At 62.4% G+C, this 56007-nt stretch carries 53 protein-coding genes and 1 other RNA gene; 25 read left to right on the plus strand and 29 right to left on the minus strand.

Annotation, left to right across the window (positions count from 1 at the left end; genetic code table 11):
* Positions 1-20 precede the first annotated feature (20 nt).
* The gene (argA, locus tag INT12_RS11190) at positions 21-1319 is read right to left on the minus strand and encodes an amino-acid N-acetyltransferase (protein ID WP_017845093.1); all 1299 of its coding nucleotides are present in this window, start codon (positions 1317-1319) and stop codon (positions 21-23) included.
* 133 nt (positions 1320-1452) lie between these two features.
* Positions 1453-2601: an acetylornithine deacetylase gene (argE, locus tag INT12_RS11195; RefSeq protein ID WP_193058851.1), complete on the minus strand. Its 1149-nt coding sequence runs from the start codon at positions 2599-2601 to the stop codon at positions 1453-1455.
* A 158-nt stretch (positions 2602-2759) separates the two neighbouring features.
* Between argE and INT12_RS11200 the strand changes: the two genes are divergently transcribed.
* On the plus strand, positions 2760-4127 hold the full coding sequence (locus INT12_RS11200) for an inorganic triphosphatase (protein ID WP_017845095.1): 1368 nt from the start codon (positions 2760-2762) through the stop codon (positions 4125-4127).
* A 72-nt stretch (positions 4128-4199) separates the two neighbouring features.
* Here the strand turns inward: INT12_RS11200 and INT12_RS11205 are convergent, their stop codons facing one another.
* On the minus strand, positions 4200-4670 hold the full coding sequence (locus tag INT12_RS11205; protein WP_193040285.1) for an Lrp/AsnC family transcriptional regulator: 471 nt from the start codon (positions 4668-4670) through the stop codon (positions 4200-4202).
* Positions 4671-4797: 127 nt separating this feature from the next.
* Between INT12_RS11205 and INT12_RS11210 the strand changes: the two genes are divergently transcribed.
* From INT12_RS11210 to INT12_RS11240, 7 genes are all read left to right on the plus strand, one after another.
* On the plus strand, positions 4798-5136 hold the full coding sequence (locus INT12_RS11210; protein WP_017845097.1) for a hypothetical protein: 339 nt from the start codon (positions 4798-4800) through the stop codon (positions 5134-5136).
* Between the two features lie 80 nt (positions 5137-5216).
* Positions 5217-6899: a GspE/PulE family protein gene (locus INT12_RS11215; protein ID WP_193040286.1), complete on the plus strand. Its 1683-nt coding sequence runs from the start codon at positions 5217-5219 to the stop codon at positions 6897-6899.
* A gap of 77 nt (positions 6900-6976) precedes the next feature.
* A complete protein-coding gene (locus INT12_RS11220; protein WP_046381704.1) occupies positions 6977-7897 on the plus strand; it encodes an SPFH domain-containing protein in 921 nt (306 codons plus the stop codon).
* A gap of 10 nt (positions 7898-7907) precedes the next feature.
* Positions 7908-8354 carry an NfeD family protein gene (locus INT12_RS11225; protein ID WP_193040287.1) on the plus strand — a complete coding sequence of 149 codons (447 nt, stop codon included), beginning with the start codon at positions 7908-7910 and terminating at the stop codon, positions 8352-8354.
* 69 nt (positions 8355-8423) lie between these two features.
* Complete coding sequence (locus tag INT12_RS11230) at positions 8424-8738, plus strand: DUF2388 domain-containing protein (protein ID WP_003176799.1); 315 nt, start codon at positions 8424-8426, stop codon at positions 8736-8738.
* Between the two features lie 183 nt (positions 8739-8921).
* Positions 8922-9587: an outer membrane protein gene (locus INT12_RS11235; protein WP_046488845.1), complete on the plus strand. Its 666-nt coding sequence runs from the start codon at positions 8922-8924 to the stop codon at positions 9585-9587.
* Between the two features lie 157 nt (positions 9588-9744).
* The gene (locus tag INT12_RS11240) at positions 9745-10884 is read left to right on the plus strand and encodes a DegT/DnrJ/EryC1/StrS family aminotransferase (protein ID WP_193040288.1); all 1140 of its coding nucleotides are present in this window, start codon (positions 9745-9747) and stop codon (positions 10882-10884) included.
* 42 nt (positions 10885-10926) lie between these two features.
* Here INT12_RS11240 and gcvH read toward each other — a convergent pair whose 3' ends face one another.
* The 8 genes from gcvH to INT12_RS11280 form a co-directional block, all read right to left on the minus strand.
* Entirely contained in the window at positions 10927-11310 is a 384-nt protein-coding gene (gene gcvH, locus INT12_RS11245; RefSeq protein WP_017845103.1) for a glycine cleavage system protein GcvH, read from the minus strand.
* 51 nt (positions 11311-11361) lie between these two features.
* Positions 11362-12444: a glycine cleavage system aminomethyltransferase GcvT gene (gene gcvT / locus INT12_RS11250; RefSeq protein WP_193040290.1), complete on the minus strand. Its 1083-nt coding sequence runs from the start codon at positions 12442-12444 to the stop codon at positions 11362-11364.
* 156 nt (positions 12445-12600) lie between these two features.
* The gene (locus INT12_RS11255; RefSeq protein ID WP_193040291.1) at positions 12601-14217 is read right to left on the minus strand and encodes an ABC transporter permease; all 1617 of its coding nucleotides are present in this window, start codon (positions 14215-14217) and stop codon (positions 12601-12603) included.
* Between the two features lie 82 nt (positions 14218-14299).
* A complete protein-coding gene (locus INT12_RS11260) occupies positions 14300-15304 on the minus strand; it encodes an extracellular solute-binding protein (RefSeq protein ID WP_046488850.1) in 1005 nt (334 codons plus the stop codon).
* A gap of 158 nt (positions 15305-15462) precedes the next feature.
* Positions 15463-16680 (minus strand): 2-octaprenyl-3-methyl-6-methoxy-1,4-benzoquinol hydroxylase, encoded by a 1218-nt coding sequence (locus INT12_RS11265; protein ID WP_193040293.1) that lies wholly within the window; start codon positions 16678-16680, stop codon positions 15463-15465.
* An 85-nt stretch (positions 16681-16765) separates the two neighbouring features.
* Positions 16766-17953 carry a 2-octaprenyl-6-methoxyphenyl hydroxylase gene (ubiH, locus tag INT12_RS11270; protein ID WP_046381698.1) on the minus strand — a complete coding sequence of 396 codons (1188 nt, stop codon included), beginning with the start codon at positions 17951-17953 and terminating at the stop codon, positions 16766-16768.
* Positions 17950-19272 (minus strand): Xaa-Pro aminopeptidase, encoded by a 1323-nt coding sequence (gene pepP, locus INT12_RS11275; protein WP_046381697.1) that lies wholly within the window; start codon positions 19270-19272, stop codon positions 17950-17952. Before pepP ends, ubiH begins: the two co-directional genes overlap by 4 nt.
* 20 nt (positions 19273-19292) lie before the next feature.
* The gene (locus INT12_RS11280) at positions 19293-19850 is read right to left on the minus strand and encodes a YecA family protein (RefSeq protein WP_017845110.1); all 558 of its coding nucleotides are present in this window, start codon (positions 19848-19850) and stop codon (positions 19293-19295) included.
* 137 nt (positions 19851-19987) lie between these two features.
* Between INT12_RS11280 and INT12_RS11285 the strand changes: the two genes are divergently transcribed.
* The 4 genes from INT12_RS11285 to INT12_RS11300 all read left to right on the plus strand — a co-directional run bounded on the left by INT12_RS11285 (position 19988) and on the right by INT12_RS11300 (position 21407).
* A complete protein-coding gene (locus INT12_RS11285) occupies positions 19988-20197 on the plus strand; it encodes a TIGR02449 family protein (RefSeq protein WP_017845111.1) in 210 nt (69 codons plus the stop codon).
* Positions 20194-20511, plus strand: coding sequence for a cell division protein ZapA (locus tag INT12_RS11290; RefSeq protein ID WP_017845112.1), 318 nt, complete (start codon positions 20194-20196; stop codon positions 20509-20511). The genes INT12_RS11285 and INT12_RS11290 overlap by 4 nt, the downstream gene beginning before the upstream one ends.
* A gap of 30 nt (positions 20512-20541) precedes the next feature.
* Positions 20542-20720, plus strand: a non-coding RNA gene (gene ssrS, locus INT12_RS11295) — 6S RNA.
* Between the two features lie 57 nt (positions 20721-20777).
* Positions 20778-21407 carry a 5-formyltetrahydrofolate cyclo-ligase gene (locus INT12_RS11300; RefSeq protein WP_102618637.1) on the plus strand — a complete coding sequence of 210 codons (630 nt, stop codon included), beginning with the start codon at positions 20778-20780 and terminating at the stop codon, positions 21405-21407.
* A 7-nt stretch (positions 21408-21414) separates the two neighbouring features.
* On the opposite strand, the gene INT12_RS11305 is transcribed toward INT12_RS11300, so the two are convergent.
* Entirely contained in the window at positions 21415-21564 is a 150-nt protein-coding gene (locus INT12_RS11305) for a hypothetical protein (protein ID WP_017845114.1), read from the minus strand.
* A gap of 195 nt (positions 21565-21759) precedes the next feature.
* Here INT12_RS11305 and INT12_RS11310 point away from each other — a divergent pair, with 195 nt between their 5' ends.
* The 4 genes from INT12_RS11310 to INT12_RS11325 all read left to right on the plus strand — a co-directional run bounded on the left by INT12_RS11310 (position 21760) and on the right by INT12_RS11325 (position 27146).
* On the plus strand, positions 21760-22209 hold the full coding sequence (locus INT12_RS11310; protein ID WP_046381695.1) for an EVE domain-containing protein: 450 nt from the start codon (positions 21760-21762) through the stop codon (positions 22207-22209).
* A gap of 139 nt (positions 22210-22348) precedes the next feature.
* Positions 22349-23314, plus strand: coding sequence for an HlyD family secretion protein (locus tag INT12_RS11315; RefSeq protein ID WP_017845116.1), 966 nt, complete (start codon positions 22349-22351; stop codon positions 23312-23314).
* A complete protein-coding gene (gene rbbA, locus INT12_RS11320; RefSeq protein WP_193058857.1) occupies positions 23311-26028 on the plus strand; it encodes a ribosome-associated ATPase/putative transporter RbbA in 2718 nt (905 codons plus the stop codon). Before INT12_RS11315 ends, rbbA begins: the two co-directional genes overlap by 4 nt.
* Positions 26028-27146 carry an ABC transporter permease gene (locus tag INT12_RS11325; RefSeq protein WP_046381693.1) on the plus strand — a complete coding sequence of 373 codons (1119 nt, stop codon included), beginning with the start codon at positions 26028-26030 and terminating at the stop codon, positions 27144-27146. The genes rbbA and INT12_RS11325 overlap by 1 nt, the downstream gene beginning before the upstream one ends.
* Positions 27147-27242: 96 nt before the next feature.
* Here INT12_RS11325 and INT12_RS11330 read toward each other — a convergent pair whose 3' ends face one another.
* Positions 27243-27650, minus strand: a complete 408-nt coding sequence (locus INT12_RS11330) for a flagellar basal body-associated protein FliL (RefSeq protein WP_017845119.1) — start codon at positions 27648-27650, stop codon at positions 27243-27245.
* A 150-nt stretch (positions 27651-27800) separates the two neighbouring features.
* Here INT12_RS11330 and INT12_RS11335 point away from each other — a divergent pair, with 150 nt between their 5' ends.
* The gene (locus INT12_RS11335) at positions 27801-28787 is read left to right on the plus strand and encodes an NADPH:quinone oxidoreductase family protein (protein WP_017845120.1); all 987 of its coding nucleotides are present in this window, start codon (positions 27801-27803) and stop codon (positions 28785-28787) included.
* 105 nt (positions 28788-28892) lie between these two features.
* On the opposite strand, the gene INT12_RS11340 is transcribed toward INT12_RS11335, so the two are convergent.
* Positions 28893-29546, minus strand: coding sequence for a gamma-glutamylcyclotransferase (locus INT12_RS11340; protein ID WP_017845121.1), 654 nt, complete (start codon positions 29544-29546; stop codon positions 28893-28895).
* A gap of 240 nt (positions 29547-29786) precedes the next feature.
* Between INT12_RS11340 and INT12_RS11345 the strand changes: the two genes are divergently transcribed.
* Positions 29787-30269, plus strand: coding sequence for a hypothetical protein (locus INT12_RS11345; RefSeq protein ID WP_017845122.1), 483 nt, complete (start codon positions 29787-29789; stop codon positions 30267-30269).
* Positions 30270-30307: 38 nt separating this feature from the next.
* On the opposite strand, the gene INT12_RS11350 is transcribed toward INT12_RS11345, so the two are convergent.
* From INT12_RS11350 to INT12_RS11375, 6 genes are all read right to left on the minus strand, one after another.
* Positions 30308-31276 (minus strand): CDP-6-deoxy-delta-3,4-glucoseen reductase, encoded by a 969-nt coding sequence (locus INT12_RS11350; protein ID WP_017845123.1) that lies wholly within the window; start codon positions 31274-31276, stop codon positions 30308-30310.
* Positions 31276-32742, minus strand: a complete 1467-nt coding sequence (gene ubiD, locus INT12_RS11355; protein WP_046381692.1) for a 4-hydroxy-3-polyprenylbenzoate decarboxylase — start codon at positions 32740-32742, stop codon at positions 31276-31278. Before ubiD ends, INT12_RS11350 begins: the two co-directional genes overlap by 1 nt.
* 59 nt (positions 32743-32801) lie before the next feature.
* Positions 32802-34784 (minus strand): acyltransferase family protein, encoded by a 1983-nt coding sequence (locus INT12_RS11360; protein ID WP_193040292.1) that lies wholly within the window; start codon positions 34782-34784, stop codon positions 32802-32804.
* Between the two features lie 156 nt (positions 34785-34940).
* Positions 34941-36200: a transcription termination factor Rho gene (rho, locus tag INT12_RS11365; RefSeq protein ID WP_017845130.1), complete on the minus strand. Its 1260-nt coding sequence runs from the start codon at positions 36198-36200 to the stop codon at positions 34941-34943.
* A gap of 234 nt (positions 36201-36434) precedes the next feature.
* On the minus strand, positions 36435-36764 hold the full coding sequence (trxA, locus tag INT12_RS11370; protein WP_017845131.1) for a thioredoxin TrxA: 330 nt from the start codon (positions 36762-36764) through the stop codon (positions 36435-36437).
* Positions 36765-36885: 121 nt separating this feature from the next.
* Positions 36886-37581 carry a FadR/GntR family transcriptional regulator gene (locus INT12_RS11375; RefSeq protein ID WP_193040969.1) on the minus strand — a complete coding sequence of 232 codons (696 nt, stop codon included), beginning with the start codon at positions 37579-37581 and terminating at the stop codon, positions 36886-36888.
* Between the two features lie 255 nt (positions 37582-37836).
* Between INT12_RS11375 and INT12_RS11380 the strand changes: the two genes are divergently transcribed.
* From INT12_RS11380 to INT12_RS11395, 4 genes are read left to right on the plus strand one after another with little or no spacing between them, the layout of a single operon-like run.
* Positions 37837-38622: a transporter substrate-binding domain-containing protein gene (locus INT12_RS11380; protein WP_046381688.1), complete on the plus strand. Its 786-nt coding sequence runs from the start codon at positions 37837-37839 to the stop codon at positions 38620-38622.
* A gap of 21 nt (positions 38623-38643) precedes the next feature.
* Positions 38644-39312 (plus strand): amino acid ABC transporter permease, encoded by a 669-nt coding sequence (locus INT12_RS11385; RefSeq protein ID WP_193040970.1) that lies wholly within the window; start codon positions 38644-38646, stop codon positions 39310-39312.
* A complete protein-coding gene (locus INT12_RS11390; protein WP_017845135.1) occupies positions 39309-39959 on the plus strand; it encodes an amino acid ABC transporter permease in 651 nt (216 codons plus the stop codon). Before INT12_RS11385 ends, INT12_RS11390 begins: the two co-directional genes overlap by 4 nt.
* Positions 39946-40683 carry an amino acid ABC transporter ATP-binding protein gene (locus INT12_RS11395; RefSeq protein ID WP_017845136.1) on the plus strand — a complete coding sequence of 246 codons (738 nt, stop codon included), beginning with the start codon at positions 39946-39948 and terminating at the stop codon, positions 40681-40683. Before INT12_RS11390 ends, INT12_RS11395 begins: the two co-directional genes overlap by 14 nt.
* On the opposite strand, the gene INT12_RS11400 is transcribed toward INT12_RS11395, so the two are convergent.
* From INT12_RS11400 to INT12_RS11415, 4 genes are all read right to left on the minus strand, one after another.
* Complete coding sequence (locus INT12_RS11400; protein WP_193040971.1) at positions 40655-41203, minus strand: hypothetical protein; 549 nt, start codon at positions 41201-41203, stop codon at positions 40655-40657. The two genes, INT12_RS11395 and INT12_RS11400, sit on opposite strands and share 29 nt — an antisense overlap.
* Complete coding sequence (locus INT12_RS11405; RefSeq protein ID WP_193058852.1) at positions 41193-43694, minus strand: fimbria/pilus outer membrane usher protein; 2502 nt, start codon at positions 43692-43694, stop codon at positions 41193-41195. The genes INT12_RS11400 and INT12_RS11405 overlap by 11 nt, the downstream gene beginning before the upstream one ends.
* Before the next feature lie 7 nt (positions 43695-43701).
* Complete coding sequence (locus INT12_RS11410) at positions 43702-44418, minus strand: fimbria/pilus chaperone family protein (protein WP_169796380.1); 717 nt, start codon at positions 44416-44418, stop codon at positions 43702-43704.
* Between the two features lie 106 nt (positions 44419-44524).
* Entirely contained in the window at positions 44525-45184 is a 660-nt protein-coding gene (locus INT12_RS11415; protein WP_017845140.1) for a DUF1120 domain-containing protein, read from the minus strand.
* A 481-nt stretch (positions 45185-45665) separates the two neighbouring features.
* Between INT12_RS11415 and ppx the strand changes: the two genes are divergently transcribed.
* Positions 45666-47168, plus strand: coding sequence for an exopolyphosphatase (ppx, locus tag INT12_RS11420; RefSeq protein WP_017845141.1), 1503 nt, complete (start codon positions 45666-45668; stop codon positions 47166-47168).
* 131 nt (positions 47169-47299) lie between these two features.
* On the opposite strand, the gene ppk1 is transcribed toward ppx, so the two are convergent.
* Both ppk1 and hemB read right to left on the minus strand, forming a co-directional pair.
* Positions 47300-49525: a polyphosphate kinase 1 gene (gene ppk1, locus INT12_RS11425; protein WP_017845142.1), complete on the minus strand. Its 2226-nt coding sequence runs from the start codon at positions 49523-49525 to the stop codon at positions 47300-47302.
* 18 nt (positions 49526-49543) lie between these two features.
* A complete protein-coding gene (gene hemB / locus INT12_RS11430; protein ID WP_057003998.1) occupies positions 49544-50557 on the minus strand; it encodes a porphobilinogen synthase in 1014 nt (337 codons plus the stop codon).
* A 207-nt stretch (positions 50558-50764) separates the two neighbouring features.
* Between hemB and INT12_RS11435 the strand changes: the two genes are divergently transcribed.
* A complete protein-coding gene (locus INT12_RS11435; protein WP_017845144.1) occupies positions 50765-51412 on the plus strand; it encodes a DedA family protein in 648 nt (215 codons plus the stop codon).
* On the opposite strand, the gene INT12_RS11440 is transcribed toward INT12_RS11435, so the two are convergent.
* On the minus strand, positions 51393-52628 hold the full coding sequence (locus INT12_RS11440) for a sterol desaturase family protein (RefSeq protein WP_193039533.1): 1236 nt from the start codon (positions 52626-52628) through the stop codon (positions 51393-51395). The two genes, INT12_RS11435 and INT12_RS11440, sit on opposite strands and share 20 nt — an antisense overlap.
* A 115-nt stretch (positions 52629-52743) precedes the next feature.
* Here INT12_RS11440 and elbB point away from each other — a divergent pair, with 115 nt between their 5' ends.
* A complete protein-coding gene (gene elbB / locus INT12_RS11445) occupies positions 52744-53409 on the plus strand; it encodes an isoprenoid biosynthesis glyoxalase ElbB (RefSeq protein WP_079444912.1) in 666 nt (221 codons plus the stop codon).
* Here elbB and INT12_RS11450 read toward each other — a convergent pair.
* Positions 53406-53861 (minus strand): YaiI/YqxD family protein, encoded by a 456-nt coding sequence (locus INT12_RS11450; protein ID WP_017845147.1) that lies wholly within the window; start codon positions 53859-53861, stop codon positions 53406-53408. The genes elbB and INT12_RS11450 overlap by 4 nt on opposite strands.
* A 2-nt stretch (positions 53862-53863) precedes the next feature.
* Positions 53864-55759, minus strand: coding sequence for an FTR1 family protein (locus INT12_RS11455; protein ID WP_126585176.1), 1896 nt, complete (start codon positions 55757-55759; stop codon positions 53864-53866).
* Positions 55760-56007 lie beyond the last annotated feature (248 nt).

The raw sequence follows: 56007 nt of genomic DNA on the forward strand, positions 1-56007 counted from the left end.
GGGGCTGGGCGGGCGGGGTGTTACAGGGCCTTCTCGAAAATCTTCGAGTTACGCTGATAGTTGTACAGCGATGCCCGCGCCGAAGGCAGGCGATCCACGCTGCTGGGCACAAAGCCGCGCTCGCGGAACCAGTGCGCCGTGCGCGTGGTGAGCACGAACAGGGTCTTCAACCCCTGCGCCCGGGCGCGAGCCTCGATGCGCTCCAGTAGCTCATCGCCGCGCCTGCCGTGGCGATACTCCGGGTTGACCGCCAGGCACGCCAGCTCCCCCGCGTCCGAATCGGCGATCTGATACAGCGCCGCGCAGGCGATGATCATGCCTTCGCGTTCGACCACGCTGAACTGCTCGATCTCGCGCTCCAGCACTTCCCGCGAACGGCGTACCAGGATGCCCTGCTCTTCCAGCGGGCTGATCAGGTCGAGCAAGCCGCCGACGTCTTCGATCGCCGCCTCGCGCACCAGCTCGAATTGTTCCTGGGCCACCAGCGTACCGCCGCCATCACGGGTGAACAGTTCGGTGAGCAGCGCACCGTCTTCGACATAGCTGACGATATGGCTGCGGCCTACCCCGCCCCGGCAAGCTTCGGCAGCCGCATCGAGCAATTCAGCCTGGTAGTTGCTGCCCAGGCGTTGCAGGTGCGCCGGCACTTGTTGCGGGCGCAGTTCACGCACCAGGCGGCCATTTTCATCGATCAGGCCAGGATCGGCACCGAACAGCAGGAGCTTATCGGCAGCCAGGTCGATGGCGGCGCGGGTGGCGACGTCTTCGCAGGCCAGGTTGAAGATCTCGCCGGTGGGCGAATACCCCAGGGGCGACAGCAGCACGATGGAGCGCTCGTCCAGCAGGCGATTGATGCCTTTGCGGTCAACCCGACGCACTTCGCCGGTGTGGTGGAAGTCCACGCCTTCGAGCACGCCGATCGGGCGTGCCGTCACCAGGTTGCCGCTGGCCACGCGCAAGCGCGAGCCCTGCATCGGCGACGAGGCCATGTCCATCGACAGGCGCGCTTCAATGGCGATGCGCAGATGGCCGACCGCATCGATCACACACTCCAGCGTGGCGGCATCGGTGATGCGCAGGCCGTTGTGGTAAACCGGGTTGAGCCCGCGCGCTTCAAGGCGCGCTTCAATCTGTGGGCGCGAACCGTGGACCAGCACCAGTCGCACTCCCAGGCTGTGGAGCAGCACCAGGTCGTGGACGATATTGCCGAAGTTCGGATGATCCACACCGTCGCCGGGCAGCATGACCACAAAGGTGCAGTCGCGGTGGGCGTTGATGTAGGGCGAAGCGTGACGAAGCCAATTGACGTAGTCGGGCATGGAACCTGGGCCTGTAATAAAAAGCAGCCGAAAAAGGATGAGTCGTGAAAACGCACAGCAGGCTGATGGTTATCGTCGGAACAGGCTTGGCAACACGCTCGCTCTCCTTATGTACGCATGGGCAGGGATTAATTTATGCAGGTGTCAGGCAGTAATGTTCGATCAGTTCCCGCAATAGACGCACTGTAGGCGTCAAGCGTGACATTTCGAGGTACTCGCCCGGCTGGTGGGCGCAGGCAATATCGCCAGGGCCAAGCACCAGGGTTTCACAACCAAGGCGCTGAAGATAAGGCGCTTCGGTGCCGAACGCTACTGCTTCGGCGCGATGCCCGGTCAATCGTTCGGCGACCCGCACCAGCTCTGCGTCTTCGGCCTGCTCGAACGGCGGCACTTCGGCGAACAGCGGCGCATAGTCGATCTTCACCTTATGGCGCTCGGCCACTGGTTCGAGTTTCTGCCGGATCGCCGCGCGCAGCACCTGCGGGTCCATGCCGGGCAAGGGCCGCAGGTCGAACTCCAGGGAACACTGGCCGCAGATGCGGTTGGGGTTATCGCCGCCGTGGATGCAACCGAAATTCAGGGTCGGTTGCGGCACGCTGAACTGCGGGTTGTGGTACTCGCGCTGCCAGGCCAGGCGCAGGCCGCGCAGTGCGCCGATGGCATCGTGCATGGCTTCCAGCGCGCTGTGGCCCAGGCGCGGGTCCGACGAATGACCGCTGCGGCCGAGGATGTCGATGCGCTCCATCATCACACCTTTGTGCAGGCGGATCGGCTTGAGGCCCGTCGGCTCGCCGATCACCGCCGCACGCCCCAGCGGACGCCCGGCCGCCGCCAATGCACGGGCGCCGGACATCGAGCTTTCTTCATCGCAGGTGGCAAGGATCAGCAACGGCTGCTTGAACGGTTGGTCGAGCAACGGCAACACCGCTTCGATGGCCAGCGCGAAAAAACCCTTCATGTCGCAGCTGCCCAATCCTACCCAGCGACCGTCGACTTCCGTCAGCTTGAGCGGGTCGGTCTTCCACAGCGCGGCGTCATACGGCACGGTATCGCTATGACCGGCCAACACCAGGCCGCCGGGGCCCGTGCCGAAACTGGCGAGCAGGTTGAACTTGCCGGGGCTGACGGGCTGGATGTCGATGGCGAAGCCCAGATCGCCCAGCCAGCCGGCGAGCAGGTCGATCACCGGGCGGTTGCTCTGGTCGAGAGACGCTTGGGTGCAACTGACCGACGGTGTGGCAATCAAGGCGGCGAATTGCTCTTTCATGGACGGTAACGGCATGCGCGGTCTCCCTACTTCCCGGATGAACCTCACTATAGAGGCATCTGCACGACACAATAAACCGTTGCGGCGCGTTGCCGGGCTCAGTCCTGTACACTGCACGACCTTGGCAGCCACTCTTTTTCCCGGCTGCGCTCCCGATCCTGGATTTTCCGGCCATGCAGAAAGAAACCGAAATCAAGCTCCGCGTCAGCCGCGAAACACTCGCCGCGCTGCGTGAGCACCCGCTACTGAAAAAACGCAACAAAAGTGGCTGGGAACGCCGTGAGTTGATGAACCAGTACTTCGACACCCCCGAGCGCGACCTGGCCAAGGCCAAAGTCGCCCTGCGTTTGCGCAAGGACGGTGACGACATTATCCAGACCCTCAAGACCCGCGGCCAAAGCGTCGCCGGCTTGTCGGAACGTAACGAATACAACTGGGAATTGCCCAAAGCCAAGCTCGACGTGAAGAAACTCGACGGCGAATGCTGGCCCGAGGAACTCGCCGAGCTGGACAAAAAGACCCTCAAGCCGATCTTCACCACCGACTTCGTGCGCGAACGCGCCGAAATCGCCTGGGGCCGGGGCAAAGCCAAAGTGGTGATCGAAGCCGCACTGGACCTGGGCCATGTAGTGGCCGGCAAGCAGAAAGAAGAAATCTGCGAGCTGGAACTGGAACTGCGCGAAGGCGAACCGGCCGCCCTGCTGGAACTGGCCGCCGAACTGGCCGCCACCCTGGCACTGATGCCATGCGACATCAGCAAGGCCGAACGCGGCTACCGCCTGTATGACGCCAGCAGCTACTCCCTGAGCCTGCCGGCGCCGCAACTGCACGCCGAAATGCCGTTGGACGACGCCTTCGCCGCGATCATGTGGCACCTGCTGGGCAGCAGCCAGCGCCTGGCCGAGCAATACCGTTTCAATGGCCACTGGCGCCTGTTGCAGGACTGGGTCGACAACCTCGGCGAGCTGCGCGCCCTGCTCGGCAGCCTCGGTCAGGCCGCGCCGCGTCAATCCACCAGCGAACTGCGCAGCGCACTCGATGCCCTGCTGGAAGACTGGCGCCCACTGGTCCAGGCCGGTGACGACGATGAAGACATTCGCAAAGCCGCGCCGGAGCAATTCGCCGAAGAATTGACCGACGTGCGCTGGGGCCTGTTCTCGCTGAACACCTCCCGCTGGCTGCTGAACCGCACCTGGACCGCCGACCGCAACGTGCGCGGTAACCGTCAGGGCGCCGCGCAAATCACCAACTGGTTGCCACGCCTGCTGGCCGAAGACGCCGTCGCCCTGCAACTGCCGCGCTATCAGCAGCAACCGGAAGACCTCGCCGAGCAACTGCCGCGCATCGAGCGCATCCAGGCCTGGCTGCACCACGCACGCCAGGTGGTGGACATTGCGGAACTCGACCGCCTGTACGGTGAGCTGAACAAGCTGGCGCAACTGGCCAACCAGCCGATCACCGATGAATCGCTGGATGCGCGCATGCATCAGGCGATCGCGGTGTATCAGAACCGTGCCTGGAAGACCCTGCTGCGTCTGTAATATCGCCATCGGGAGTAAGCCACTTCCCACTCCAATGTGGGAGGGGGCTTGCCCCCGATGAGGCCAGCCCTGTCAGCCCAATACTGGCACGCTAGTGGTGGACTTGATCTCCGACAACGCCACGATCGAATTGACCTCCTGAATCCCCGGCACCATCGACAACTTCTCGAAGAAAAACCGCTCGTAAGCCTCGATGTCCGACGTGACAATGCGCAGCAGAAAATCCACCGCCCCCATCAACACATAACACTCCAACACTTCCGGAAAACCGCGGATCGCCTCGGTGAACTCGGTGAAGTTGGAGCGCCCGTGGGCATTGAGTTTGACCTCGGCAAAAATCTGCGTATTGAGGCCGATCTTCTTGCGGTCCAGCAGCGTGACCTGGCTGCGGATCACGCCCTCGTCCTTCAGCCGTTGGATACGCCGCCAGCATGGCGATTGAGACAGGCCGACCTGCTCGGCGATCTGCGCGCTGGAGAGCGAGGCATCCTCCTGCAGCAGGGCCAGGATACGGCGGTCGTAGACGTCCAGCTCGCTGCGCATAGAAATACCTTTAATACGGGTTGTCTTGAATTGATTTGTGCATCTATCGACGAATCAGGCTCATCTTAGATAAGAAATCTCCTTTCGCGAATGTAAGAATTTCTCCAATCGAATCTGGAGAGTCCGCATGCACGCCGTCGAAACCACCTGCCCTGTTACCCGCGTCGATGCGTGGGCCGTCGACAGTGCCCATTGCCAGGCCCATTACCAGATCGTCGCCGAGGCCGAACCCGATGTGCTGTGCCGGGTGCTCAACTATTTCGCGCTGCAGTTCCTGACGCCGCGCCAGGTCAGTGTGAATCGCCAGGACGATGTGCTGACCGTGGATATCGTGATGGATGGCGTGAGCTGGCACCGAGCCCAGGTGATCGGTGAAAAGATTCGAAACCTGATCAGCGTGTGCTCGCTGGAGATGTGGTCGGCTGATTCCGTGCGGCCTCAGGCGCTGGCGGCCGGCGCCCAGTAAAAGCCTGCAATACACGCGCAAGGCAGCGGTTCAGGGGCTGACTAGCCTGGGAATACACCCGGCGCCCCAGGAAAACCTCAATGCCTGTTGATCAGCGATTGGAATTGCCCCCGTTGTTACCGGCCCTGGTCGAGCAGGGCGTGATCACCCTCGATGTGGCCCGGCGCTTGTCGACGCTGCCGGCCAGCCACACTCAGCATCCCCTGGAATGCATCGCGGCCCAGGGGCCTTGCCTGGAAACCCTGACGCAATGGCTGGCGCGGCACAGCGGGCAGCCTTACCTGCGTATCGACCCGCTGAAGATCGATGTGGCGACGGTGGTGCCACTGATGTCCCACGCCTTCGCCCAGCGCCACGGCATTCTTGCGGTGGCCGTGGATGCACAGAGCGTCACGGTCGCCAGTGCCGAGCCTTACGTCACTGCCTGGGAAGCCGGGTTGGCGCAGGTGCTCAAGCGTTCGATCAAACGCGTGGTCGCCAACCCACAGGCCATCCAGCGCTGCATCGGCGAGTTTTATCGCCTGGTGAAGTCCGTCAGCGGCGCCGATCAAACAACGCCCGCGCCGGCACATTTCGAGTTGCTCAACCTCGGCGCCAGCGACCAGGCGCCGGACGCCAACGACGCGCATATCGTCAATATCGTCGACTGGCTGTTGCAGTACGCGTTCGGCCAGCGGGCCAGCGATATCCATATCGAGCCATGTCGCGAGCAGGGCCGCGTGCGTTTTCGCATCGACGGGCTGCTGCATGACGTCTACCAGTTTCCGCCCCAGGTCACGATGGCGGTGGTCAGCCGCCTGAAAAGCCTGGGCCGGATGAACGTGGCAGAAAAACGCAAACCGCAGGACGGGCGGGTCAAGACCAAAAGCCCGGCGGGCGCGGAAGTGGAATTGCGCCTTTCAACCTTGCCCACGGCGTTCGGCGAGAAACTGGTGATGCGGATTTTCGACCCCCAGGTACTGCTCAAGGACTTCGACCAGCTTGGCCTGTCGGCCCAGGACCAGCAACGCTGGCACAGCCTGACCCGCCAGAGCCACGGCATCATCCTGGTCACCGGCCCTACCGGCTCCGGCAAGACCAGCACCCTCTACACCACCCTCAAGCGCCTGGCGAGCCGCGAGGTCAACCTGTGTACGGTGGAAGACCCGATCGAGATGGTCGAGCCGGCATTCAACCAGATGCAGGTGCAGCACAATATCGACCTGAGCTTCGCCAGCGGCATCCGCGCACTGCTGCGCCAAGACCCGGACATCATCATGATCGGCGAGATCCGCGACCAGGAAACCGCCGAGATGGCGATCCAGGCCGCGCTGACCGGGCATCTGGTGCTGTCGACCCTGCACACCAACGATGCGCCGAGTGCGATCAGCCGATTGCAGGAACTGGGCATTGCTTATTATTTGATCAAGGCCACACTACTGGGAGTGATGGCGCAGCGCTTGGTGCGACTCTTGTGCCCACGCTGCAAACGCACAACCGGCGGCAACGACACTGAAGCCATCGGGTGCGCGGAGTGTCGTGACAGCGGTTATCGCGGGCGCGCCGGGGTCTACGAAATCATGGTGCTGGACGACGCGCTCAAGTCGCTGATCTCCCCCGGCACCGACGTGCAGGCCTTGCGCCGGGCGGCGCTCCAGCAAGGGATGTGCAGCCTGCGAATGGCCGGCATGCACAAGGTCGAAGCCGGGTTGACCAGCCTGGCGGAAATCTTGCGCGCCACGCCTGGGGATTCAGAAACAAATCCGTTGGCTGTCGGGCGGTGAAACCCTTCTTATCGCAGACAACCCCGTTACAATCGGCCGAACGTCGTTTCACTGACATCTTCAGATAGGGAATCGCTATGCAGATCGGAACCGTACTGCTTCTTTTCGTGGGATTGGCCATCGCCATCCTGTTCATGGGCTTCAAAGTGGTGCCCCAGGGCTATCAGTGGACGGTCGAGCGCTTCGGTCGCTACACCAACACGCTCAAGCCCGGCCTCAACATCATCATCCCGGTCATGGACCGCATCGGTCGCAAGATCAACGTGATGGAAAGCGTGCTGGATATCCCGCCCCAGGAAGTGATCACCGCCGACAACGCCACCGTGCAGATCGACGCCGTGTGCTTCTTCCAGGTGGTCAACACCGCCCAGGCCGCCTATGAGGTGAACAACCTCGAACACGCCATCCGCAACCTGTTGCAGACCAATATCCGTACCGTACTCGGTTCCATGGAACTGGATGCGATGCTCAGCCAACGTGACGGCATCAACGAAAAACTGCTGCGCACCGTCGACGAAGCCACGGCGCCGTGGGGCATCAAGATCACCCGGATCGAGATCAAGGACATCAGCCCGCCCGCGGACCTGATGGCCGCCATGTCGGGCCAGATGAAAGCCGAGCGGATCAAGCGCGCACAGATCCTCGAAGCCGAGGGCCTGCGGGCATCGGCGATCCTGACCGCCGAAGGCAAGAAGCAGGCGCAGATCCTCGAAGCCGAAGGCGGACGCCAAGCCGCGTTCCTGGAGTCCGAAGCCCGCGAACGTCAAGCCGAGGCAGAGGCCCGCGCCACCCAGGTAGTGTCCGAAGCGATCGCCACCGGTAACGTGCAGGCCATCAACTACTTCGTCGCCCAGAAATACATCGACGCGCTGGGCAAACTGGCCTCGGCCAACAACAGCAAGGTGATCCTCATGCCGCTGGAAGCCAGCCAGGTGATCGGCGCTGTCGGCGGTATCGGCGAAATCGTCAAAGCGACTTTCGACAACAAGAAAGGCTGAGGCCATCGCCATGTGGGATTTCCTGCAGCATCTTTCGTTTTGGGATTGGCTGGCACTGGGCACGGTGCTGCTGATTCTTGAAGTGTTCGGCGCCGGCGGCTACCTGTTGTGGATGGGGATCGCCGCGGCCGCCGTGGGCGTGATCAAGTTCCTGGTACCGCCGCTCGGGCTGGAATGGCAACTGCTGCTGTTCGCCGTGTTGTCGATATTGACGGCGGTGTACTGGTGGAAACGCCAGCGCAGCAGCGCCAAGGCCAGCGACCAACCGGGGCTCAATGAGCGCGGTTCAGAGTTGATCGGCCACACGTTTGTCGTGCATCAGGCGATTGTGGATGGTCGCGGCAAGATAAAAGTCGGTGATGGCGTGTGGATCGTGACCGGCCCGGACACCCCCGTAGGCACTCATGTATGCGTGGTTGCACAGGAGGGGACGGTTTTGCAGGTTGAAACTGTTTAGTCAGTGATGGAACTCGATTGGGCTAACTAGAATCATAGAGTACAGATAACCCACCCGGAGTCACCCGCCATGCGTCTCAAATATGCTGTCGCCACCCTCGCTGTGCTTTCCCTACCTGTCGGCTCAGCCATGGCCGATAGCTTCTGGCGTAATGTCATCTCGTCGGGCGCCACGACCGGCTCGACGTACCTGACCTTCAAGGACCACAAGCTGGTGGTTGCCGCCCAAGACGACGCAGGCAGCTTCGTTGCCAGCGACGGCGGCATCCGCGGCCCGTACCTGGAAGCCGCCATGCAGAAAGTCCGCGCCGATAACCCTGGCCTCCAGGCCACGGACATGGAATTGGCCAACGCCATCCTCGCGAAAAACGCTGTCACCGAGTAATCCTCGCCCCATAAAGAATGCCGCTTCCCAGCGGCATTTTTTTTGATCATTTCCTACAGTCATCGCCCCCGGGCACTACGCAGATAGTCTATTTTTTCCAGCCGCGGGCAGAGAAGTCCTGTCGAGCCCTCAAGAGCCAGGCAACAAGCTAAGGATTCCTTTTCCATCGAGCGAATCCCTTCCATGCAAAAACTCGCCTACGCGCTGCTGTTCTCTGTGTTCTTTACCCCCCATGCCCATGCAGAAAACGGGTACGGATCGTTGAAGCTCAACCACGCCCGTCAGAACCTCTCCAGCGCCCTGCTGACCAGCCCACGCGTCACCGAACGGGTGGAGGCGCCCGACAGCAGCAAGTCAATCGTCGCCTCTTTCGCCGTGGGTTATGCGTTTGCCGATGGCTGGCGCCTGGAAGGGGAATACACCATGCCGAAGCATTCGACCTTCAAGTCCTACTGGGCGCCCTTCAATGCCAACGTCAACAGCCAACAGGTCCACAGCCAGCGCTTGATGCTCAATGGCTACAAGGACATCCCACTCAATGATTGGCTGTCGTTTTACGGTATGGCCGGCGTGGGGGTGGCGCGGATCGACGCCGAGGGCTACCAGACCAACGAGACCCGGCGCTTTGCCAACCACCGCCAGCACAATTTCGCCTACAGCGTCGGCATGGGGCTGGAGGCCAAGGTCAGCGAACAACTCACCCTCGGCGCGGGTTACCGTTACACCGCCATGGGCGATGTGGAAACCGGCTACAACACCTTCGCCAACCGCGTGAACGCACGGGATGAGCAGCTCAAAGGCAAGCTCAAAGAGCAGAATATGTTTCTGGAAGCGCGCGTTTCCTTCTGACTCGCAGCAAAAAATGCCGCGCTCGATGCGGCATTTTTCACCGTTTGGGTGACGTTTCGTTCACAGAAGACAGGCTATATTCAGTCACGCCGTGCAACCATGCCGGTACTGATATGCCTTCTCTCATCGTCTATCTGAAACGGATGCCTTCGTCGTCATGAGCCAACAGCCCTTTCTGCCATTTTCCAAACCTACCATTGATGAAGCCACCATCTCGGCGGTCGGTGATGTACTGCGTTCAGGCTGGATCACCAGCGGGCCGAAAGTGCAGGCGTTCGAAGCGCAACTGTCGGAATACTTTGGCGGGCGACCAGTACGCACCTTCAACTCGGGCACCTGCACCATGGAGATCGCCTTGCGCATCGCCGGTATCGGGTCGGGCGATGAAGTCATCACCACGCCGATCTCCTGGGTTGCCACGGCCAACGTGATTCTGGAAGTCGGCGCTACGCCGGTGTTTGCCGATATCGACCCGGTAACCCGCAATATCGACCTGGCCCAGGTCGAAGCGGCCATCACCCCGCGCACCAAGGCGATCATCCCGGTATACCTGGCCGGCCTGCCGCTGGATATGCCGATGCTTTACGCGCTGGCCAACAAGTACAACCTGCGTATCGTTGAAGATGCCGCCCAGGCCCTGGGTTCGAGCTGGGACGGTGAGCGGATCGGCGCCACCGGCGACTTCGTGTCGTTCAGCTTCCAGGCAAACAAGAACATCACCTCTTCCGAGGGCGGCTGCCTGGTGCTGAACAACGCCGACGAAGCACGCCTGGCAGAGAAGTACCGCTTGCAGGGCGTGACCCGCACCGGCTTCGACGGCCTGGACGTGGATGTGCTGGGCGGCAAGTTCAACATGACCGACATCGCCGCCGCCATCGGCCTGGGGCAATTTGCCCATATCCAGGAGATCACCGCCCATCGCCAGAACCTGGCGCGGCACTACTTCAAGTGCTTCGGCAGTGATTTTGAAGAGCAATACGGTGCGCAACTGCCACCGGCGGATTTCGAAAACAGCAACTGGCACCTGTTCCAACTGGTCCTGCCGGAGCGCCAGGACGGGCTGCCGGCCCGCGCCACATTCATGGAGCAGATGCAGGCCCACGGCGTCGGCATTGGCTATCACTACCCGCCGATCCACCTGTTGAGCCTGTATCGGGCACGCGGGTTCAAGGAAGGCATGTTCCCTGTAGCGGAGCGTGTTGGGCGTTTGATCGTGTCGTTGCCGATGTTCACAGCAATGACAGAGGCAGATGTGGAACGCTCGGTAGCGGCGGTGAAGGCCGTGCTGAAGCGCTGAAAGGCTGTTGCAGGAGCCGGATGACCGGCTCCTGCAGCGGGATCACTCGCCGATGGCGGCTTTGTAGCCGGCGGCATCGAGCAGTTTTTCCAGGTCGGCCGGGTTGCTGGGCTTGAGCTTGAAGATCCAGGCGCCGTAAGGGTCGCTGTTCAACAACTCAGGGCTGCCGCTCAGTTCCTCGTTAACAGCAATCACTTCGCCAGCAACTGGCGAGTAGATGTCCGAAGCCGCTTTAACCGACTCCACGACACCCGCCGCGTCCCCCGCCGCAAACGCTTTGCCGATTTCGGCCAACTCAACAAACACCACATCACCCAAGGCTTCCTGGGCATGGTCGGAGATGCCGACGGTCACAGTGCCGTCAGCTTCCAAACGGGCCCATTCGTGACTTTCGGCATAACGCAGGCCGGCAGGGATATCGCTCATAGTCTATGTCCTCAAGAAGAAATGTCAGCGGCCACTGGCCTGCCGGAATAGTTAGATCAAGGTTTTACCATGGCGCACGAAGGTCGGTTTGACCACTCGAACCGGATACCACTTGCCGCGGATCTCCACTTCGGCCCGATCGGCAGTCGCCGTCGGTACACGCGCCAAAGCAATGGATTTACTCAGCGTAGGAGAGAAACTACCACTGGTGATCTCCCCTTCGCCAACATTGGCGATACGAACCACTTGGTGAGCGCGTAAAACCCCACGTTCTTCCAGTACCAAACCGACCAATTTGGTCTGCACCCCGGCCACCAGTTCGGCTTCCAGCGCGGCGCGGCCGATGAAACGGCGCTCGGCCGGTTCCCAGGCAATGCTCCAGGCCATGTTGGCCGCCAGGGGCGAAACGTCCTGGTGGATATCCTGGCCATACAGGTTCATGCCGGCTTCCAGGCGCAGGGTGTCGCGGGCGCCGAGGCCGATGGGGGAAATCCCCGCGCCCACCAGGTCGTTGAAAAAACCCGGGGCCTGATCGGCCGGCAGGACAATTTCCAGGCCGTCTTCGCCGGTGTAGCCGGTGCGGGCGATGAACCAGTCGCCATCGGCCTGGCCTTCGAAGGGCTTGAGCTGGTGGATCAGGGTGCCACGCGACTGGGTCACCAGTTCGGCGATTTTCTGCCGGGCGTGGGGGCCCTGGATAGCGAGCATGGCCAGTTCGGAGCGCTCGTGCAGTTGCACCGGGTAAGTGCCCAACTGCGCCTGCATCCAGGCCATGTCCTGGTCACGGGTGGCGGCGTTGACCACCAGCCGGTAACCGGCTTCGGTACGGTAGACGATCATGTCGTCCACCACCCCGCCGTGCTCGTTGAGCATGGCGCTGTACAACGCACGGCCGCAGCCGTGCAAACGGTCGACGTCATTGGCCAGCAGGTACTGGAGCCATTCCTTGGCCTGGGGGCCGGTGACATCGATCACGGTCATATGAGATACATCGAACACCCCGCAGTCGCGTCGCACCTGATGGTGTTCTTCAACTTGCGAGCCATAGTGCAGAGGCATATCCCAACCGCCAAAATCGACCATTTTCGCGCCGAGGGCGAGATGCAGGTCATACAAAGGCGTGCGCTGTCCCATGGGTTTCTCCTTCCGGGCTTGGCGAAGGTACGCAGGGCTGCAGGATGGGCTTAACCCCTTTAATCAAAGGGCCTGCAGCCACATCCGACGAGCCGGTCCGAAACACGGAGCGTACCGAATGCCGCGCATTGTAGCCTCAAGCCGTAGGACTGGCACCTAACCGATTTGCCGAGCGGAACGTCGTATCAGCCCGACCACCGGCAACAGGCCCACCAGCACCAAGGTCAAGGCCGGCAATGACGCCCGCGCCCACTCCCCTTCACTGGTCATCTCAAAGATCCGCACCGCCAGGGTGTCCCAGCCAAACGGGCGCATCAGCAGGGTCGCCGGCATTTCCTTGAGCACATCGACGAACACCAGCAACGCTGCGCTCAGGGTGCCCGGCAGCAACAGCGGAAGATACACTTTGCAAAACAGTCGTGGACCGCTCACCCCAAGACTGCGCGCCGCTTCGGGCAACGATGGACGGATACGCGCCAGGCTGTTTTCCAGCGGCCCGTAAGCCACCGCCAGGAAACGCACCAGATACGCCAGCACCAATGCCGCCAAGCTGCCCAGCAACAAAGGCTTGCCCGCGCCACCGAGCCAGCCCGACAACGGCACCACCAGCTCACGGTCCAGGTAGCTGAACGCCAACATGATCGACACCGCCAGTACCGAGCCCGGCAACGCATACCCGACGCTGGCCAGGCTGATGCCGGAACGAATTGCCCGGGTCGGCGCCAGGCGGTTGGCGAAGGCCAGTATCAGGGCCACGCTGACCGTGACCAGCGCCGCGATACCGCCCAGGTACAGGGTGTGGACGATCAGGCCGGTATAGCGCTCGTCCAGATCGAAGCGGCCGCGCTGCCAGAACCAGGCGAGCAGTTGCAGCATCGGAATGACAAAGGCACAGGCAAACACCAGGCCGCACCAACCACTGGCCGCCGCCGCCTTCCAGCCGCGCAGGTGATACAGCGCCTTGCCGCGCGGCCGCTCATTGCTCGGCCGACTGGCACCGCGGGCACGACGCTCGCCGTAGAGCACCAGCATCACCACCAGCAGCAACAGGCTGGCCAGCTGGGCCGCGCTGGACAGGCTGAAAAAGCCGTACCAGGTCTTGTAGATCACGGTGGTGAAGGTATCGAAGTTGAACACCGAGACCGCGCCGAAATCCGCCAGGGTCTCCATCAGCGCCAGGGCCACGCCGGCGCCAATCGCCGGCCGCGCCATGGGCAGGGCCACGCGCCAGAAGGCTTGCCAGGGCGATTGCCCCAGCACGCGCGCCGCTTCCATCAAGCCCTTGCCCTGGGCCAGGAACGCCGTGCGTGCCAGCAGGTAGACGTAGGGATAGAACACCAGCACCAACACAATGACCACCCCACCGGTGGAACGCACGCGGGGCAGGCGCACGCCGCTGCCGAACGCGTCACGCAGCAGGGTTTGCACCGGCCCCGAGAAGTCCAGCAGGCCGACAAACACAAACGCCAGCACATACGCCGGGATCGCGAACGGCAGCATCAGCGCCCAGTCGAGCCAGCGCCGCCCGGGAAATTCGCAGAGGCTGGTCAGCCACGCCAGGCTCACACCCAGCAAGGTCACGCCGACGCCGACGCCGAGCACCAGGGTCAAGGTATTGCCCAGCAGCCGCGGCATCTGGGTTTCCCACAGATGGGACCAGATCTGCGCGTCGATGCTTTGCCAGGACAGCAACAGCACGCTCAGCGGCAGCAACACCAGGGCGGCGACGCTGAAGACCGGCAGGTACCAGCGGCGTTGGGCGGGGTGGGCCAAGAGCAAATTCCCTGGGAATGGATGATCTACAGACAGACACAAAACAGTGTGGGAGGGAGCAAGCCCCCTCCCACCTACACATTCAGTTCCAGCCGGCCCGATCCATCAGGCGAATCGCCTCGGCCTGGCGCTTGCCCGCCACTTCCACCGGCAAGGTGTCCGCCACGAACTTGCCCCAACTGGCCACTTCAGCCGACGGCGCCACCGTCGGGTTGGCCGGGAACTCCTGGTTTATGTCGGCAAAAATCTTCTGCGCCTCAGGCGTGGTCATCCATTCCACCAGCGCCTTGGCTGCTTCCGGGTGCGGCGCGTATTTGGTCAGGCCGATGCCGGACAGGTTCACATGCACGCCACGGTCGCCCTGGTTCGGCCAGAACAGCTTCACCGCCAGGTTCGGCTTCTGCTTGTGCAGGCGGCCGTAGTAGTAGGTGTTGACGATGCCCACGTCGCACTGCCCGGCGTTGATCGCTTCGAGCACGGCGATGTCGTCGGAGAACACATCGGTGGACAGGTTATTGACCCAGCCCTTGATGATTTCTTCGGTCTTGGCCGCGCCATGGGTTTCGATCAGGGTGGCGGTCAGCGACTGGTTGTAGACCTTTTTTGCCGTGCGCAGGCACAGGCGGCCTTCCCATTGTTTGTCGGCCAGGGCTTCGTAGGTGGTCAGCTCGCCCGGCTTCACCCGGTCGGTGGAATAGGCGAGGGTCCGCGCACGCAGGCTCAAACCGGTCCAGGCGTGGGCGGACGAGCGGTATTGCAGCGGAATATTGGCGTCGATCACCTTGGAGGTGAACGGTTGCAGGATGCCCATCTGCTCGGCCTGCCAGAGGTTGCCGGCGTCGACGGTGAGCAGCAGGTCGGCGGTGGCGTTCTCGCCCTCGGCCTTGATGCGCTGCATCAGCGGGGCTTCCTTGTCGGTGATGAACTTCACCTGCACCCCGGTTTTCTGGGTGTAGGCGTCGAACACCGGCTTGATCAGTTCGTCGATGCGCGAGGAGTAGACCACGACTTCGTCGGCCGCCTGCACGGTGGTGCTGCCGATGAGGGTGAGTGCCAGGGCAGTCAGGAGGCGCTTGGGTGCCGACATGGGTGCGGTCTCTCGTGAACAAAAGAGTACAAATGATAAGGACTCACATTTAGCATCTCAATCACTCACTCGAATGAGGCGTTACGAGATGTTGCAAGGCCGCGTTCTGCAGTGCGACGTATCGCCTCATCGCGGGCAGGCCCGGGCTGCCGGGTGTGTCAGGGCCTGGCCAGTTCCGGCAGATCCCCGCTCAAGCCAAGGGCCTGGCGCACGAAGATCGCCTTGGCTTCCGGCATCTGGTCGACCACCTTCAAGCCGGCATTGCGCAGCCAACGCAACGGCAACTGGTCGGCCTGGAACAAGCGCTCGAAACCTTCCATCGCCGCCATCAGCGCCAGGTTGTGCGGCATGCGTCGACGCTCGTAACGGCTCAGCACTTTCACATCCGCCAGGCGTTCACCGCGTTCGCTCGCCGATAACAGCACCTCGGCCAGCACGGCCGCATCGAGAAAACCGAGGTTCACCCCCTGCCCCGCCAACGGATGGATCACGTGGGCCGCATCGCCGATCAACGCCAGGCCTTCGGCCACATAACGTTTGGCGTGGCGCTGGCGCAGGGGCACACACACACGCGGGTCGGCGCTGAGCACCGTGCCCAGGCGCCCTTCGAAGGCACGTTCCAGCTCACGGCAGAAGTTTTCCTCATTCAACGCCATCAGGCGCGCGGACTCAGCCGGCGTGGTCGACCAGACGATCGAACACCAGTCCTCCTGCCCATCCCGCACCAGCGGCAAAAACGCCAGCGGGCCGGTGTCGGTAAAGCGTTGCCAGGCGGTGCGCCGGTGCGGTTGGCTGCTGCGCACGCTGGTGACGATAGCGTTGTGCAAGTAATCCCATTCGCGGGTCGCGGTGCCGGTCAGACGGCGCACCGCGGAGTTGGCGCCATCGGCGGCGACCACCAGCGGCGCGCGCAGCGTGCGGCCATCGGCCAGGGTCAGCAGCCAGTCATCGCCGGAGCGGCGCATCTGTTCCAGGCGCGCGTTGGCCAGCAGGCCCAGGTCGCAGTCGTGCAGGCGATCGAGCAAGGCATCCTGGACCACGCGGTTTTCGACGATATGCCCGAGCACTTCGGCATGCACGCTGGCCGCCGAAAAATGGATCTGCCCGGTGCCGCTGCCGTCCCACACCTGCATCTCGCCATACGGGCTGGCGCGCCGTGCGACGATGCCATCCCACACGCCAAGGCGCTCAAGGATGCGCTGGCTGGCGGCCGACAAGGCGCTCACCCGCGGCTCGAAAGCCGCGTCAGGCTCGAACGGCTTGACGCTCAGCGGGCTGCCGTCGAGCAGCAGCACCTGCAGGCCACTGCCCTGCAACGCCAGCGCCAGGGCGCTCCCGACCATTCCGGCCCCGACAATCAGCACATCTGCGCGCATATCCATGCTTTAAGCCTGTCTCGCTGGCGGCTTGCGCCGCACGTAAAGGGTTAATCTCATCCCGTCCCGAACGATGTAGTCGCGGCTACGCATCGGGACGCGTGCCCAGGCCCATGGCCTGACGGGCGAACCAGCGTTTCGCCGGCGGCAGCAGGTCGAGGCCCAGCAGGCCCATGTTGCGCCCCAGCGCGACCAGCGGCTGGGCGCTGCCGAACAGGCGCGTGACCTGATCGGAGAAGCCCACGGTCAGCGTTTGATCCATGCGTTGCCGCTCGCGATATGCCTGCAAGGTCGCCAGGTCACCCGGCACCGCCGGCCCGGCCAGCAAGGCCTCGGCCAAGGCATTCGCATCGCGCAGGGACAGGTTGAAGCCCTGCCCGGCAATCGGGTGCAGGCTGTGGGCGGCATTGCCGAGGATCGCCAGGTGCGAGCGCACTTGTTCTTCGGCTTCCACCAGGGTCAGCGGGTACAGATGCCGCGCACCGACCTGCTTCAAGGTGCCCAGGCGGTAGCCGAACACGCCCTGCAATTCACTGAGGAAACTGCGCTCATCCAGGTTGGCCAGGCGCTGGGCGTCCATGCCGGCTCGGGTCCAGACCAGCGCGCAGCGGTTGTCCGGCAGCGGCAGCAGGGCCATCGGGCCTTCATCGGTGAAGCGCTCGAAGGCTTCGCCGTTGTGGGCTTCGCTCGGGGTGATATTGGCGATCAGCGCGCTCTGGTTGTACGGGCGGGATTTCACGCCGATCCCCAGTTGCTCGCGCAGGCCGGAGCGACCGCCGTCGGCCAGCACCGCCAGATCGCACTCCAGCACGGTTTCGTCGTTGAGGGTCAGGCGATAGCCATCGGGCAGCGGCTCCATGCGCGTGACTTCGGCCGGGCAACGCCAGCTGACCACGTCCTTATCCAGGCCTTGCCACAGGCATTGGCCGAGCCAGGCGTTTTCCACCACGTAGCCGAGGGCCGGCACGCCCTCTTCCATGGCGGATAAGCGCGCGGTGGAGAAGCGCCCGCGGTCCGACACGTGGATCTGCTTGATCGGCTCGGCGCGGCGGGAGATGGCCTGCCACAGACCCAGACGCTGATAGATCTGCCGCGCGCCATAGGACAGCGCCGAAGAGCGTGCGTCGTAGCTCGGCTGGTAGCTGTCGCCCGGTGCGAAGGGTTCGATCAGCAGGATCTTCCAGCCCCGCGCCTTGGCCCCGTCCTGCAGCGCCAACGCAAGGCTCGCGCCCACCAGGCCGCCACCGATAATGGCCAGGTTGACCCGGCTCATCGGGCGGCCGCCATCAACGCTTCAATGTCGGCGACGGTCTTGGGCACGCCGCCGGTCAGAATGTCACAGCCTTGCTTGGTCACTACCACGTCGTCCTCGATGCGTACGCCGATGCCACGCCATTTCTTTGCCACGCTCTGGTTGTCCGGCGAAATATAGATCCCCGGCTCCACGGTCAACGTCATGCCGACCTCCAGCACACGCCATTCACCGCCCACTTTGTACTCGCCGACATCATGCACATCCATCCCCAGCCAATGGCCGGCGCGGTGCATGTAGAACGGTTTGTAGGCTTCGCCGGCGATCAGTTCGTCAACGTCCCCTTGCAGCAACCCCAGCCTCACCAGCCCGGCAGTGATGACCTGCACGGTGGCCTCATGGGCCTGGTTCCAATGCTTGTTCGGTGCAATCTCGGCGAAGGCGGCTTCCTGGGCGGCCAGCACGACTTCATAGATCGCCTGTTGCTCGGGCGAAAACTTGCCGTTGACCGGCCAGGTGCGGGTGATGTCGCTGGCGTAACAGTCGATCTCGCAACCGGCGTCGATCAGCACCAGGTCGCCGTCCTTGAGCAGCGCGTCATTCTGCTGGTAATGCAGGATGCAACTGTTGCGCCCGGCGGCGACGATGGAGCCATAGGCCGGCATCTTCGCGCCGCCTTTGCGGAACTCGTAATCCAGCTCGGCTTCGAGGCTGAACTCGCGCAAGCCGGCGCGGCTGGCCTGCATGGCCCGCACGTGGGCGGCGCAGGAAATCCGCGCAGCTTCGCGCATCACCTTCACTTCCGCCGCCGATTTATACAGGCGCATATCGTGGAGCAGATGATCCAGGGCAACGAATTCGTTCGGCGGTTGGGCGCCCAGGTGCGCTTTGGAGCGGATAATGTTGATCCACTCCATCAGGTGCCGGTCGAACTCGGCATTGCTGCCCATCGCCGAATACACCCGGTCGCGGCCTTCGATCAGGCCGGGCAGGATGTCGTGGATATCGGTGATGGGGAAGGCATCGTCGGCGCCGAAATCACGGATCGCGCCTTCGGTACCGGCGCGCAAGCCGTCCCACAGTTCGCGCTCGGCATTGCGTTCGCGGCAGAACAGCACGTACTCGCCGTGCGGGCGACCGGGCATCAGCACGATCACCGCTTCGGGCTCGGGGAAGCCGCTCAGGTACTGGAAATCGCTGTCCTGGCGGTAGACATGTTCGACATCGCGATTGCGGATGGCCACCGCGGCGGCCGGCAGGATCGCGATACTGTTGGGTTCCATCTGCGCCATGAGCGCCTTGCGGCGACGGGTGTATTCCGCTTTCGGGATATGGATCATGGGCAGACGGGCTTCCTTTCTCAGTGCAGCGACGGCTTGGGGGTGGCCGGTTCAGCGGACTTCTTGGTCTCGGTGAACAGCAGCAGCGGCGCGACGCGCAGGTATTCCATGACTTCCATGTAGTCGCCTTCGCCGTCTTCGGATTCTTCGAGGGCATCTTGCACCTGGGAGATGGCCGCCAGGTCCTGCAGCACTTCCTTGGCGTCGGTGCTCAGCTCCAGGCCGCCGGCATTCACGCCAAAGCCATGGAGGAAGCCCTGGCACCATTGGCCCAGCGCGGCAGCACGTTCGGTGAGCGGTGCATCGTCGGTCGGCAGCAGCAGGACCACGGTGACGTCATCACCGGTCAGCTCGCCCTTGACCATTTCCTGCAGGCCGATCAGCGCGTTACGCACGTTCTCGGAGGGTTCGGTTTCCAGCAGTTCGGCCACATCGGCCAGCCAGTTGTCGGCGTCAAAGCCAACACCGGTGCAACTGCGGCCCAGCAACACGCCGTGCAGTTCGGCGGGCGAGCAAGGATGACCGCTGGAGCTCAGCAGTTTGGTAAAAGCGTCGTACGGGGAGTTCTGAATGGGCATGGTGAGCTAGGCGCCAGACGGCGCAATGTCTAGAATGAAGCGCTGTATCCTAGCACCGGCAGACGCACCAGACTATCAAGGGCGTCAGATCGTTTATCCTGCAGTTGCCATTCATCAGACAAATCCAGTGGAACCCAATGGAAGACACCGACCTGCAAGCGCTGATGGCCAGACTCGAATTGCTAATTGATCGGGTCGAGCAACTAAAGAGGCAAAACGGACTCCTATTAGCTCAGGAAAAGACCTGGCGCGAGGAACGCGCTCACCTCATTGAAAAAAACGAAATCGCCCGGCGTAAGGTCGAGTCGATGATTTCGCGCCTGAAGGCCCTGGAGCAAGACTCATGAGTTCAAGCAATAGCGTCACCGTGCAGATTCTCGACAAAGAATATTCGATCATCTGCCCCCAGGAAGAGCGCAGCAACCTGGTGAGCGCCGCCCGCTACCTGGACGGCAAGATGCGTGAAATCCGCAGCAGCGGCAAAGTGATCGGCGCCGACCGCATCGCCGTGATGGCCGCGTTGAATATCACCCACGATCTGCTGCATAAGCAGGAGCGCCCGGACGTGCAGGCCAGCGGCTCGACGCGCGAGCAGGTACGTGACCTGCTGGAGCGTGTGGACCTGGCACTGTCCAACGATTCCGACACATCCAAGGGCTGATTGCCGCATCTGTTTAAGGTATACTCGCCCCACTCCCTGGCGTGCTTGCCAGTCGGCGATGTCCCGGAGCCGATTCGCACTACCCTGGAAGTTGCACGTTTGGCTGGTGTGCATGTCCGCTAGACGGAAAGCCTTAAAGCCTACTGCTTCTTCCACCTTGAACTTTCGGGTTCAAGGGCTTAGTCGACAGCGGTTCTGTCGGGGAGCCTGAATCCCAAACTCAATGCCAGTCCCAGGACTGGCATTGTTTTATGAGCCGAAAAACCATGACCGAACCTGCGCCGCTTTCCCGTCCGCAACTTCGACGCATGTTGCGCAACGCCCGCCGCGCACTCACGCCAAGCGAGCAGCGAAAAGCCGCCCAAGGCGTGTATCGGCAACTGGCACAGCACCCGCTGTTTCGCCGGGCCAAGCATATTTCCCTGTATCTGCCGACGGACGGTGAAATCGATCCGCGCTTGCTGCTGCGTGCGGCTCAGCGGCGGGGCAAGGCCACTTACCTGCCGGTGCTCAGCGCCTGGCCACGGACCAAGATGGTGTTCCAGCGCGTTCGCCCCGGGGAGAAGTTGCTGCCCAATCGCTTTCGCATTCTTGAACCACGGGTGAATGTCCGCCGCCAGCGCAAGGTCTGGGCGCTGGACCTGGTGCTATTGCCGTTGGTGGGGTTCGATGACGCGGGGGGACGGCTGGGCATGGGTGGCGGTTTTTATGACCGCAGCCTGGCTTACCTGGCGCGCCGCCAGCACTGGCGCAAGCCGACGCTGCTGGGCCTGGCCCATGAATGCCAGAAAGTCGAACGGCTGGTGCAGGCGAGTTGGGACGTGCCGTTGGCGGGCACCGTCACCGATAAGCAGTGGTATATCGCACAGGCGTCACTGGAACCCGCGACGCCCTGAAGAAGAGTTAACGCTTGAACGGTTGTGGCGGCTGCTGGGTCAGCTCAACGGGCGCATCGGTCTTGTTCGACCATAAGCTTTGCGCATACCCGGTGGTCACGACGCCCAGACCAAACAAAATAACCAGTATCCATAGTAAATCCGGTTTGCGTTGCATCGATTGCCCCCCTTCAGGCACCTCGTACACGATGACAACAACGTTCCAAAGTAGTCCGTTGCAGCTGCGTCAAGCTTAAAATCCCGGCATTCTGCGTTAACGTGAACCAACACGCAAACCTTGACGCCAACCGACCGTCGGTTTGTCATGCAATTGCCCCACAACCTGTCCAACGCCTTTTTCAGGAGCCCCCCAATGGCCTACTGGCTGATGAAATCCGAGCCCGACGAACTCTCCATCACCGGCCTGGAACACCTCGGCGAAGCGCGATGGGACGGGGTTCGCAACTATCAGGCGCGCAACTTTCTGCGTGCGATGGCGGTGGGCGATGAGTTTTTCTTCTACCACTCCAGCTGCCCCGAGCCTGGCATTGCCGGCATCGGCAAAATCGTCGTGGCGGCGTATCCCGACCCCACCGCGCTGGAACCTTCCAGCCACTATTTCGACGCCAAGGCCAGCCCGGACAAAAACCCGTGGAGCGCGATCGACGTGGCCCACGTCCAGACGTTTCCCAAGGTGCTCGGCCTGGGCTATCTGAAGCAGCAAACCGCCCTGGCCGAACTGCCCCTGGTGCAAAAAGGCAGCCGTCTGTCAGTGATGCCGGTGACCGCCGAGCAATGGTCGGCGGTCCTCGCGCTGGGCTGAACCGCAGAACCTTGCAGTCACACGCCCGACGCATGCATCTGCAGCGCAACCGGGTTAGGCTTGCGCTTCATTTGACCCGTATCAAGCGCCCTCGGGCCGAACCCGTCAGACTAGGACGCTAACACCGCAGGAAGCATCTATGTCCACGAACCACCGCACCTCCCAGCTGTTTGCCACCCTCCTGATTGTGTTGCTGCTCGCCGCTGGCGGTTTCGGTTACTGGAAATCCACCCAGGACCGCCTGCCCGAAGGCTTGAGCATGGGCAACGGCCGCCTGGAATCCACCGAAGTGCAGATCGCCGCCAAGATCCCCGGGCGTCTGGAAGAAGTGCGGGTGGATGAAGGCGACAAGGTACTCAAGGGCCAACTGCTCGCGCGCATGGACACCCGCACCCTGGAAGCCCAGCGCGCCCAGGCCGAAGCCGAAGTGCTGCGGGCCAGGGAAAACCTCGCCGCCGCAGAGGCCAATGTGCAATTGCGTCAGAGCGAACAACTGCTTGCCCACCAGGAACTCCAGCGGACCCAGGAGCTGTACAAACGCGGCTTCGCCAGTGGCCAACTGATCGACCAACAGCAGGCGCGCCAGAACACCGGGAATGCGGCCGTGGTCGCCGCCCAGGCCCAGGTCAATTCGGCCAAGGCCGCCATCGGCGCCGCCCAGGCCCAGGTGGCGCAGCTCACCAGCGAAATCGACGACAGCAGCCTGCGCGCGCCCATCGACGGCATTATCCAGCTGCGCCTGGCCGAGCCGGGCGAAGTGCTCGGCGCGGGCGGGCGCGTATTGCTGCTGATCGACCCCGAGGATCAGTACATGAACCTCTACCTGCCCGCTTCGGTGACCGGCGCCCTGACCGTCGGCAGCGATGCGCGCATCCTCCTCGACGCGCTCCCCGGCCAATCGCTGCCGGCCAAAATCAGCTTCGTCGCGGCTAAATCGCAGTTCACCCCCAAAGAGGTGGAGACCCGCGATGAACGCCAGAAACTGGTATTCCGCGTCAAACTGCGCCTGACCCAACCCAGCGCCGTGCCGCAGGCCAAACCGGGCATGCCCGGCGCCGGCTACGTTCGCACGGCTGACATCCCATGGCCGGCCAACCTGCAATGACCGATCTGGCGCTGCACGCCACCGGCATCCAGCACCGCTACGGCAAGCAACAGGCGCTGGTCGATATCGCCTTCAGCCTGCCCACCGGCACGCGCTGCGGGCTGATCGGCCCGGATGGCGCCGGCAAGTCGAGCCTGCTGGGTTTGATCGCCGGGGTTAAAAAACTCCAGGACGGCCAACTGGAGGTGCTCGGCGGCTCCATCGCCAACCGCCGCCACCGCAACAGCCTGTACCCGCGCATCGCCTTCATGCCTCAAGGCCTGGGCGGCAACCTGTACCCCGAACTGTCCATCCGCGAAAACATCCGCTTCTTTGCGACGCTGTTCGGCCTGTCCAAAGCCGATTGCAACCAGCGCATGCACAACCTGCTGCTGGCCACCGACCTCGAGCGCTTCGCCGAACGGCCGGCCGGCAAACTCTCCGGCGGGATGAAGCAGAAACTCGGCCTGTGCTGCGCGCTGATCCACGACCCGGACCTGTTGATCCTCGACGAGCCCACCACCGGGGTCGACCCGCTGTCCCGTCGGCGCTTCTGGGAGCTGGTCGAAACCGTGCGCAGCGAGCGCCCGCAACTGACGCTGCTGGTGGCCACGGCCTACATGGAAGAGGCCGAGCAGTTTGAACATTGCCTGATGCTCGACCGCGGCAAACTGATCGCCGACGGTTTGAGCAGTGAGCTGGCGGCAGTGACCCCCAGCGGCAAACTGGACGAAGCCTTCACCCACTTCCAGGGCGACAACGCCCATGACAACCAGCCGCTGGTCATCCCGCCGCGCGCAGGCAACAACACCGATATCGCCATCGAAGCCCACGACCTGACCCTGCGCTTTGGCGACTTCACCGCCGTCGATAAAGTCAGCTTCGCCATCGGCCGGGGCGAGATCTTCGGTTTTCTCGGCTCCAACGGCTGCGGCAAGACCACCACCATGAAAGTCCTCACCGGCCTGATGCCGGCCACCGAGGGCAGTGCCACGTTGCTGGGCAACCCGGTGAACGCCAAGGACCTGGCCACCCGCAAGCGTGTGGGTTTCATGTCGCAGAGCTTTTCGCTGTATGGCGAACTCAGCGTGCTTCAGAACCTGGTGCTGCACGCGCAGTTGTTCGATTTGCCCAAGGTCGACAGCGGCAAGCGGATCGACGAGCTGATCCAGCGTTTCGACCTCCGCGAGGTGGCCGAGCAGCCGTCGGGCGAACTGCCCCTCGGCTTGCGTCAGCGCTTGTCGTTGGCCGTAGCGGTGCTGCATCGTCCTGAAGTGCTGATCCTCGATGAACCGACCTCGGGCGTCGACCCGGCGGCGCGGGATGATTTCTGGCGGCTGCTGATCGAACTGTCGCGCGAACAAGGGGTGACGATCTTTCTGTCCACCCACTTCATGAACGAAGCCCAGCGTTGCGACCGCATCTCCCTGATGCACGCCGGCAAGGTGCTCGCCTGCGACACGCCCGACGCGCTGCAGCAGCAATTCCACGGCGACACCCTCGAAGCCGCGTTCGTCACGTGCCTGGAGCAAGCCCAGGGCGAGGCCGAACCTACCGCGCCCACCGCCACCGTCAGCGAAACCAGCGCGCCGCCGGTGAGCAAGCGCGGCTTCAGCCTGTCGCGCCTGCTGGCCGTGGCCAGCCGTGAAGGCAAGGAACTGCTGCGCGACAAGGTGCGTATGGCCTTCGCCCTGCTCGGGGCGATGTTCATGATGGTGATCTTCGGCTACGGCATTTCCCTGGACGTGGAAAACCTCGCCTTCGCCGTCTACGACCAGGACCAGACCCCGCAAAGCCGCGCCTACCTGGAGGCGTTTCGCGGCTCACGCTATTTCGCCGAACAAACGCCGATTCAGGATGCCAACGAACTGCACCGGCGCCTGCAACGTTCGGAAATCAAACTGGCCCTGGAAATCCCGCCCGGTTTTGGTCGTGACCTCTACGCCGGCCGCCAACCCAGCGTGGCGGCCTGGCTCGACGGCGGCATGCCGTTTCGCGCGGAAACCAGCCGGAACTATGTAGAAGCGGACCACCAGGCCAACCTGCAGCAACTGGCCGAGCTGAGCAGCCAGCCGCAGAACAGCCAAGGCGCGGCCAAGCTCGAAACCCGCTTTCGCTACAACCAGGATGTGGTCAGTGTGAACGCCATCGGCCCAGGCGTGATGGCACTGATCCTCGCCTTCATCCCGGCGATGCTCACAGCCCTGGGCATCGTGCGCGAAAAGGAGCTGGGTTCGATCACCAACTTCTACGCCACGCCCCTGACCCGCCTGGAATTCCTGCTGGGCAAACAGACCCCGTACCTGGCCGTGAGCCTGATCAACCTGGCGGTGCTGGTCGCGATGAACCGCTGGCTGTTCGGCGTGCCGTTCAAGGGCAGCGGCCTGACCCTGGCGTTCGGCGGCCTGCTGTACGTGCTCGCCACCACCAGCATGGGCCTGCTGATTTCCGCGTTCACCCGCACCCAGATCGCCGCGATCCTCGGCACCATGATCATCACCAGCCTGCCGACCATCCAGTTCTCCGGGCTGATCGTGCCGCGTTCGTCCCTGGAAGGCGCGGCGGCGGTGATGGGCACGCTGTTTCCGGCGGGGCACTTTCTCGATATTGCGGTGGGCACGTTCACCAAGGCCCTCGACCTGCGGCAACTGTGGCCGCAGTGCCTGGCGCTGTTCGGGTTTTTCCTCGGGTTTACCGGGCTTAGCCTGATCATGCTGAAGAAGCAGGAGGCTTGATGCATAAGTTCGCGCACATCCTGCGCCTGGGGATCAAGGAACTGACCAGCCTGCGTCACGACAGCGTGCTGCTGCTGTTTCTGTTCTACGCCTTCACGGTCGCGATCTACATGCCCGCGGCCGGCTCGGTGATTGGCGTACACAACGCCAGCGTGGCGTTTGTCGACGAGGACCACAGCGCGATCTCGCGGCAGATGGCCGAGGCGTTGCAGCCGCCCGAGTTCCAGTCACCCGTGCCGCTGGCGTATGACCAGTTGGATAAGGTCATGGACAGCGGCCAGTACACGTTCGTGATCAACGTACCGGCGAATTTCCAGGCCGACCTGTTGGCCGGTCGCGAGCCCGATGTGCAGGTGAACGTCGATGCCACGGCGATGAGCCAGGCATTCATGGGCGCCGGCTACATCGGGCGGATTTTCCAACGCGAGCTGCTGACCTACAGCGGCCAGGCCGACTCCGCCAGCAAAGCGCCGGCGCTGCTGACAACGCGGGCGCTGTTCAATACCAACCTGGAGGGCGGCTGGTTCCTCGCGGTCATCCAGATCGTCAACAACATCACCATCCTCGCCATCGTGCTCACCGGCACCGCGCTGCTGCGCGAGCGCGAACATGGCACCCTCGACCATTTGCTGGTGCTGCCGCTGACGGCGCTGGAAATCATGCTGGCGAAAATCTGGAGCAACCTGCTGGTGGTGGTGCTGTGTACCTGGGTGTCACTGGAAGTGGTGGTCAAGGGCATGCTCGGCGTGCCGCTGGCCGGGTCGCTGAGCCTGTTTCTGTTCGTGACCGCGCTGTACCTGTTTGCCAGCACCGCCCTGGGGATCTTCCTCGCCACCCTCGCCCGCTCGACGCCGCAGTTCGGCTTGCTGGCAATCCCAGTGATCATCCCGATGCTGTTGCTCTCCGGCGGCAGCACGCCGCTGGACAGCATGCCCGAATGGTTGCAGTGGGTGATGCAGGCCTCGCCGTCGACGCACTTTGTGAGCCTGAGCGCGGCGATCCTGTTCCGCGATGCGGGCATGAGCGTGGTGTGGCCGGACATGCTGGCGCTGGCGGGAATTGGCTTGCTGTTCTTTTTGGTGGCGCTGGCGCGGTTCCGCAAGAGCCTGGCGTCTTGAGGTGCCTGCCCGGCCGCTATCGCAGGCAAGCCTGCTCTCACAGGTGGAACGCATTCCCTTGTGGGAGCGGGCTTGCTTGCGATCGTCGCGCCGCGACTATTGGATGATCAGGTTGTTGAACAACAGGTCTTCCACCACCGGCTTGCCGGTTTCGTCGTTCATCACTTGCTGGGTCTGCTTCAGGGCTTCCTGGCGCAGTTTTTCCTTGCCCTCAACCGTGCTCATGGTCTCGTTGGTTTGCTGGGTGAACAGCGCCACCAGTTGATTACGAATCAACGCATCGTTGGCTTTGATGGCGGCGGCCGCGTCGGTGCCGGTCACGCGCAGAGCGATATCGGCCTTGTACACCTTGAGCTTGGACGTACCGTCCAAGCCATAGTTGCCCACGAACGGCGGGGCCAGGCTGATATAGCTGACCTTCGGCGCCTCGCCTTCTTTCGCCTCTTGCGCCTGGGCCGCCATTGGCAAGGTCAGGGCCAGCATCAACAGAATCCACGCTTTCACAGTTCATTCCTCACATTCGGTAGCCCAGTAGCATAACGCTAGCAAGGCAGAGCACAAGCTTATGGCGACTTATCAGGCCCGGGCATGCTCGTTGACCCACGGGCATACCCTCCTACACTTATCGGCCACGACGCCAAAAGGAATAGTCCGATGAAAGCTGTGCTGTGCAAAGCCTTCGGCCCCGCCGAAACCCTGGTGCTGGAAGACATCGCCAGCCCGGCGATCAAGAAGAACGAAATCCTGTTGGACGTGCATGCCGCCGGGGTCAACTTCCCGGACACGCTGATCATCGAGGGCAAGTACCAGTTCAAGCCGCCGTTCCCGTTCTCGCCGGGTGGCGAAGCAGCGGGCGTGGTCAGTGAAGTGGGGGAAAAGGTCAGCCACCTGAAGGTAGGAGACCGCGTGATGGCGCTGACCGGCTGGGGCAGTTTTGCCGAACAGGTCGCGGTGCCCGGCTATAACGTGCTGCCGATCCCGCCCAGCATGGGCTTCAACACCGCCGCCGCGTTCAGCATGACCTACGGCACCTCGATGCATGCGCTGAAACAACGGGCCAACCTGCAGCCCGGCGAAACCTTGCTGGTCCTCGGCGCCTCCGGCGGCGTGGGCCTGGCTGCCGTGGAAATCGGCAAGGCCATGGGCGCCCGGGTCATCGCCGCCGCCAGCAGCGCCGACAAACTGGCGGTGGCCAAGGCCGCCGGCGCCGATGAGCTGATCAACTACAGCGAAGCCAGCCTGAAAGATGAGGTCAAGCGCCTGACCGACGGGAACGGCGCCGACGTGATCTACGACCCGGTGGGCGGCGACTTGTTTGACCAGGCCATCCGCGCCATCGCCTGGAACGGCCGCCTGTTGGTGGTGGGTTTTGCCAGCGGGCGCATTCCGGAGCTGCCGGTGAACCTGGCGCTGCTCAAGGGCGCGGCCGTGGTCGGAGTGTTCTGGGGCGCGTTCGCCCAGCGCCAGCCGCAGGACAATGCGGCGAACTTCCAGCAGCTGTTTGGTTGGTATGCCGAGGGCAAGTTGAAACCGCTGGTGTCGCAGGTGTATCCGCTGGAACAGGCGGCCCAGGCGATCAATGACCTGGGGCAGCGCAAGGCGGTGGGTAAGGTGGTCGTGCAAACCCGCCTGCCGAGGTGAAATGCGCTTGAATGTGGGAGGGGCGGTGTCCTCGACCATCACCTGTCTATTCGCGACATGTTCGTAGAGAACATGCATTGGCTCATATTTCCTGCGTTTGGCGCGTTAATCGCCTGAGCAATCCTTGGCACAACGCTTGAGCCGCGCCTCCAGGTTTTTGTCTGGCATGGCGTGGCTGCGCAGGGCGTTGACGGTCTGCTCGACATAATCGCGCGTCGTGCCGTAACGCCCGCAAGCGCTTTGCAGCACGTGGCTGAGCACGATGTCGGGCAGATTGCCAGCGTAGCTCGGCAGGTGCCGCTCCAATACAAACCCCAATGCCTGCACCCGACTGCCATCTTCCAGACGGCAGCTGAGCCAGTGCGGCCGATAGGAGGGGTAAGGCATTTCGCGCTGCCACAAGGCGTACAGCGAGGCTTCTAACTGATCTTCCGGCAGACGGTAGGCAAACCCGCTGCACGAGCCACCACGATCCAGGCCGAACACCAACCCGGGCAACTCCGGCGTACCCCGATGCTCGTGGGACCACAGGTACAAACCACGGTGATAGCCATGGACCCGCGCCCGAACCCGCTCGGTCGATGAACATTCCGGCCGCCAGATCAGCGAACCGTAAGCGAATAGCCAGACCGGCCCGCCCTTATGCCGGGCCATGGTGGCCTGCATCGAGTTCATCAACTGTTCGTGCGTGAGTTGCGGTCCCAGATCGAGCCGCGGAGGGTAAGCCAATTGCAAAAGATCGGATTCGATGGCGGTCATGGCGAAAAGTGGCTCGCCTCCTATGTGTTACCAATTGTTAGCAACTCTACCGTAATAAAACGCGCTGCTGTGACCATACGGCAAAAAAGTACAATAGGCTGAACGACCACCGCATTCTCCAGAAGCAATCCCAGTATTTTCAGCTCCGGTTCAGCCCGGCAAAGCGCTTGACCGTCAAAATAGCGCAGCTGGCACGACTCAGTCGGTCACCCCTCACACCGATTACTCGAGGTCGCACCTATGAAAAAATTACGATTGCCGGGCCTGCTGCTCCTGGCCCAGGCCACCACCGCTCTCGCTGTCGAAACCCCGCCCGTCGACGATGACAAGGGCTTCTGGTATGCGCAGACCAGCGTCTACACCCGGCACTTCTCCCCCGACCCGGACCACAACAACAACCAGGATTTGCTTGGGTTGGAGCGCAATGAAGCGTCAGGTTTGGTGTATGGGGCGGCGACGTTCCGCAACTCGTTCAGCCAACGCTCGTACTACGTCTACGCGGGCAAACGCTATGACATGACCGACTATCCGGTGTATCTGAAACTGACCGGCGGGGCGATCCAGGGCTATCGCGGCAAGTACCGCGACAAAATCCCGTTGAACCGTTTCGGCGTGGCGCCGGTGATCATACCGTCCGTGGGCACCCATTACGGGCCGGTGGCGGCGGAGTTGGTGCTGCTGGGGTTCAATGCGGCGATGATCACGACCGGCGTGCGTTTCTGACGGCAACGCCAGCTCTTCCACCAGAGCCGGCGCAGGTTTCAGGGCCGCGGGGCGTAGGCGAATACGTCGGCGCGCATCTGGTGTGCATCCATGCCCGCAGCCACCAGCGCATCCAATGTGCCGTAGATCATCGCCGGTGAACCGCTGGCGTAGACATGCACGCCTTTGAGGTCGTGGATGTCTTCGCACACCGCTTCATGCAACAGCCCACAGCGTCCTTCCCAACCGCACAGGTCACTGACCACTTTGTGCAGGAACAGGTTGGGCAGTTGCAGCCATTGATCCCAATGCTCGATCTCGTAGAAATCTTCCGGACGCCGCACGCCCCAATACAAATGCACCGGGTGTTTGAAGCCGGTGGCGCGGCAGTGCTCGATCAGGCTGTGCATCTGCGCCATGCCGGTGCCCGCAGCGATCAGCACCAACGGCCCATCGGGCAACTCGGCCAGGTGGGTATCGCCAAACGGCAGCTCGATGCGGGCCATCCGGTTGCGCTGCAACTGCTCAATCAGATTGCGCGCGCTGTCCTCGCGGGCCAGCACGTGCAGTTCCAGTTCGCGTCCGGCGTGGGGCGCCGAAGCCAGGGAAAACGCCGACTTCTCGCCGTTATCCCGTTCAATCATCAGGTATTGCCCGGCGTGGTAACGCACGGCCTTGCCGGCCGGGGCGAGCAAGCGCACGCGCCATACATCGCCACCGACTTGCACGCATTCACTCACTTGGCACGACAACTTGCGCAACGGCAACTCTCCCGGCGCCAGCACGCCATCCCACAACACCACACAATCCTCCAGCGGCTCGGCGATGCAGGTGTAGAACTCCCCGTGGTCGCGTATTTCACCGGACTGCCGCACCCGGCCGTCCACCAACAGCGCCGCGCACACGTGGCACACGCCATTGCGACAGGCTTGCGGGCATTCGTAGCCCAGGCGGCGCGCACCTTCGAGGATTCGCTCACCGGGGACCAGCTCCAATACGGCGCCGGAAGGTTGCAGGGTCACACGCATCAATCTATTCCCAACTCTTTCCAGATCGCATCGACACGCGCCGTCACGGCTTCGTCCTTGACGATCACCCTGCCCCACTCGCGGGTGGTCTCACCCGGCCATTTGTGCGTGGCATCCAGGCCCATCTTCGAGCCCAGGCCCGAGACCGGCGAGGCGAAATCGAGGTAGTCGATCGGCGTGTTGTCGATCATCACCGTGTCGCGCTTGGGGTCCATGCGCGTGGTGATGGCCCAGATCACGTCGTTCCAGTCGCGGGCGTTGATGTCGTCGTCGGTGACGATAACGAACTTGGTGTACATGAACTGTCGCAAAAACGACCACACGCCGAGCATGACCCGCTTGGCATGGCCTGGGTACGACTTCTTCATGGTCACGATGGCCATGCGGTACGAACAGCCTTCCGGCGGCAGGTAGAAGTCGGTGATTTCCGGGAACTGCTTCTGCAGGATCGGCACGAACACTTCGTTCAGCGCCACACCGAGAATCGCCGGCTCATCCGGCGGACGGCCGGTGTAGGTGCTGTGGTAGATCGGCTTGATCCGATGAGTGATGCGCTCGACGGTGAACACCGGGAAGCTGTCGACTTCGTTGTAGTAGCCGGTGTGGTCGCCGTAGGGGCCTTCGTCGGCCATTTCGCCGGGGTGGATCACGCCTTCGAGGATGATTTCCGCGGTGGCCGGCACTTGCAGGTCGTTGCCACGGCACTTCACCAGCTCGGTGCGGTTGCCGCGCAGCAGGCCGGCGAAGGCGTATTCGGACAGGCTGTCCGGCACCGGGGTCACGGCGCCGAGGATGGTGGCCGGGTCGGCGCCCAGGGCCACGGAGACCGGGAACGGCTTGCCGGGGTGCTTTTCGCACCATTCACGGAAGTCCAGCGCGCCGCCGCGGTGGCTCAGCCAACGCATGATCACCTTGTTGCGGCCGATCACTTGCTGACGGTAGATGCCGAGGTTCTGGCGATCCTTGTTCGGGCCCTTGGTGACGGTCAGGCCCCAGGTGATCAGCGGGCCGACATCGCCGGGCCAGCAGGTCTGCACCGGCAGCATGCCCAGGTCGACGTCATCGCCTTCGATGACCACTTCCTGGCACACCGCGTCCTTGACCACCTTGGGCGCCATGGCAATGATCTTGCGGAAGATCGGCAGCTTCGACCAGGCGTCCTTCAAGCCCTTGGGTGGCTCGGGCTCCTTGAGGAACGCCAGCAACTTGCCGATCTCGCGCAATTCGCTGACCGACTCGGCGCCCATGCCAAAGGCCACGCGATCGGGGGTGCCGAACAGGTTGCCGAGCACCGGGATATCAAAACCGGTCGGGTTCTCGAACAGCAGCGCCGGGCCCTTGTTGCGCAGGGTACGGTCGCAAATCTCAGTCATTTCCAGCACCGGCGAAACCGGCACGTGGATGCGTTTCAACTCTCCGCGCTGCTCAAGTTGCTGCACGAAATCCCGAAGATCCTTGAATTTCATTAACCATGCCACCCGTAAAATAGGCGTACATCCTACCTGCTCTGAGGACGGCTGGCAGCTTAATTGGCCGTCAGCCCCCGTGATTGCAGCGAACGGAACAGCGGTTCCAGGAACGCCTGGACATGTCGCGCGCCGACGTCGGAGAGGTGGTTATCGTCGGTGTACAGCGCGCGGCCGTCGAGCTCGACCCGGCACAGGCCGTCGGCGCCACACAGCAGGGGCGCGGGGTCCAGCACGGTGACGCCACTGTCGGCGGCGGCCAGCTCGTCAAACAGTCGAGTGATAAAGGCCTGGCGCTTCTCGTGCTCCGCCACGGGGAGCCCTTCGCCGTCCACCGGCCGGTGCATCATGGCCAGGCGACTGAGGCGGTACGGCACAATGATTTCCTGCAACGGCACTTCCTTGACCAGCCACACGCGATGCCCGGCGGCGCGCAGCCCCTGGATGCGTTCACGCAGGCCCTGTTCGAAACGCTGCTCGGCCACGGCACGCACGTACTTGCCGGTGCCCAGGTCTTTTAGCGCATGTTCCTTGTCACCCGACATCTGCCCATAGAGGTACAGGCTCCAGCGCGCCGCCAGCACGACATCGCTGAACGACTGCTCGGCCAGGGCCTGCTCGACGCGCTGGTTGAAATGCGCGCACTGGGTGATGTTCTCCAGACCGTCCAACGGTACACAACCGGCGAAACTGGCCTGGACCAGACTGATATCGTGCCGTTTGGCCGCATCCTTCAGCGCCGGAATCAATGCGGTGGCGTGGCTGTCGCCCCAGACCAGCGCGGACACCGAGTGGCTTTGTGGGCCGAAATGGCAGAACAGCCGCTCATCCGGGGTGTTCTTGTCCGCCAGGCAGGCCGTCAGCTCCGGGCTCCACTTCTTCGCCTGGGCATAACGCAATGCCTGTTCGGACAGGCGCCACGGCACGCCATCGGCTTCCCGCAATGCCAGGCCAGTAAGGCCGAGACACAAAATGCCGGCCGCGGCGCCAGCCAGGATCGCCTTGCGTCCGGCCAGCAGACGTTTTTCCCGGAATGGCGCCTCCACGAAGCGCCAGGACAAATAACCCAGCACCAGGCTCAGCAGCATCAACCCGGCCAATTCCGCCGCGCTCAAGCCATCAACCGCTGCGTAGTTGGCGTACACGAACACCGGCCAATGCCACAGATACCAGGAATAGGAGATAAGCCCCAGCCCCACCATCAGCCGCGAACTCAGCAGCTGCCCGACCCAGGTGGCTTGCTGCCCATTGGCCCAAATCAACCCGACCACGCCCAGCACCGGCAGCAAAGCGGCCGCGCCAGGGAACGGTGTATGCCGGTCGAAACCGAATATGGCAGTCAGGATCAATGCCAGGGAAGCCAGGCTGACCGCTTGCGCCAGGGGCGGCGAGGCGCGCCACTCAACCTTCGGCATCACCGCCAGCATGGCGCCGGCCAGCAATTCCCAGGCACGCAGATGCAGCAGGTAGAACGCTTTCTGCGGCTGATGGGAAACCGCCCAGACACTCATGCCAAACGACACCAGCAGCACCGCGAACAACGCCAGGCGCCAGTGTTTCAAGCGGCTTGAAAGCAGGGCCAGCAACAGCGGGAAGAAGATGTAGAACTGCTCCTCCACCGCCAGCGACCAGGTGTGCAACAAGGGTTTTATGTCGGAGGCTGCATCGAAATAACCGTGCTGGCGTGCAAACAGCAGGTTGGAGGTAAAGGTCACCTGGTAGTGCGCCGACCGCCCCAGCTCTTCATAGTCCTTGGGCGCCAGCAAAAACCAGCCCACGGCCAGTGTCGCGGCCATCATCACGAACAACGCCGGCAAGATACGCCGGGCACGGCGCGCCCAGAAGCCCACGAAACTGAAACGCCCAGCCTGGCGTTCGCGCCAGATGATCGAGGTAATCAGGAAGCCGGAAATCACGAAGAACACATCGACACCGACAAAGCCGCCAGTAACACCCGGAACGCCAAAGTGGAACAGCACGACTGCGAGGACAGCGACAGCACGCAAGCCATCAATGTCTCTTCGGTAAGCAAGAATGGTCATAAATCCAGAGTCAGCCAGAAACGAATGGGAACGAGCGTAGCCTCGCTCATCCTTTTGTTTCTTAACTGACACTTTAAGCGCTCAAACCTCCCTTTCTAGATACAAAAAAAATGGCGCCCCGAAGGACGCCATTTTTTTTGGACCTGAAACGTCGTATTACTTACGCTTCATCGACAGGAAGAACTCGTCGTTGGTCTTGGTGGTTTTCAGCTTGTCGATCAGGAACTCGATGGCCGCGACTTCATCCATCGGGTGCAGCAGCTTGCGCAGAATCCACATGCGCTGCAGTTCGTCGTCGGCTGTCAGCAGCTCTTCACGGCGGGTGCCGGAGCGGTTGATGTTGATCGCCGGGAACACACGCTTTTCAGCGATACGACGGTCCAGGGGCAGTTCCATGTTGCCGGTACCCTTGAACTCTTCGTAGATCACTTCATCCATCTTCGAGCCGGTTTCAACCAGCGCGGTGGCGATGATGGTCAGCGAGCCGCCTTCTTCGATATTCCGCGCGGCGCCGAAGAAACGTTTCGGTTTCTCCAGGGCGTGGGCATCGACACCACCGGTCAATACCTTGCCGGAGCTCGGGATCACGGTGTTGTAGGCACGGGCCAGACGGGTGATGGAGTCGAGCAGGATCACCACGTCTTTCTTGTGTTCGACCAGGCGCTTGGCCTTCTCGATCACCATTTCGGCAACCTGCACGTGGCGGGTTGGCGGCTCATCGAACGTCGAGGCAACCACTTCGCCGCGCACGGTGCGCTGCATTTCGGTCACTTCTTCCGGACGTTCATCGATCAGCAGCACGATCAGGTGAACTTCAGGGTTGTTACGCGCGATGTTCGCTGCAATGTTCTGCAGCATGATGGTCTTACCGGCTTTCGGCGGTGCGACGATCAGGCCGCGCTGGCCCTTGCCGATCGGGGCGCACAGGTCGATTACACGACCGGTCAAGTCTTCGGTAGAACCGTTGCCGGCTTCCATCTTCATTCGCACGGTCGGGAACAGCGGGGTCAGGTTCTCGAAGAGAATCTTGTTTTTCGCGTTCTCTGGACGATCGAAGTTGATCGTGTCGACCTTGAGCAGGGCGAAATAACGCTCGCCTTCCTTCGGCGGACGGATCTTGCCAACGATGGTGTCACCGGTGCGCAAGTTGAAGCGGCGGATCTGGCTCGGCGAGACGTAGATATCGTCTGGACCGGCGAGATAGGAAGCGTCTGCAGAGCGGAGGAAGCCGAAGCCGTCCTGGAGAATCTCCAGCACGCCATCACCGGAGATTTCCTCGCCGCTTTTCGCGTGCTTTTTGAGCAAGGAGAAAATCACGTCCTGCTTGCGCGAACGGGCCATATTTTCTATGCCCATCTGTTCGGCCAATTCGAGCAGTTCGGTAATCGGCTTTTGCTTGAGTTCAGTCAGATTCATATAGGAATGACGTAATCATTTATGGAGGGGGGAAATTAAGCTTTTGGCTTAATGAGGCCGCGCCGCAGAGAAGGCGACAGGATCGCGTACTAATCGAAAAGGAATGCGTCGGCGACGGCTTGCAGGGGGCAGTGGAGAAACCAGTGCGGGGCCGAATGTACCACCTGAGTTTCGGAGCGTCTAGCCCTGTTTCACGAAAAAGCCCCGCAATTTGCGGGGCTTTTTTGACGGCGCTTAGATGTTCACGTCGATGAATGCAGCCAGTTGGGACTTCGACAGCGCGCCCACTTTGGTCGCTGCGACTTCGCCGTCCTTGAACAGCATCAGGGTCGGAATACCACGCACGCCATGCTTGGCCGGGGTTTCCTGGTTTTCGTCGATGTTCAGCTTGGCAATGGTCAATTTGCCGTTGTACTCGGTTGCAATGTCGTCCAGAACCGGAGCGATCATTTTGCAAGGGCCACACCATTCAGCCCAGTAGTCAACCAGCACCGGGCCAGCAGCCTTGAGTACTTCGGCCTCAAAGGTCGCGTCGGTGACGTGCTTGATAAGATCGTTGCTCATGGATGTCTCCGGATTGTAAGCAAAAAAAACGTGGCCCATCATAGCTGCCCTTCCCTCGTTCAGGAAGCCGCCTCTGATTGACTCTTGCTATGGTGGCGCATGAGTTTGGGTATCGCCTCGCTCACGGCGCTACGGGAGTCACGAATGCAATCCCGGTGCGCAACGCCGCATTACGTACATGTTCCTGCATGGTTTTCTGCGCCGCCGCGCTCGCGCGCCGGGCCAGGGCGCGCAGGACTCTGCGGTGCTCCTGCCAGGTTTCCATGGCCCGCTCCGGCCGGATGAACGGTAGCTTCTGACTCTCCAGGAACACCTCGGCGCTGGCACTCAGGATGCTGACCATCGCCTGGTTGCCGCTGGCGAGGAGGATGCGCTGGTGGAATTCGAAGTCCAGCCGCGCGGCCGCTTCGAAGTCGCCGGCCTTGAGCACCTTGCGCATGGCTTCGACATTCTCTTCCAGGCTATCCAGTTCATCAATGGTCAGCGTGACGGCCGCCAACCCTGCCGCAAACCCTTCCAGGGCATAGCGCAACTGGAAGATATCCAGCGGCGTCGCCTGGGCCGCGAAGGGCCACGCAAACTCCGGCGGCTCCTGTGCCTCTTGCACGAACACGCCTTTGCCCGGCTGCACGCTGACCACCCCCAAGGCACTCAGGGACGACAACGCCTCGCGCAATGACGCCCGGCTCACGCCCAACTGCAGCGCCAGGTCGCGCTGGGACGGCAGTGCGTCGCCCGGCCCGAAGCCTTGCTCCTTGATCAGTTTGCGGATGGCCTGCAAGGCCGCTTCCGGTACCGCTTGGGCGATGGAATTCATAAAAAACTCAAGGTTCCAGACAACTGAGCGGCTAGTTGTAAAGCTATTCGTGCCCGGCGGCAAGCCACGCCCCAAAGGGGCTCGCGCGCTTTGGGCGGCGCTCGAAAAAGGTGCGAAAGCCGCGCTCACTGTTCAGACCAGTAAGACCACCGAAGTTCAACAAATCCCGGCCTTGCAGACGAACCGAGCCGGGATGGCATGGGCTGTGCACTGGGCAAAAACAGAATGCCCCTTCGCCCTTCTCGGAGAGTTCCCATGACCAAGCGCTACAGCGCCCTGCTCACCGCCCTGTTTGCCAGCCTGATGCTGAGCCAGGCACCCGCCCAGGCCAACGGTCTGGACGATATCGTTGCCCGCGGCACCTTGAAGGTCGCCGTGCCCCAGGACTTCCCGCCGTTCGGCTCGGTCGGCCCCGACATGAAACCACGCGGCCTGGACATCGACACCGCCAAGCTGCTGGCCGACCAGCTCAAGGTCAAACTGGAGCTGACCCCGGTCAACAGCACCAACCGCATCCCGTTCCTCACGACCGGCAAGGTCGACCTGGTGATTTCCAGCCTGGGCAAGAACCCCGAGCGGGAAAAGGTCATCGACTTCTCCAAGGCCTACGCGCCGTTCTACCTGGCCGTGTTCGGCCCGCCTGACGCCGCCATCAGCAGCACCGACGACCTCAAGGGCAAGACCATCAGCGTGACCCGTGGCGCCATCGAAGACATTGAGCTGACGGCCGTCGCGCCCAAGGAAGCCACGATCAAGCGCTTCGAAGACAACAATTCGACCATCGCCGCCTACCTGGCCGGCCAGGTCGACCTGATCGCCAGCGGCAACGTGGTGATGGTTGCGATCAGCGAGCGCAGCCCGAAACGCGTGCCAGCGCTGAAAGTGAAGCTCAAGGATTCGCCGGTGTACGTGGGCGTGAACAAGAACGAGCCGGCGCTGCTGGAGAAGGTCAACCAGATCCTGGTGGCGGCCAAGGCTGACGGCAGCCTGGAAAAGAATGCAATGCAGTGGCTGAAAGAACCTCTGCCTGCTGATCTCTGAAGCCCGCGACGGAGCTGATTCATGGCCTATCAATTCGACTTTGTGCCGGTGCTGGCCAATACCGACCTGCTGTTGCGCGGCGCCCTGTTCACCCTTGAACTGACGGCGATCGGCGCAATCCTGGGGGTGGCCCTGGGCACCGTCGGCGCAGTGGTGCGGGCGTGGAAAATCCAGCCGTTCGCCTGGTTCTTCGGGGTGTATGTCGAGTTGATCCGCAACACGCCATTTCTGGTGCAGTTGTTTTTCATCTTCTTCGGCCTGCCCTCCCTGGGGCTGAAAATCACCGAGTGGCAAGCGGCGGTATTGGCGATGGTGATCAACCTGGGCGCCTATTCCACCGAGATCATCCGCGCCGGCATCCAGGCGATCCCCGGCGGTCAGCTGGAGGCTGCTGCCGCCCTGGCGATGACGCGCTTCGAGGCGTTCCGCCATGTGGTGCTGCTGTCGGCGCTGGGCAAGGTGTGGCCGGCCCTGAGCAGCCAGATCATCATTGTGATGCTCGGCTCGGCGGTGTGTTCGCAGATCGCCACCGAAGAGCTGAGTTTTGCCGCCAACTTCATCCAGTCGCGCAACTTCCGCGCCTTTGAGACCTATGCCCTGACCACCCTGGTGTACCTGTGCATGGCGTTGATGATTCGCCAGTTGCTCAACTGGATCGGCCGCCGGTTTGTGATGAGGAACAGCCGATGAGTGATTTTTCCTTCTGGGACATCGTGCGCAACCTGCTCATCGGCCTGCAATGGACACTGTTGCTGTCGCTGGTGGCGTTTGTGGGCGGTGGCCTGATCGGCCTGCTGGTGATGACGATGCGTATCAGCCGCAAAGCCTTCCCGCGCAATGTCGCCCGCACCTATATCGAACTGTTCCAGGGCACGCCGCTGTTGATGCAGCTGTTCCTGGTGTTTTTCGGCGTCGCCCTGCTCGGGGTGGACATCTCGCCCTGGCTGGCGGCGGCGATTGCCTTGACCTTGTTTACCAGCGCCTACCTCGCCGAGATCTGGCGCGGCTGCGTCGACTCCATCGCCCACGGGCAGTGGGAAGCCTCGGCCAGCCTGGCCCTGAGCCCGCTGGAACAGCTGCGCTACGTGATCCTGCCCCAGGCCCTGCGGATTGCCGTGGCGCCTACCGTGGGGTTCTCGGTGCAAGTGGTCAAAGGCACCGCGGTGACCTCGATCATCGGCTTCACCGAACTGACCAAGACCGGCGGCATGCTCGCCAACGCCACGTTCGAGCCCTTTATGGTCTATGGCCTGGTGGCCCTCGGTTACTTCCTGCTCTGCTACCCCTTGTCCCTCAGTGCGCGCTACCTGGAAAGGAGACTGCATGCCTCTGCTTAGAATTTCCGCCCTGCATAAGTATTACGGCGATCACCATGTGCTCAAGGGCATCGACTTGACCGTTGAAGAAGGCCAGGTCGTCGCGATCATCGGCCGCAGCGGCTCGGGCAAATCGACCTTGCTGCGCACCCTCAATGGCCTGGAGTCGATCAACGACGGCGTGATCGAAGTCGACGGCGAATACCTCGACGCCGCCCGCGCCGACCTGCGTAGCCTGCGGCAGAAAGTCGGCATGGTGTTCCAGCAGTTCAACCTGTTCCCGCACCTGACGGTGGGCGAAAACGTCATGCTCGCGCCGCAGGTGGTGCAGAAAGTGCCCAAGGCCAAGGCCGCCCAGTTGGCGCGGCAGATGCTGGAGCGGGTCGGCCTGGGCGAGAAGTTCGACGCCTTCCCTGATCGCCTGTCCGGTGGCCAGCAACAACGCGTCGCGATAGCCCGCGCCCTGGCCATGTCGCCCAAAGTGCTGCTGTGCGACGAGATCACCTCGGCGCTGGACCCAGAGCTGGTCAATGAAGTGCTTAGCGTGGTGCGCCAATTGGCCAAGGACGGCATGACCCTGATCATGGTGACCCACGAAATGCGTTTCGCCCGCGAAGTCGGGGACAAACTGGTGTTCATGCACCAAGGCAAGGTGCATGAAGTGGGCCCGCCCCAGGCGCTGTTCGCCAACCCCCGCACCCCCGAACTGGCCAACTTCATCGGCTCGGTGGGGCAGCCGGGCTGACCAGCTCGAAGGTGCCCTGCCCCTCCAGCCGCGTTTCATCACGGACCTGCAGGGCATCGGAAGGCAGGTCGATATCGACATCGACCTGGGCCGTCAGGCGCTGGCCGACCAGCGCTTGACCTGCTGCGCGTGCCACCAGGACCTGGCCCGGCAACAACGCCCCGCTGACGGTTTCACCGGGCAAGTGCGCCACCCCCCACTCGACGGCGCGCCCATCGACCTGGGCATGCTTGAGACTCAGGCGCATACGCCCCTGGCGGTCAAACCGGAAACCTTGCCCATCCGCCGCACCGATGAAGCGCAACGCAATCATCGAAGGCTGCGTACACACGACGTTCAGGTGCAGCGTGCGGGTGCCGAGGGCCACGGAGGTGCTTTGGACGACGGCCTCCCTGCGAATGACGCCATAGTCGAGGCGCGGCTGGCTCACGGACAACCGGCAGTTTTCAGCGCGCACGCCCTGGGCCATCAACAGCGCGCAGAACAGGACGACGCCCGCGCTTCTCCACTTAGCGGCCATGGCACACCGCCGTCGTGGTCTCATAGAACTTGTCATGGTCAGGCTGGGTTCCGGGGTCAAGGCTCAGTTGGCAGGTGGAAGAGTCCGGCAACGAAACCCGCAGGCTTTGCGACTCATTGACGTCATTCAGGAAAATCATGCCTTCGCCCACCACGCTGGTGAGGAAGCGGCCATCCTGGCCGAACACCGACGCGCCCTGGGGCAACGGCTGACCGTGCTGATCGCTGGCGGTGAGCAACACGCGGCGCACTGTCACCACATCGAACGCGACGGTATTGAAGGACCCGCGACCGGCGGCGAGCACCTGGGTGCCGTTCTTCAGGTCAACCCGCCTGGGCAACGACTGCGTCTGCACTTCGACGCGGCTGTTGGCATACGCGGGCAAGCCGGCAATCACGGCCTGCCCGGTGAAGTCGGTCCACACCGGCCCCTGGGGGGTTTCGACTTTCGCGGAGCCGATATCCCCCACGGAGACGATGCCGAACGTGTCCTGCACGGGATAGGGCGAGAAGGTCAGGCCGTTTTCGTGCGCGACGATGCCGCCTTGCAGTTGCCCCGTATAACCGGTGCCCTGGGCATCTCGGCTGACGCCCAGGCCGACGCGGGTGTAGCGCGGCAGCAGGTCCACATGGCCGCGAACCGCTTGTTCGCGGGCGCTGAGGTCGCGCTCGACTCCTACCTCGTAATTCACATAGTCATTGACCCGTTCGCTGAGTGCCGTACCGGCGCGGGACTGGTTACCACGCCGGCTGACGTAGCTGTTCACACGACGATCACCGCCCAGCGGCACGCTGATCTGCAACCGTACCGACAGATCATTGTCCACCGTGCTATCGCGCCGGCCGGCGGCAACGCTGGCGTCACGCCGCGGCCGCGTGCCGCCCACCTGCGAGTCGGCGATCAAAGCAACATCGACGTGACTGAACGACTTGTTCCACGAAGCAAACACATGTTCGGCCGTTTGCCGGTCAAATTGCGCGCTGCGCGAATAACCCAGGGAGAACACGCCCAGGGTTGGATCGGCCCAGCTCATGCCCGCCGTGTACTGGTTCTTGAAGCGCGAACCCAACTCGTCGGCCTTGAACGAGCGGCCCGCTTCAAGCACCTCGCGATACCCCCGGGTCTGGGTGGTGGCGCTGAAGTTGACGTCTATATTGGCGTAGACCGGGCTGCTCGCGGACACGCTGCTACGCGAACCCGACACCGCGTTACGGCCGTCCCGGGACACATTGTGGCGAGCGCCAACCGCAACCCGCTGGAAAAAGACGCTGCTCAGGGTGCCGCCTGCCGACCAGTATTCATCGGTGCTCAATAAGCCAAACCCCGCCGACGATTCACGCCCCAGACCCCAGGTGCCGCTGCCCATGGCGACCACCGGCGACGGCGCCCGCGCGTCGATGTTTTCGCGCACCTTGCCGAGCGAAAAATAATAGCCGGGCGCCGCCGGGGCCGCCCCCGCGAACGAAGCCGCCGGCACCACGAAACTGCGCTTGGCGCCGCGTACATCGATCACGCTGACTTCGAGGTCGCTGGTGCCATTGAGCAAAGGCAACCCGGTCAGCCGGAAGGGGCCTTCGGGCACCAGCGTGCTATGGATCAGCACGCCGGACTGGCGCACTTCAATCCGCGACTGACTCTGGGCCAGCCCCTCGACCACCGCATTATTGCCGCCCGCCGGCATCCGCGACTGGCCATCGGGGGAAAACTGCACACCGGACAACTGGATGCCGCCAAACAGCGGATTGTTGCTGGAGAGCTGGCCCACCTGGAACGTCGATCGCAGCACGGCCAGATCCCGCTGGGCGAAGGCGTACAGGTGTTCGGTGCGCGCGTCGCCATTGTCGGACACATAGAATTGGCGGCTGCGGACAATCCAGTCGCCCAGGTTGAAGCCTGCTTCGGTGTAGGCCGACACGAACCGGCTGGACTCACTGCGCGAACGGTTGTCGAAACCCAGCACGTCATAGTTGAACATCGCCGCTGCGCCACCCTGGGCAAAGTCCCCGGCCTCCCACTGGGGTTCACGCAATGACTGGGTCGGCACCACCAGTGCCACCTCATCGATGCCGGGCCGGAGCCGAACCATCGTCGTCGGGAAGGCGCCCAGAAAGTCATGGCAGGCCTGGTCCGGTGAGGCGCCTTTGCGGACAACGGCGCGGGGCTGCACCAACCCGGCTTTCTCGAGCAAGCCCGGGGTGAAACACAATTGCCCCTGTGCGTCGAACCGCGCATCGACTGACCCGAGCGGGTTCCCGTTGACCCGCAGCCCCACCACCTGGACGCCTTCGCGAAAACGCGCCGCACTGCGGAAGTAGTCGGAGACCTTCGGGTCAATACCGTGGGTGGTCAGTGCCGCGAGGTCGAAACCCTCGCCCAACTCGAGCGCCGGAGCCAGGCCGGGCAAGCTCCACAGGGTCGCAAACCCGATGAGCAGCGTGGGGCGGCGAGACCGGATGGAAACCGCAGGCGTGTTACTCGACAGGTTTTTCATAAGCCGCTCAACCCCCATCGGTACTGATCGGGGCGCGGTAGCTGTCCACCGAAAATCCATAGACCGTGGCGGGCTGGATCTCGACTTCGGCCAAGCCGTCCAATGTTCCGTCAACCTTCGCCGTCAACGCCTCCCCCGGCAAAATGTAAGCACGCGGCAACGTCGCCAGAACCCGTTGGGGCAGCAACTGCACCTCCGGCGCCAGGCGCACCACATAAGCACTGTCGTTGTGAACAGCCAGCATCTCTCCTGCCCGCCGCCACTTCAGCAGCTCCCAGGGCGTGTGATGTTGAGGCAAGCCTTTGGGGTGCAGGATCAGCGGCAGGTTCTGCCGAAGGGTGATACCGATGGTCGCACCCCCTGCGGCACGCGCCTGCGGAATACCCTCGAAGGACACACGCTTCAAGCGCTGGGTCTTCAGCGGTGCTTCCAAGGTGCTGATGAAACGCACCAACTGGGTTTCACCGGGTTCCACACGCGCAATAGGCGGCGTGACAATCAATAGGGGCTCTACGTCTTCGGGCACGTTCAGTACGACTGAATGAAGCAGCGCCGGCCCCGAATCGGTGTTCTTGATATTTATCGTGGCCTCGCCCTGTTCCTCATAAAGAACCACAACCGAGGTTTCCGGCAACATTCCGTCCGCCAATACCATGCCGGTAAAACACAGACACACACTTGCACACAACAACAGCAGATTATTTATTACTGAAAGACTACGCACTCAGTGTTCCCCGCAGACCATGAAGTTGGCAATTGATAGCCAAGCACCCACATGAAAACAGCCGATCAGAACGCGTGCGTTCTTTGATCGGCTGTATTTCAGCCGCTTAGAGGTAAACCAAAGTAAGCGTTGCGCGACCATCAAGAGTAACGTCGCGAGCCAGGTTCAAGTCTTGGCCTTTGTTGATCACGGCCCGTACTGCAATAGTCCCGGTCAGTTGAGAGAGTTCGGCCGGAATGAGCGAAGTGCCACTGCGCCACGAAGATTGGTTAGGCGATTTCGCGACTTTGCCATCACTGCTCTGCCAGGCCGCGCCTTCGCCGACACGTGTAAGAGCCGTCAGCGTTTTGCCCGGCGACCTGAGGTCCCTGAGCGTAACCGCATAGCCACCGGTATTTTTGCCAGCGACCGAACCCAAGCCGAAGTTATGCACCTCGGTATAGCCTGCGCCAAGGGCGCTGAGGATGCCCGTTACCCTGCTGCCGGCCTGCAGGTCGGTGAATGTCAGCCCGAACGGAGCGCTGCCGGTGCCGCAATTGACGGACAGGGGCGTGGTCATTTCCCGAAGCGGGTTGAACGCCGTCTGGGAGAGTTGGCCCGAAGGAATATCGCCGTAATTGATAATGCCGCCGCCAGTCATGCTCAGGTTGCAGGCAGCGGGTTTGATCGTGCCCCTGACGACCAGTTCGGCACTGGTGGATGCGTTAGCACTGATGGCCGCAGCCAGGCAAGCGAGACCGAGAGTCAATCCAACAATTTTTTTCATATTCGACCTGTCACTGAAAGTTATCAGGCGTTCTTTATTTATCTCTCGGCAAGTCCAGCGCCAAACGGCTTATTTCTCCGGACCTGCACGACTATAAATAAATAACACCCAGGCAATATTGCCGGGTGACAGTCTGTCGCTTTGGCACTTCATTAAAGAATCAGATAACACATCAGTTAGTGTGGGAGCCGTAAAAACAAAGAGTCGCCTTTACCCGACCGCGAGGTAGTCCTAAACAAAAAAACCAATGGAACATCAACAAGCACTCTGTAGGGAAAATCATAAAAAGCTTTACAACAACAACTAGTTAAAAACTCCTACAAAACTAAAACCTCATTCAGTGGATATTTAGAAACCCACCCTACATTTCCCACAAGAATTCCTCGCAGACACCCTTAGGAAAATTACCGGAGCGCCACGCGTTGGCTCCAGCGGTCGATCGTGGCACGATGGTCAGGTTATCGACCGAGACCCTCTAACCATGCCGCAATCCCAAGCCAAGAATCTGTCCCTGATCGCCGCCATCGACCTGGGCTCCAACAGCTTTCATATGGTCGTGGCCAAGGCCCAGAACGGCGAAATCCGCATCCTTGAGCGGCTAGGCGAAAAAGTCCAACTGGCTGCCGGAATCGACGACGCGCGCCAGCTCAATGAAGAATCCATGCAGCGCGGGCTCGATTGCCTCAAGCGGTTTGCCCAGTTGATCAACGGCATGCCCCCGGGTGCTGTGCGAATCGTCGGCACCAACGCGTTGCGCGAAGCCCGTAACCGGGGCGAATTCATCCGCCGCGCCGAGGAGATCCTCGGGCACCCGGTGGAAGTCATCTCCGGACGCGAAGAAGCGCGCCTGATCTACCTCGGCGTGTCCCACACCCTGGCCGACACCCCTGGCAAGCGCCTGGTGGCGGACATCGGCGGCGGCAGTACCGAATTCATCATCGGCCAGCGCTTCGAGCCGCTGCTGCGCGAAAGCCTGCAGATGGGCTGCGTCAGCTATACCCAGCGTTATTTCAAGGACGGCAAGATCACCCCGGCGCGTTATGCCCAGGCCTACACGGCGGCGCGGCTGGAAATCATGAGCATCGAGCACGCCCTGCATCGCCTGTCGTGGGATGAAGCGATCGGCTCGTCCGGCACCATCCGCGCCATCGGCCTGGCCTTGAAAGCCGGCGGCCATGGCACCGGCGAGGTCAACGCCGAAGGCCTGGCGTGGCTCAAGCGCAAGCTGTTCAAGCTGGGAGATGCCGAAAAAATCGACTTCGATGGCATCAAGCCCGACCGCCGCACGATTTTCCCGGCGGGCCTGGCGATTCTCGAAGCGATCTTCGACGCCCTCGAACTGCAACGCATGGACCACTGCGACGGCGCCCTGCGCGAAGGCGTGCTTTACGACCTGCTCGGCCGTCATCACCATGAGGACGTGCGTGAGCGCACCCTCAGCTCGCTGATGGAGCGCTATCACGCCGATCTGGAACAAGCGGCCCGCGTGGAACGCAAAGCCCTGCATGCCTTCGACCAGGTGGCCGCGGATTGGGACCTGGAAGACGGTGTATGGCGCGAACTGCTGGGCTGGGCGGCCAAGGTGCATGAAGTGGGCCTGGATATCGCCCACTACCATTACCACAAGCACGGCGCCTACCTGATCGAGCACTCCGACCTGGCTGGTTTCTCCCGGGAAGACCAGCAGATGCTCGCGCTGCTGGTACGCGGCCATCGCCGCAATATCCCCAAGGACAAGTTCGCCGAATTCGGTGACGAAGGCATCAAGCTGATCCGCCTGTGCGTGCTGCTGCGCTTTGCGATCCTGTTCCACCACATCCGTGGCACCCAGGAAATGCCCCAGGTGACCCTGCGCGCCAGCGGCGACAGCCTCGACGTGGTGTTCCCGGAAGGCTGGCTGGAGGAAAACCAGCTGACCCAGGCGGACTTCGCCCAGGAAGCGGAGTGGCTGACGCGGGTGGGGTTCAGCCTGAACGTGCGCTAAAGAACACCGAAAATACATGTGGGAGGGGCGGTGCGACGATTCGACTTGCCCCCGATGGCGGTGGGTCAGTCACTTGGTACTTTGACTGAACCATCGCCATCGGGGGCAAGCCCCCTCCCACATTAGGTCGGTTAATTCACTGCGAGAATCGGGCTACCCAGCCTCTCCAGCAAGGTGGCCTGGGCGCTGCGCGGGTTCTGGTTGCCGGTCGGCGTGTTGCGCACGTAGCGGCCGTCCGACTGCAGGCTCCAGCTGTGGGTGTTATCGGTGAGATAACTTTCCAGCTCTTTCTTGACCCGCATGATCAGCTTCTTGCCCTCCACCGGGAAGCACGTCTCCACGCGCTTGTCGAGGTTGCGCTCCATCCAGTCGGCGCTGGAGAGGTACATCTGCTCCTCCCCGCCGTTGAGGAAGTAGAACACCCGCGTGTGCTCCAGGAAGCGCCCGATGATCGAGCGCACATGGATGTTGTGCGAGACCCCGGCAATGCCCGGCCGCAGGCAGCACATGCCGCGTACCACCAGGTCGATACGCACGCCGGACTGGCTGGCCTTGTACAGCGCGCGGATGATCTTCGGATCGGTCAGCGAGTTGAACTTGGCGATGATGTGCGCCGGTTTGCCGTCGAGCGCGAACTGAGTCTCGCGGGCGATCATGTCGAGCATGCCCTTCTTCAGGGTGAACGGCGCATGCAGCAGCTTCTTCATGCGCAACGTCTTACCCATGCCGATCAACTGGCTGAACAACTTGCCGACGTCTTCACACAAGGCGTCGTCGGAGGTCAGCAGGCTGTAGTCGGTGTAGAGCTTGGCGTTACCGGCGTGATAGTTGCCGGTGCCCAAGTGCGCGTAACGCACGATCTCACCGGCTTCGCGGCGCAGGATCAGCATCATCTTGGCGTGGGTCTTGAACCCGACCACACCGTAGATCACCACCGCGCCGGCCGCTTGCAGGCGGCTGGCCAGTTGCAGGTTGGACTCTTCGTCGAAGCGCGCGCGCAGTTCGATCACCGCGGTGACTTCCTTGCCGTTACGCGCAGCGTCCACCAGGGCGTCGACGATCTCCGAGTTGGCACCGCTGCGGTACAGGGTCTGGCGCACGGCGAGTACATGCGGGTCCTTGGCGGCCTGGCGCAACAGGTCGACCACCGGGGTGAAGGACTCGAACGGGTGCAGCAACAGGATGTCCTGCTTGCTGATCACGCTGAAAATGTTTTCGCTGTTTTGCAGCAGTTTCGGGATCTGCGGCGTGAACGGCGTGTATTGCAGCTCCGGGTGGCTGTCCAGGCCGGTGATGCTGAACAGACGCGTCAAGTTGACCGGGCCGTTGACCTGGTACAGCTCGCTCTCGCCGAGGTTGAACTGCTTGAGCAGGTAGTCCGACAGATGTTTCGGACAGGTGTCGGCCACTTCCAGACGCACCGCATCGCCGTAGCGCCGCGAGAACAGCTCGCCGCGCAAGGCGCGGGCCAAGTCTTCGACGTCTTCGGAGTCCAGCGCCAGGTCGGCGTTACGGGTCAGGCGGAACTGGTAGCAGCCCTTGACCTTCATGCCCTGGAACAGGTCATCGGCGTGCGCGTGGATCATCGACGACAGGAATACATAGTTATCGCCAGCGCCCCCCACCTCTTCCGGTACCTTGATGATCCGTGGCAGCAGACGCGGTGCCGGGATGATCGCCAGGCCGGAATCGCGACCGAAGGCGTCGATACCTTCAAGCTCAACGATGAAGTTCAGGCTCTTGTTGACCAGCAACGGGAACGGGTGAGTCGGGTCGAGACCGATCGGCGTGATGATCGGCGCAATCTCGTCGCGGAAGTAGCGACGCACCCAGGTCTTGATCTTGGTGGTCCAGTGACGGCGACGGATGAAGCGGACCTGATGTTTTTCCAGTTCCGGCAGCAGGATGTCGTTGAGGATCGCGTATTGGCGATCCACATGCCCGTGTACCAGCTCGCTGATGCGCGCCAGGGCTTGATGCGGTTGCAGGCCATCGGCGCCGGCTTGTTCACGGGCGAAGGTGATCTGCTTCTTGAGGCCGGCGACGCGGATCTCGAAGAACTCGTCCAGGTTGCTGGAGAAAATCAGCAGGAATTTCAGGCGTTCCAGCAACGGGTAGGACTCATCCAGCGCCTGTTCCAGCACGCGGATGTTGAATTGCAGTTGTGACAACTCACGGTGGATGTACAGGCTGCTGTCATCCAGGTTGGTCACCACGGCAGGCGCTGGCGCCGGGGCCGGCGCTTCGGCGACCACCACCGGCGGCGCAGGCTCCGGCACCGGCGGGGTCTCGGCGACGGATTCGACCACCGGGTGGGCGTCTTTTACGGCAACTTCTGAGAGTCCTTCGGTATTCATCGAGTGTTCCTGTGAGGGCTATTGTTGCTCTCTAAGCAATTGGGCAGCGCGGGCGGCGAAGTAGGTCAGAATGCCATCAGCGCCAGCACGTTTAAAGGCTGTCAGGGATTCGAGGATCACCCCTTCACTCAACCAACCATTCTGGATCGCGGCCATGTGCATGGCGTATTCACCGCTGACCTGATAGACAAAGGTCGGCACCTTGAATTCCTCTTTGACCCGATAAAGGATGTCCAGGTAAGGCATCCCGGGCTTGACCATCACCATGTCGGCGCCTTCGGCCAGGTCGGCGGCCACTTCGTGCAGTGCTTCATGGCTGTTGGCCGGGTCCATCTGGTACGAGGCTTTGTTGGCCTTGCCCAGGTTCAGGGCCGAGCCCACCGCATCGCGGAACGGACCATAGTAGGCGCTGGCGTATTTGGCCGAGTAGGCCATGATCCGCACATTGACATGGCCGGCCAGTTCCAGGGCTTCGCGGATCGCCTGGATGCGGCCGTCCATCATGTCCGACGGCGCGACCACCTGGGCCCCGGCGGCGGCATGAGACAAGGCTTGCTTGACCAGCGCGTCGACGGTGATGTCGTTCTGCACGTAGCCGTCTTCATCCAGGATGCCATCCTGCCCGTGGGTGGTGAACGGGTCCAGGGCCACATCGGTGATCACCCCCAATTCCGGGAAGCGCTCACGCAACGCACGGGTGGCGCGCTGGGCGATCCCTTGCGGGTTCCAGGCTTCGGCGGCATCGAGGGACTTGAGTTCAGCAGGCGTGACAGGGAACAGCGCCAGCGCCGGAATCCCCAACTCGACCCAGTTCGCCGCCTCTTCCAGCAGCAAATCAATGGTCAAGCGCTCGACACCCGGCATCGACGCCACGGCTTCCCGACGGTTTTCCCCGTCCAGCACAAAGACCGGCAGGATCAGATCGTTCGTGGTCAGTACGTTTTCACGGACCAGACGGCGAGAAAAATCATCACGACGGTTGCGACGCAGACGGGTCGCGGGAAACAGGCGATTGGCAGGGGTAAAGCTCACGACAGACTCCTGAGCCCGCGTTTACGGGCGAGTGTTGCAGTTATAAGCGGCCATTATGACGAAGGTATGACAGTTGTGCTTAACGATGCGACCTGTAGTCGCATTCGGCGTTTCTGTAGGAATTGTTCACTTCGTGACACATCTCGATACTTTCACGAATGATCGCGAAGGCGTAGGCTGCGCGTTCATTTCGCCAGCACCCAGACCATGCTTCAACAATTTCTGCATGACTTCGGCTACTTTGCCCTCTTCCTCGGGACGTTCTTCGAAGGCGAGACCATACTCGTTCTCGCAGGCTTCCTGGCGTTCCGTGGGTACATGGATATCAACCTGGTGGTGGTCGTTGCTTTTTTTGGCAGCTACGCCGGCGACCAGCTTTGGTATTACATGGGGCGCAAGCACGGCCGCAAACTGTTGGCACGTAAACCGCGCTGGCAATTGATGGGCGACAAAGCCCTGGAACATATCCGCAAGCACCCGGATATCTGGGTGTTGAGCTTCCGCTTTGTCTACGGATTGCGCACGGTGATGCCCGTGGCGATTGGCCTGTCCGGCTATCCGCCCTTGCGCTACCTGTTACTCAACGGCATTGGCGCGGCGGTCTGGGCGGCGGCACTCGGCGCGGCGGCGTACCATTTCGGCGCGGTGCTGGAAGGCATGCTGGGCAGCATCAAGAAGTACGAGCTGTGGGTGCTGGGTGCGTTGTTACTGCTGGGCCTGGTTCTCTGGCTGCGGCGGCGGTTCAAGAACGCGCGCATCGCCCGTCAAGCCTGTGCCGACGCCAAGGCTCGACTGGCGGCCGCACAACTGAGTGAGACCAGCCCGGCCGAGCCGCCTAAGACGCCAGTCGAGTAAGCCGGCCTCGGCAGCAGTAGAGGCCAATCAGGCTCAGCAAGCTGTAGCTCAACAGACCCGGCCAGCCCAGGTGGCTGGCCGGCCAAAGCCCGACCAGCGGCGCCAGCCATACCAACGGCACATTCAGGCCCAGACGCACCAGTTCCGCCTTCAACGCCCACGGGCGGTTCTCCAGGGCGACGCCCAGGCTGAACAGGCCCAACGCCATTGCACTCCAGCCCAGCACCAACGCCGCCGTGGGCAGCCCTTCGCCGACGTTCATCAAATAACTGCCAAACCCCACATACACCGCGAATTGCACGGCGACGTACACCTGTTGCCGCGTATCCAGCGGCACCTCGAACTTGCGGAACTGGCTCAAGTCCGGCTTGGTCAACGGGTAGTTGGCCTTCACGTCGGCCGGCCGCCAGCCGGTACGCATGAACCAGATGCGCAGCTTGTCCCAACGGCTTTGCGTGCGCCGCGCGTCACTCCACAACTGCGCATAGAACTGCAGGTTGGCCCACAGCGGGTTCCAACTGGCCAAGGGGGTGGTGACGCCAAAGATCACCGGCTCGTTTTCGTCTTCTTCCTGAAACGAGCCAAACAGCCGGTCCCAAATAATGAACACCCCGCCGTAGTTGCGATCCATGTAGAGAGCGTTCTGTGCATGGTGGGCCCGATGATTGGATGGGGTGACGAAGAACCACTCGAACCAGCCGAGCTTGGGCACATGGCGGGTGTGGACCCAGAATTGATACAACAGGTTGAGCGAGGCGACGCTGATAAATACCACCAGCGGCACGCCGAGCACGGCCAGAGGCAGATAGAAGATCCAGCTCAGCAGAAAGCCGGTGCTGGTCTGGCGCAAGGCGGTGGTGAGGTTGTAGTCCTCGCTCTGGTGATGCACCGAATGCGCGGCCCACAGGATATTGCGCTCGTGACCGCAGCGATGCAGCCAGTAATAGCAGAAGTCGTAGAACACAAAGGCGAACACCCAGGTCCAGACGCTCTCGGCCGACAGCTCGATCAGCGCCAGGTGCTTGAGGGCGAATGCGTAGGTCAGCAATCCCACGCCCTTGGTCAGCAGCCCGGTGGTGGTGGACAGCACGCCAGTGCTGAGGCTGTTGATGGCATCCGCCACCCGATAATTGCGCGCGCCGCGCCAACGGTCGACGAACAGTTCAACCACGATCAAGGCGATGAAAAACGGTACCGCGTAAGGCACGAAGTCCATGGGCTAGTCCGGTCTGTTTTTATTGCATCAAGATTAGGGGCTGCGGCGGGAGTTCCCATTGGCAACAGATGACAAATTAGTAGACATTTAACGCCATGAATCAGGAGAAATGCCCATGAGCAAAAAGATTGCAGTGATCCTTTCCGGCTGTGGCGTGTACGACGGCGCAGAAATCCATGAAAGCGTGATCACCCTGCTGCGCCTGGATCAGCGCGGCGCTCAGGTCCAATGCTTTGCACCCGACATCGCGCAGTTGCACGTGATCAACCACCTCACGGGCGAAGAAATGCCCGAGTCGCGCAATGTGCTGGTGGAGTCCGCCCGCATTGCCCGGGGCGACGTGAAAGACATTCGTGAAGCCAACGCCGAGGATTTCGACGCGCTGATCGTGCCTGGCGGGTTTGGCGCGGCGAAGAACCTGTCGAACTTTGCCAGCGCAGGCGCCGGTTGCAGCCTCAACCCGCAGGTATTGGCGCTGGCCGAAGCCTTTGTCGAAGCGGGCAAGCCGCTGGGACTGATCTGCATCTCGCCGGCCCTGGCCGCGAAGATCTATGGCCCGGGAGTGACCTGCACCATCGGCAACGATGCCGACACCGCCGCCGCGCTGGACAAGATGGGCGCCCACCACCAGGCATGCGCGGTGGACGATATCGTCGAAGACACCGCGCGCAAGCTGGTCAGCACCCCCGCCTATATGCTCGGCAAGAACATCAGCGAAGTCGCGTCAGGCATCAACAAGCTGGTGGATCGGGTGCTGGAGCTGACCCACGAAAACGACTAACCGGCCCGCATCAAGCGTGTGAGCAGGCGGTCGAGTGCGTTGGCGAACGCTTGCTTGTCCTTTTCCCCATGGGGCGGTGGACCACCGCCCATCTGACCTTGCTCGCGCAGATCGGTGAACAGGTTACGCACCGCCAGCCGCTCACTCATGTTCTGCGGGCTGAATTCCTTGCCGCGCGGGTCGAGGGCCGTCACGCCGTTCTTCACCAGGCGGTCAGCCAGGGGCACGTCGCTGCAGATCACCAGTTCACCGGGCACCGCGTGCTCCACCAGGTAGTCATCCGCCGCGTCCGGGCCGCTGGGCACCACGATCAGCTTCACGCAGGCAAAGGCCGGCTTGATCTGGCTCTGCCCGGCCACCAGCACCACCTCGAACTGACGCTTGAGGGCGAACTTCACCACCTGGTCCTTGGCCGCGCGCGGGCAAGCATCGGCGTCGATCCACACGCGCATGCTTATGCCGCCAGCCGGCGCTTGTCGGCGATCCGACTGCGGCCATACATCACCATAATCGCCAGGATCGCCACCACCTGCGCACTCAGCGAGTAGGCATCGGCGTGGATACCCAGCCAGTCGAAGTCAAAGAACGCCACCGGCCGCGTGCCGAAGATGCCGGCTTCCTGCAACGCCTTCACGCCGTGCCCGGCGAATACCACCGACAACGCACACAGCAGCGCCGCGTTGATCCCGAAAAACAGCGCCAATGGCAGCTTCGCCGAACCGCGCAGGATCACCCACGCCAGACCCATCAACAGCACCAGCGCCGTGGCGCCGCCCGCCAGCACGGCGTTGTGCCCGGCCGGGCCGGCTTGCAACCACAGGGTTTCGTAGAACAGGATCACTTCGAACAGCTCGCGGTACACCGAGAAGAACGCCAGCAGCGCGAAGCCGAAACGGCCACCGCCGCCCACCAGGCTGCTCTTGATGTAGTCCTGCCAGGCCGCTGCGTGGCGCCGGTCATGCATCCACACGCCGAGCCACAGCACCATCACACTGGCAAACAACGCCGTGCAACCTTCGAGCAATTCGCGCTGGGCGCCGCTCACATCAATCACATAGGCCGCCAATGCCCAGGTGGCCAAGCCGGCCAACAAGGCCAGGCCCCAGCCGACGTGGACGCCGCGCACCGCCGATTCCTGGCCGGTGTTGCGCAGGAAGGCGAGGACCGCCGCCAGCACCAGGATCGCTTCCAGACCTTCGCGCAGCAGGATCAGCAAGCCTGAGATAAAGCTCAACGACCAGCTCAGGCCATCGCCGCCCAACAAGCCGGCAGATTCGGTGAGCTTGCCCTTGGCGGCGTCCAGGCGCTGCTGCACCTGTTCGAGCGGCAAGCCGTCCTGCAACGACTGCCGATAGGCCATCAGGGCCTTCTCGGTGTCTTTGCGCACGTTGGCGTTGACGTTGTCCAGGGAGCTTTCCACCAGCTCGAACCCTTCCAGATACGCCGCTACCGACAGGTCGTAGGCTTGCTCATGGTCACCGTTGCGGAACGCCGCAAGGCTCTTGTCGAGGGTGGCGGCAGTGTAGTCGAGCAACTGCGCCGGGCCGCGCTTGACCTGCGGCGGCTGGGCACGCTGGGCGCGGAACGTCGCAGCAGCGGCCGGGCCGTTGGCGGCCAGCACTTCATTGGGGGTCTGGCGGGCCAGGTCGGCGAGGTTGAACGGTTGCGCGCTTTTCGCGGCAGCCGGGTCGGCCGTGAAGCCGGCGATGTAGGTGGCCAGGTCCCAGCGCTGACGTTCGTCCAGTTGGTCGGCGAAGGACGGCATGTCCGTGCCTTCGACGCCCAGGCCCAGCGTGTTGTAGATCGCATAGAGGCTCAGGCGGTCCAGGCGCTCCGCGTTCTGCAGGTTCGCCGGTGGCGGCGTCATGCCGACACCCGCCGGGCCATCACCGGCGCCGGCCGTGCCGTGGCAAACCGAGCAGTGCTGGGCATACAGTGGTGCGCCGCGGGTCGGGTCGGGCGTAATCGCCGGGGCCTGGCTGACTTCATACGCCGCCGCCAGCTTGGCGCCCAACTGTCGGGCCTGGTGCGCCACGCTGGCGCCTTCCTGACGAGCGGTCACGGCCGCGACCAATTCATCGACCCCTTTGACCAATTCCGCGCGCTCGGGCTTGGACGGCAGCTCAGCCACCAGGCCCTGCAATACCCCCAGAAATTCCACCTGCTCACGGTATTCCGATTCATCGACGACCTTGCCCGCCGCTACCGTCGGCGGATAGTCCGCGCCGATGTAGTCCAGCAAATGCAGGGCTTTCGTGGCGCCCTCGGCAGGCGCGGCCAACAGATTGAAGCTGCACGACATCAACGCCGGCAATAGCAGCCAGGCGAGAAAACGGAAGGGGGCAGTCATGAACGAATCTCAAAGGGAAATACGAAGTAACACATTGTTGAGCTTTATGAGATTTGACTCAAGGTGTAAGTGATTTGTATTTTGAGTAACAGAGCAGATTCAGCTGTAGCAATGACGCCACGCCCGACGATTCTGCGCTGCCCCCAACGCGCACAGGCAACGCAAAAACAATGTGGGAGCGGGCTTGCTCGCGATAGCAGTGGGTCAGCCGACTGACTCGGTGACTGACACTCCACTATCGCGAGCAA

Source organism: Pseudomonas sp. K8 (genome assembly GCF_014889455.1).
Lineage (GTDB): Bacteria > Pseudomonadota > Gammaproteobacteria > Pseudomonadales > Pseudomonadaceae > Aquipseudomonas > Aquipseudomonas veronii.

Bases quoted from the DNA above. Each gene is read 5' to 3' on its own strand.
- INT12_RS11300 (WP_102618637.1), top strand. From the start codon at position 20,778: ATGACCGAACCTGCGCCGCTTTCCCGTCCGCAACTTCGACGCATGTTG.
- INT12_RS11400 (WP_193040971.1), bottom strand. From the start codon at position 41,203: ATGGCCGCTAAGTGGAGAAGCGCGGGCGTCGTCCTGTTCTGCGCGCTG.
- INT12_RS11220 (WP_046381704.1), top strand. From the start codon at position 6,977: ATGCAGATCGGAACCGTACTGCTTCTTTTCGTGGGATTGGCCATCGCC.
- INT12_RS11405 (WP_193058852.1), bottom strand. From the start codon at position 43,694: ATGAAAAACCTGTCGAGTAACACGCCTGCGGTTTCCATCCGGTCTCGC.
- INT12_RS11340 (WP_017845121.1), bottom strand. From the start codon at position 29,546: ATGACCGCCATCGAATCCGATCTTTTGCAATTGGCTTACCCTCCGCGG.
- INT12_RS11310 (WP_046381695.1), top strand. From the start codon at position 21,760: ATGGCCTACTGGCTGATGAAATCCGAGCCCGACGAACTCTCCATCACC.
- INT12_RS11285 (WP_017845111.1), top strand. From the start codon at position 19,988: ATGGAAGACACCGACCTGCAAGCGCTGATGGCCAGACTCGAATTGCTA.
- argA (WP_017845093.1), bottom strand. From the start codon at position 1,319: ATGCCCGACTACGTCAATTGGCTTCGTCACGCTTCGCCCTACATCAAC.
- INT12_RS11215 (WP_193040286.1), top strand. From the start codon at position 5,217: ATGCCTGTTGATCAGCGATTGGAATTGCCCCCGTTGTTACCGGCCCTG.
- ppx (WP_017845141.1), top strand. From the start codon at position 45,666: ATGCCGCAATCCCAAGCCAAGAATCTGTCCCTGATCGCCGCCATCGAC.
- gcvH (WP_017845103.1), bottom strand. From the start codon at position 11,310: ATGAGCGATATCCCTGCCGGCCTGCGTTATGCCGAAAGTCACGAATGG.
- argE (WP_193058851.1), bottom strand. From the start codon at position 2,601: ATGCCGTTACCGTCCATGAAAGAGCAATTCGCCGCCTTGATTGCCACA.
- INT12_RS11315 (WP_017845116.1), top strand. From the start codon at position 22,349: ATGTCCACGAACCACCGCACCTCCCAGCTGTTTGCCACCCTCCTGATT.
- INT12_RS11225 (WP_193040287.1), top strand. From the start codon at position 7,908: ATGTGGGATTTCCTGCAGCATCTTTCGTTTTGGGATTGGCTGGCACTG.
- rho (WP_017845130.1), bottom strand. From the start codon at position 36,200: ATGAATCTGACTGAACTCAAGCAAAAGCCGATTACCGAACTGCTCGAA.
- INT12_RS11210 (WP_017845097.1), top strand. From the start codon at position 4,798: ATGCACGCCGTCGAAACCACCTGCCCTGTTACCCGCGTCGATGCGTGG.
- INT12_RS11440 (WP_193039533.1), bottom strand. From the start codon at position 52,628: ATGGACTTCGTGCCTTACGCGGTACCGTTTTTCATCGCCTTGATCGTG.
- INT12_RS11455 (WP_126585176.1), bottom strand. From the start codon at position 55,759: ATGACTGCCCCCTTCCGTTTTCTCGCCTGGCTGCTATTGCCGGCGTTG.
- pepP (WP_046381697.1), bottom strand. From the start codon at position 19,272: ATGATCCATATCCCGAAAGCGGAATACACCCGTCGCCGCAAGGCGCTC.
- INT12_RS11390 (WP_017845135.1), top strand. From the start codon at position 39,309: ATGAGTGATTTTTCCTTCTGGGACATCGTGCGCAACCTGCTCATCGGC.
- ubiH (WP_046381698.1), bottom strand. From the start codon at position 17,953: ATGAGCCGGGTCAACCTGGCCATTATCGGTGGCGGCCTGGTGGGCGCG.
- ppk1 (WP_017845142.1), bottom strand. From the start codon at position 49,525: ATGAATACCGAAGGACTCTCAGAAGTTGCCGTAAAAGACGCCCACCCG.
- elbB (WP_079444912.1), top strand. From the start codon at position 52,744: ATGAGCAAAAAGATTGCAGTGATCCTTTCCGGCTGTGGCGTGTACGAC.
- INT12_RS11290 (WP_017845112.1), top strand. From the start codon at position 20,194: ATGAGTTCAAGCAATAGCGTCACCGTGCAGATTCTCGACAAAGAATAT.
- trxA (WP_017845131.1), bottom strand. From the start codon at position 36,764: ATGAGCAACGATCTTATCAAGCACGTCACCGACGCGACCTTTGAGGCC.
- INT12_RS11385 (WP_193040970.1), top strand. From the start codon at position 38,644: ATGGCCTATCAATTCGACTTTGTGCCGGTGCTGGCCAATACCGACCTG.
- INT12_RS11350 (WP_017845123.1), bottom strand. From the start codon at position 31,276: ATGCGTGTGACCCTGCAACCTTCCGGCGCCGTATTGGAGCTGGTCCCC.
- INT12_RS11205 (WP_193040285.1), bottom strand. From the start codon at position 4,670: ATGCGCAGCGAGCTGGACGTCTACGACCGCCGTATCCTGGCCCTGCTG.
- INT12_RS11335 (WP_017845120.1), top strand. From the start codon at position 27,801: ATGAAAGCTGTGCTGTGCAAAGCCTTCGGCCCCGCCGAAACCCTGGTG.
- INT12_RS11325 (WP_046381693.1), top strand. From the start codon at position 26,028: ATGCATAAGTTCGCGCACATCCTGCGCCTGGGGATCAAGGAACTGACC.
- INT12_RS11380 (WP_046381688.1), top strand. From the start codon at position 37,837: ATGACCAAGCGCTACAGCGCCCTGCTCACCGCCCTGTTTGCCAGCCTG.
- INT12_RS11200 (WP_017845095.1), top strand. From the start codon at position 2,760: ATGCAGAAAGAAACCGAAATCAAGCTCCGCGTCAGCCGCGAAACACTC.
- INT12_RS11435 (WP_017845144.1), top strand. From the start codon at position 50,765: ATGCTTCAACAATTTCTGCATGACTTCGGCTACTTTGCCCTCTTCCTC.
- INT12_RS11265 (WP_193040293.1), bottom strand. From the start codon at position 16,680: ATGCGCGCAGATGTGCTGATTGTCGGGGCCGGAATGGTCGGGAGCGCC.
- INT12_RS11345 (WP_017845122.1), top strand. From the start codon at position 29,787: ATGAAAAAATTACGATTGCCGGGCCTGCTGCTCCTGGCCCAGGCCACC.
- INT12_RS11230 (WP_003176799.1), top strand. From the start codon at position 8,424: ATGCGTCTCAAATATGCTGTCGCCACCCTCGCTGTGCTTTCCCTACCT.
- INT12_RS11235 (WP_046488845.1), top strand. From the start codon at position 8,922: ATGCAAAAACTCGCCTACGCGCTGCTGTTCTCTGTGTTCTTTACCCCC.
- ubiD (WP_046381692.1), bottom strand. From the start codon at position 32,742: ATGAAATTCAAGGATCTTCGGGATTTCGTGCAGCAACTTGAGCAGCGC.
- INT12_RS11360 (WP_193040292.1), bottom strand. From the start codon at position 34,784: ATGACCATTCTTGCTTACCGAAGAGACATTGATGGCTTGCGTGCTGTC.
- INT12_RS11260 (WP_046488850.1), bottom strand. From the start codon at position 15,304: ATGTCGGCACCCAAGCGCCTCCTGACTGCCCTGGCACTCACCCTCATC.
- INT12_RS11450 (WP_017845147.1), bottom strand. From the start codon at position 53,861: ATGCGCGTGTGGATCGACGCCGATGCTTGCCCGCGCGCGGCCAAGGAC.
- rbbA (WP_193058857.1), top strand. From the start codon at position 23,311: ATGACCGATCTGGCGCTGCACGCCACCGGCATCCAGCACCGCTACGGC.
- INT12_RS11415 (WP_017845140.1), bottom strand. From the start codon at position 45,184: ATGAAAAAAATTGTTGGATTGACTCTCGGTCTCGCTTGCCTGGCTGCG.
- INT12_RS11375 (WP_193040969.1), bottom strand. From the start codon at position 37,581: ATGAATTCCATCGCCCAAGCGGTACCGGAAGCGGCCTTGCAGGCCATC.
- INT12_RS11280 (WP_017845110.1), bottom strand. From the start codon at position 19,850: ATGCCCATTCAGAACTCCCCGTACGACGCTTTTACCAAACTGCTGAGC.
- INT12_RS11305 (WP_017845114.1), bottom strand. From the start codon at position 21,564: ATGCAACGCAAACCGGATTTACTATGGATACTGGTTATTTTGTTTGGT.
- INT12_RS11395 (WP_017845136.1), top strand. From the start codon at position 39,946: ATGCCTCTGCTTAGAATTTCCGCCCTGCATAAGTATTACGGCGATCAC.
- INT12_RS11240 (WP_193040288.1), top strand. From the start codon at position 9,745: ATGAGCCAACAGCCCTTTCTGCCATTTTCCAAACCTACCATTGATGAA.
- gcvT (WP_193040290.1), bottom strand. From the start codon at position 12,444: ATGGGACAGCGCACGCCTTTGTATGACCTGCATCTCGCCCTCGGCGCG.